Origin of the sequence: Paraburkholderia sp. USG1 (assembly GCF_031570135.1) — a bacterium.
GTDB classification, from domain to species: Bacteria; Pseudomonadota; Gammaproteobacteria; order Burkholderiales; family Burkholderiaceae; genus Paraburkholderia; species Paraburkholderia dioscoreae.
This window is the reverse complement of the sequence record NZ_JAMWXW010000035.1, coordinates 1-57,671: the sequence shown is the minus strand read 5'-3', so window position 1 is coordinate 57,671 and position 57,671 is coordinate 1. Positions and strand designations below refer to the sequence as shown.

Below are 57,671 nucleotides of genomic sequence, written 5' to 3'. Positions count from 1 at the left end.
AGAGGCGCATGCGCGGGCCGGTCATCCTGCCGCGGTCCCGCTCGATGCGCATGTACGGCTTTGAAAAGATCGACGTGGTCCAGCCGACAAAGGCGGTCAGCGCGACCAGAAATACGTTGAGCGGATCGACGAAGAAGAGCTTGCCGAGCGCGAATGCAGGTCCGTGCGCCACGGTTTGCACGGCGAGCAGCGCGGCGGCAGCAAAGGTCAGGAAACTGAACCCGACATTGAGTTCCGCCGCCACGTGGTGTTGTCCCACGAGCGCCAGACTTGCGCCCGCGAAGAGCGGGATGGCGAAAACCAGCAGCAGTACCCAGGCTTCAGTCATCTTTGAGTTTTTCAAGGTGATGAATGTCCAGACTGTCGAACTGCTCGCGAATCTGAAACATGAACACGCCGAGAATCAGAATGCCGACCAGCACATCGAGCCCGATGCCGAGTTCGACGATCATCGGCATACCGTTCGTCGCCGCAGCAGCGGCGAAAAACAGGCCGTTTTCCATCGAGAGGAAACCGATTACCTGGGGAATTGCCTTGGCCCGCGTGATCATCATCATGAACGACAGCAGCACGCAGGCGAGCGCAATGCCGAGCGTGCCGCGCGCGACCGATGACGCAAGCAGACTGATCGGCGAGGCAACGTTGAACGCGATGATCACGAGCACGATGCCCACCAGCAGTGTGGCGGGAATGTTGAGGAGCGGTTCGACATCCGTCCTGACATTGAGCCGCTGCACGAGCTTGTAGAGAATCCAGGGAATCAGGCCGACCTTGAGCACGAGGGTCAAGAGCGCGGAAATGTAGAGGTGCGAGTCGGCGGTCACGTAACCGAGCACCAGGTTGGCGGATACGAGCGTCAGGCCCTGCAGCGTGTAGAGGTGGATCAGCGACAGGATCCGGCGCTGGCTGAGCATCGCAAACGACAGTAGCAGCAGGATGGCGGCCAGAAAGTTGATGATCTGCGTGGCGAATCCGTGCATTCATGCCCCCAGCAGAAAATGAACGAGCATTCCGATGACGGCCAGCAGGAAGGCCGTGGCGAGAAACTCGGGGACGCGGAAAATGCGCATCTTCGCGTTGCTCGTCTCGACTATCGCGAGTGCCGCGCCGCCCACCAGAAGTTTGACGAAGAGCGCGGGGATCGCGAACAGCAGCGCCGTCGGATTGCCGGCCTCGGCAATCCCCCACGGAATGAACAGCGCAACGCCGATGCACGAGTACGCGAACAGCTTGAGACTCGCGGCCCATTCCATCAGGGCGAGATGGCGGCCCGAATATTCGAGGATCAACGCCTCGTGGATCATCGTGAGTTCGAGATGGGTGGTTGGGTTATCGACGGGCAGACGCGCATTTTCGGCGAGCGACACCATCGTGAACGCAATGCCCGCGAAGGCAAGACTCGGATAGATGGCCAGTTCGCGGTGACTGAGCGTGGCGACGATGCTGGTCAGCAAGGTGGACTGCGTGATCAGCGATGCCGAGAACAGGACCATCAGCAAGGCGGGTTCCGCGAGGAACCCCACCAGCATTTCGCGGCGCGCGCCGAGCGTGCCGAACGCGGTGCCGATATCCATCGCGGCCAGCGAAAGCGTCACACGGGCCAGCGCGAACAGGCCGACCAGCGCGATTGCGTCCGCGGCAGGCGAGAGCGGCAGGTCGGTGGAGAGCGTCGGCACGATCGCGCAGGCGAGCGTCATGCATGCCCAGACCACATAAGGCGCACCGCGGAATATCGGGCTTGCGTGGCTGGCGACCACGGACTCCTTGTTGAACAGCTTGTGGAGCATCCGGTACGGCTGCCAGATGCTCGGCGCGCGGCGGTTTTGCAAGCGGGCGCGGCATATGTTGACCCAGCCCGTGAGCAGCGGAGCGGCCGCCAGCGCGAGCAGGATTTCGAGCCCCTGCGAGATCAGTCCGGAGAGCGTGATCATCGTCTCACCAGCATCAGCAGCACGATCAGCACAATGAAGCTATGCATCAGATACATGGCAATGCGGCCGGTCTGAAGCCGCCCGGCCAATGCCGCGATGCGCATGATCAGCCGTTCCAGTGGCGCATAGATCAGGGTCCACGCGCGATCCGTCACGGTGACGCTGTACACGGGGTGTTGGTCGAACGGCGAAGGCAGACGGCGCTCGATTTTGAATAGCGGCGTGAAGATTTCGCGGATGGGTTGCCCGAACCCTTCGGCGGTGTCCTGCATGCGCGCGGTGACGAACGGATAGCCGCAGGCCCACGGCGCCGCGCGCCTCAGGCGCCCGTGGTAGAGACGGCGGACCAGTAACCAGGCGAGCCCGCAGCACGCGCAGAAGAACAGCAGAAAAACCGCCGGCATATAGCTGGCCCGGTCTACGCTGGTGGGCGCAAGCAGCAGCCAGCCATTGCGCGCGACGGCCTCGCCGATGCCGGTTCCCACCAGCATTCGGGTCACGTGGTCCAGCACGGCCACGAACTGCACCGGCAGCAGCCCGAGCAACACGCATATCGCCGCCAGCCAGACGAAGCCGACGCGCTCCCAACGGCTCGCGTCGCGCGCTTGCGCCAGCTTCGGCTCCCTCGGTTGACCCAGAAAGACGATGCCGAAGAACTTGACCATCGTATAGCCCGCCAGCGCGGCTACCAGCGCGATCAACGCCGCGACCAGCGGTACCACCATATTCAGGAACGGGTTCGGCAAGCCCGGCGTGAACAGAAAGCTCTGCAGCAACAGCCATTCGGAGACGAAGCCGCTCAACGGCGGCAGTCCGGCGCTCGCAAACGCGCCCACGAGCGCCGCCCATGCAGTCCACGGCATGACGCGGATCAATCCGCCCAAACGGCCGAGATTACGTTCGCCGGTGGCATGAAGCACGGAACCCGTGCCGAGAAACAGCAGGCTTTTGAACGTCGCGTGGCTTGCGATCTGGTAGAACAGCGCCGTCAGCGAGAGCGCGGCGAGCGTGTTCATGCCGTACGCGCGAAACAGGATCGCGAGTCCCATGCTGACGAACATCAGGCCGATGTTGTCGATCGACGAATACGCGAGCAGCCGTTTCATGTCTGTCTGGATCGCGCTGAACACGACGCCGAACAGGGCGGTGAAAAGTCCGAGCGCCAGCACGAAGACTCCCCACCACCACAACTGGACATGCAGCAGATCGAACACCGTGCGCAGAATGCCGTAGAGACCCGCCTTCAGGATAAAGCCGCTCATGAGAGCGGACACCGGTGACGGCGCGGCCGGATGGGCCTCGGGCAGCCACACATGCAAGGGGAACACCCCCGCCTTTGCGCCGAAGCCGAATAGCGCCAGCAGGAATGCCGCGGATGCCCAGAATACGTCGAGATGCTGTTGGCGCATGTTGGCAAACGTATAGTCGCCGGTATTGGCTTGCAGCAAGCCGAAACACAACAGGAGCGCGAGCGCGCCGACATGGGAGATCAGGAAGTAGAGGTAAGCGGCTCGACGGATCTCCGCGATGCGGTGATTGGTCATGACAAGGAAAACTGCCGACACGGTCATCGTTTCCCACGCGACCATGAAGCTGTACGCGTCGTCTGCCAGTAACAGCGTCGCCATGCTCGCGAGACACACGTGATATTCGAAGCAGAGTAATCCCGGCGGCGTGCCTTCGCCCTTGCGGAAATAACCGGCGGAGAACGCGCTCACGCCCGTGCTCACCACGCCGAGCACAGCGAGGAAATACGCCGACAGGCCATCCAGCCGGAGATGAAAGGGGAGATCGGGCAGTCCGAGCGGCAGGATGATTTCCTGAGGACCGGCGAAAACACCGGTCAGACCCAGCCCGAACAGAGCCAGGCCAAACATTGCGCCGATCGGAAACAGCCCGTGCGCTACCACGCGCGTCCGTCGCAGGCTGGCGAGTCCCAGCACGCTGACGACCAGCCAGCCTGCGATGACCAGCAGCACGTAGTGGATGACCAGCAGGTGTTCCATCGCCGTTGTCTCCGGTGCTGTCAGATGTCGTGTTCGACGGCAGGCTCGCCGGATGAAGGGTATCCCGAAACGGAGTCCTTCCGGTGATGATGTTCCATTCTTTTGACGTGGCGGCACAGGTCGAGACCCGGCGATGTCGTCAACGCCTTCGCGCGGGTATGGAGGCCGCCGGCAATGACGCCTCCGCCCGGACCCACGATCAGGATGTCTCGTGGGGCGTGCTGGAAGAGCCCGAAGGCCCTCATGGCCCGCGTGTACGGGAGGTCGAGTTCGAACGGGGCGCGCTTGCGCACCGAGCTTTGGATGTCGAATGGACCGATGCGCAGCGACCGTGTGCGCATCCCGTCGTTTACCACGGGCACGGGACTTCCGGGCGGCCCTTTCAACAGTTCCGCTAACGCCTGCCTGAAATGATGGTGATTGGCCGACAAATCAATCGTCTCCGGAAACTGCCGAGGCCGGGTGTGCGAGTTGCTGAACCTGCCAGGCCGGAAGGTGCATCGAGTTACCAGTTTATGATAATGGCGTTATCATCCTAGCAGCTTTATCGAGATGGTTCCACCGATGCTGCTCCGGCGACATTTGCGGAAAAACGGCGCCGCGTCCTGCCGGGGCATGGACAACGCGAGCCTCACATAACGCATGGAATTTCAGAAACAGCTTGCCGCACCGGCTCCTGCATGCACCGGTGCGACACGGCGCATGCAAACACAGGAGTCGATACCTGATGCCAGCAGACTATTTCCGGACCCTCACGGGGAAGGACCGGACTGTCAGGGGCGACCGGCAGCTCGGTTTTTCGCTTGCGTTCGTGGCCGGCGCGACGAATGCCGGCGGTTTTCTCGCGGTGAAGCAATACACGTCGCATATGAGCGGTGTGGTATCCGCGATTGCCGACCAGGCTGCGCTGGGCGACTTTTCATTGGTCCTGGCAGGCGCCGGGTCGCTGATCTCGTTCCTGTTGGGCGCCGCCTGTTCGGCGGTGCTCGTCAACTGGGGGCGGCGCAGGCGGCTGAATAGTCAGTACGCGTTGCCGCTACTGATCGAAGCCAGTCTGCTCCTGTGTTTCGGCTTGCTCGGCAGCCACCTCGCCCTGTGGGAAACGCTGTTTGTGCCGGCAACGGTCGTACTCCTTTGCTTCATCATGGGTTTGCAAAACGCCATGATCACCAAGCTGTCCGGCGCGGAAATCCGTACCACCCACATGACCGGCATCGTGACCGATATCGGCATCGAGCTCGGCAAGCTCTTCTACTGGAATTCCTCGCGCGATGACATCGCCGCGCCCGGCGTGCTGGCGAATCGTGCGAAGCTGAAAGTACACGGGACGATGCTGGCTCTGTTCCTTATTGGTGGGCTCACGGGCGCGGTGGGCTTCAGGCATGTCGGGTACGCGGCGACGACTCCGCTCGCGGCACTATTGATCGCCCTGGCGATCGTGCCGCTAATCGACGATCTGCGCGGACGGACCTACCGGCTCGACCGCTAGAGCAGTAGCGGGCTGCGGCTTTTTGACGCTCCCGCTCGCCGCGCCCGAAGCCACCGTCGGGGTGGTAACGGTCTACCTGACCGTGATACACATATTATGATAATAGGATCATCATTAGAGTACGCTACAATGATAATGAATGTTCTTGACCAGCGCCTTTCATGTTTCCGAACCTGAATGCCGGGATCGTGCGAGACGGGGCGCTGCGTTGGAGGGGAGATTGACGTGATTGACACCAGTATTTCGCTTTTGTCCCATGACTACACGCACCGGTTCTTGCGAGACCTGATGGGCCGTCACGGGCTGATTGTCATCGGTGTGGGCCGGGCGGGCGAGCGGGGATTCCAGATGCTGTACCGGTTCTCCGACATCTGCGACAGCCTGGAAGATTGCGGGATCAATGTCATCTTCGTCTATCAGAAGGAATCGGCGCGTCATGTTCACGACACAACCTCGCTTTTCGGGGCGCGATACAGGCAGCGGCCGTGTCTGTTTCTGGACGACGACGGGAAGTTCTTTCGTACTCCGCTGCGCCCAAAGTCGCTTCGCGCGGTTCATCTGGATCGGGATATGAAGCGACTCGGCACGGTCGACATTACTGTGCGGGATGACGAATGGGATCCGCAGTTACGCGCTTTCCTTGCACAGAGGGCCGCAAGCTCCATGCATTGAATGCTGCGGCCGTGTCCGGGCGTAGTGTGCCGGCTGTGACGATTTACGTGCAAAGGGGAGCGGGTTGGTCGAGGCATCGATTCAGATAAATGGCCGGTGGGGGCTGAACGGGCACGAATCGGCGAGGCTCGCGGTGAGTGCTGCGCGGTTCGCCAGCGATATCGTCTGCATGGCGAACGGCCGGTCCGTTAACGCCAAGGACGTCATGTCCATCATGTCCCTTCGGGTGAAGCGGGGCACGCTCGTACGCATCCTGATCACGGGGCCCGACGAAATCGCCGCGCTGGAGGCTCTGTCCGCGGTTCTGCATGCGCAGGCGTCCTCCTGATCCGGCGCAGGCAGGCATTTCACTTTGCTTCCACTCGCCAACCGATCACGCCACGACTCGCAGCCGATCATGCTCAAGATAGGAAAGAGAAATCCGAACCGGCCATTGGTCGTTGAAAACGACCAGGTTGTGTCGTTGTACTTTGATGCGCGTGGCGTGCAGAGCACGATGTTGCGGCACGATCCCTATGCTCTCGCATTGGGCTATACGCGGACCATGATGGGATTCCTTTTGCTGAAGCCCACGCCCAGCAGAATTTCCATGATCGGTCTGGGCGGCGGTTCGCTGGCGAAATACTGTTATCGCCATTTGCCGGACACTGCCATCACCGCGATCGAAATCAATCCCGATGTCGTCGCGCTGCGTGACCGGTTTCACGTGCCGCGCGACGACGGGCGTTTCACAGTGGTCTGCGCAGATGGTGCGCAGTACGTCGCCGTGCCGGGTCACCGGCCCGACGTGCTGCTGGTCGACGGCTTCAATGCCGACGGCCTGCCGGCCAGGTTGGGCAGTAGCGCGTTTTATGACGCCTGTCGCCGCAGATTGAGCGACGATGGCGTGCTGGTGGCCAATCTGGTGACTGACGAACCCGACTTCCACCGCTACCTCCGCTCGCTCTGGGAGGCCTTTGCCGGCGCGGTTGCTCTGGCGCCCTCGGAAGGGAGTGAGCACAACGTCACTGTTTTTGCGTGGAAAGGAGCGGGCGGACTTCCGTCATTCACAGCGATGCTCGATCGGGCGCGTGCGCTTCAGGCGCGGCACGCGTTGAATCTTCACGCCACGGCCACGCGCATTGAATACGGCAAAAAATTCAACTGGAGCCGATATGAACGGACAGCTTGAGTGAAGTTGTCCGCTAGCTGCGGACGGTTTCATCTCTGCGGCCCGGACCGTTCGCGCGGGTGTGCTCTCGCGGAAGGAAGGCGCTGGCAGGACGCGGCAACGAGGGCGGCGCCTTGATGGCGCGAAGATGACTCGCGTGCCGCCATGTATTATAATCAAATTAACATATCTGGACTCTGCCCGTCATGGAAACGAAAAGCGCTCGGCTCACGATTTTAATCGATCCCGTGAAGAAGGAAGCGTTCGAGAAACTGTGCGCAGCGCAGGATCTGACGCCCTCGCAGGTGGTTCGGCAATTGATCCGCGATTACCTTGAGCAGCACGGTGTTAGCTACAAGACAAAGAGCGCCATTGGTGCGCGTCCGCGCCGCAAAACTGCTTGAATTAGGGCAGTTTTCAAGTCCCTACCCCGATCCTTGAGAGTCGCTGCGTCGTTGCACGCGGGTGGCGGTCGCGCAATCGCTGTCAGCATTCGCCCGGCTCCGGACTCCGTTCGGATCTCCAATTCATGGCGAGACTCGTGCCTTGCTTCAGTCGACGCGCGGTCGCGAGCAGGTTCAGCGGATGTATCGTCGAAAGGGTGCGCGCACGTGCGAGTAACGCATCCCGGGACGGAAGCTTCGGCGCCCCCTTCCATGCAAACATCGTGTAGTTGCAACTATCCTCTGCCATAAAAATGGAGAGCGAGTCAGCGAACGCCGAACGCGCTTCTTCCAGATAATAGGGAATGAGAGGATCGTCCTCGACGAAATTGGCGACGAGCACTCCATCGTCCGCGAGCCGCGAGTGGCATGCCGAGTAAAACGCAGCGTTACCCAACTGCGCGGGCATGCCGTGTGCCAGAAAGCCATCCACCAGAATCACGTCAGGGCGTGCGGCGCCGCCCTTGACGTATTCCGCCCCGTCCGCACAGATCACCTCGAGCCGCTCGTCGTCCGGGGGGATATGGAATGTGTCGCGCAGCGCGATGACCGCGGGGTCGATTTCGATGGCCACTATCCGTGTGTCCGGAAGATGCCGGTAACAGAACTTGGCCAGCGACCCTCCACCCAGACCGATCATGGAAATTCTGCTGGGCGTGGGCTTCAGCAAAAGGAATCCCATCATTGTCCGGGTATAGCCGAGCACGAGTTTGTGCGGATCGCGCCGGGACATGAAGCTCTGTGTGGCCAGCAGGTCGAAGTGCAGCGACAGCGCATTGGCCGTTTCCAGCACGACGGGCTTACCGTCTGCTGGCGGCCCTGCCAGAAACTTCATATAGGCGTTGAAGGAAGCGTGCGAGTGATTCATGCAGTTGCCTTGGCGGCGTGTATGTCTGGCTCTTCAGCCTCGTGATAATCGAGAGCGCCTTCGCTGCGCTTCCGCTCGGCCGGCGGTCGAGTCACACGGCTAACCGGATTTGCAGACTATGATAATGATATTATCACGTCAGTCATTTCGGCCGCCACTGTGTGACGGGTCATGGGCAAGAGACTTTGGCATCTGAGCGGATCCAGTCGATCCGGACGCGCGGCGCGTGCCCTTGACATTGCATTCCCACCGAAAATTTGCGGGACACGGGCTGTGTGCCGATCCGGACGTGATACTCAAAGGAGCGACGGCGTGACGAAGAGGGCGGTGAAAAGGCAGGCATTGGACGTGGCAGCAGGCGATCTCAACATGCAGGATGGACACGCCGGCATAACCGTTGCGGGTCAGGCAGCTGCAATCACGACACAACCGGCAAACGTCTCGAAGCAGGACGTGGCGCCGCACGCCGGGGCCGCGAACGGAACGGTCCTGCCGCGGGCAGCGTCACGTCGGACGAAAGCGAATACACGTGTGCATGCGGCGATCGCCTCGCTGCCGGACGAATCCAGCGGAGAAAATGAAAGCGGCCGCGCAGACCTGAGGGCGCTCATCAAGCTCGGAACCGAACGCGGTTTCGTCATTCGTGGAGAAATTAGCGATTGTTTGCCTGAGCGCCTCGCCCAACCGGACGCGATCGAGAACGTGATCAGAGCGTTCAGTGAAATGGGCATTGCCGTGTTCGAGCAGGCGCCGGACGCGGAGTCGATGATCCTGCACGATCGTGCTGCGGTTTCTGCCGACGACCAGATCGAGGAAGAGGCCGTAACGGCTATCTCGAGCGTGGACGCGGAGTTCGGCCGCACTACCGACCCTGTGCGCATGTATATGCGTGAAATGGGCACCACGGAACTCCTCACCCGTCAGGGCGAGATTGCCTTGGCGCGACGAATCGAAGAGGGTCGCAACGGCATGATCCGGGCCATCTCTTCGTGTCCGGCAACGATAGCGGAGATCCTGGCGATCGCTGACGGCGTCGCCTGCGGCGAAACGGCCATCGATGAGCTCGTCGACGGTCTGATCGATCCGGCTGCAACCGGCACGGACGGCATGACCGCGGTGCCGGAAGACTCACTCGACACCGCCTCTGTGTTCGACGACGACCAGGGCGACGAAGACGATGACGACACTGAAACCGAACCCGCCGATCAGTACATCGAGACGCTGAAACACGACGCGCTCGCGAAATTTGCGAAAGTGGCTGACTGGTTCGGTCAATTGCGGGACGCCTATGAAACGCAAGGCTACGGTTGCGCACGCTATCGCGCCGCACAGGCAGCGATCGAGGCTGAACTGATGACGATCCGTTTCACCGCGCGCACGATCGACCGTTTGTGCGGCGCACTGCGGCTATCCGCCGACGAGGTCCGAACCATCGAGCGCGAAATCGCGCGGATCGTAGTAGAGCGATGCGGCGTGCCGCGCGACACGTTTGTCGCGCATTTCCGCGGCAACGAGACCCACCTTGCATGGGCGCGGCAACTGGTTGCGGCGGGGCAACCGTTCAGCAGCGTGCTGGAACGAAACCTCCCGGCAATCGACCTGGAGCAGGAAAAGCTGCTTGCCCTGCAACAGCGGGTCGTGCTGCCGCTCGACGAGTTCCGCGAGGTCTGTCGCGCGCTGAGCGCAAGCGAGGCGAAAACTCTGCGCGCGAAAGGCGAAATGATCGAGGCGAATCTGCGGCTGGTGATCTCCATTGCCAAGCGCTATACGAATCGCGGACTGCTGTTTCTCGATCTGATCCAGGAAGGCAATATCGGGCTGATGCGCGCCGTGGACAAATTTGAATACCGTCGCGGGTATAAGTTCTCCACGTATGCGACCTGGTGGATCCGGCAGGCCGTCAGCCGGTCGATCGCCGATCAGGCGCGCACCATCCGGGTTCCCGTTCACATGATCGAGTCGCTCAACAAGCTCAAGCGGATTTCGCGCCAGATCCTGCAGGAGACGGGAAGTGAACCCGACGCCGCTCTCCTCGCGCAGCGAATGGAAATGCAGGAGCAGAAGGTTCGGGCGATGCTGCGAATCGTCAGGGAGCCGGTTTCTCTGGATGCGTCCGTCGGCGAAAACGACGACACGTCGATAGGCGACCTGATCGAAGACTCCACCGCCATCTTGCCCGACGACGCGGCGCTCCACGCCAGCATGCGCGACGCCATCAGCGAGGCGCTCATGACGCTGACGCCGCGCGAAGCCAAGATTTTGCGCCTGCGTTTCGGCATTGAGAGCGGCAGGGATCACACATTGGAAGAACTCGGAGAACAGTTCGAGTTGACCCGCGAGCGGATCCGTCAGATTGAAGTAAAGGCGCTGCGCAAGCTGCGGCACCCCGCCCGATCCGAACGCCTGAAGTCGTTTCTGGATGAAGGCTAGACGACACCGGCGGCATGACGAAACCGTGCGCCGGCATCCAGACCCATTGCCGCACGGCCAATGCGTGAGCAGAAATACCATGAGCACCGACAAAATCAACCTCGACATCCACAAGATTCTCACGCTACTGCCGCATCGCTATCCGATTCTGCTCGTGGATCGGGTGCTCGAACTCGAGCCGCACAAGCGCATCAAGGCGCTGAAGAACGTATCGATCAACGAGCCGTACTTCATGGGGCACTTCCCGAGCCGTCCCGTGATGCCGGGCGTGCTGATCCTCGAAGCGCTCGCGCAGGCCGCGGCGCTGCTGACGTTCTCTGAAGAACCGCATGATCCCGTCAACACGCTGTACCTGTTCGTCGGCATCGACAATGCGCGCTTCAAACGCGTGGTCGAGCCGGGCGATCAGCTGATCCTGAACGCAACGTTCGAGCGGCATATGCGCGGCATCTGGAAGTTCAAGGCCTGCGCGGAAGTGGATGGTGCGGTTGCGGCGTCGGCCGATCTGATCTGCACAGTCCGGAGCACGGATGCGGATGCGCGCTAGTACGGCGCGACACCGCCGCGCTTCTTACGCTCAGTGCGTTGCTGCGTTCCGGTCGAGGCGCCGAGCCGTGGCGCCGCGAAGCAGGCTAATTCTTCGCGGCGCGAGCCGTTGGCCCACGTCTTCCACTCGGGCGGCCGGGTAGCCGGTTCGATATATGTTGCATTGCAACATGATGCGGCCTATGCTGGGCTCGCGGATTGGACGTCCCGCGCTTGAACCCTTTTTGTTTTTTCGGCAGCGACGTCGATCCATGTGATGTTCGATTCATTTCGCGCGGGCTTTCGCCTGCGGTAAGGCAATTTGCCACGTCAACAGTCATCAGGGAGCATTTCAATGACGCTGTCTACATTCCATTCTCCCCTTGCAGAGCTGTCCGCTACCTGGTTGCAGGCCGTCACGGAGGCCGGCGAGATGTTTGCCGCTACTGCGCAGGTGGTGGGGCATCGCACGACACGCATGGCGCTTGCGGGCCCTATTCCGAGTGAGCGCGATCGGAGCGAATTCAGTCTGATGGGCCGAGAGAAGAAAGAGGCGGCATCGGAATCGCTTCAGGCTCTTGGACTCGGCTTTTTGAATCTTGCTATGGCGGTAGCCGTTGATACAGGCAACCACGTGTGGGCTACGTCTGCCGCTGCCGTCGCGCTCGCGTCCAGCCAATCGCCGTCACAGTGGCTTGAGCGCCAGACAGCCCTGAACGGACTCGCGGCTAACGCGCCGGCCAACCCATTGCGCCTCGCAAACATGGCCGCCCGCGTGATGCAGAAGAGTCTTACCCCTATTCACCATCGTGCAACCGCCAACGCGAAGCGTCTGGGTGCACTTTGAGCGCCGTGGCGCCCTTCTCACGGCGTCCGGTGAAAGCTGTCCGGCGGGAAAAACCCGCCGAAGCGACTCATGTCGTATCGAACCTCGACGGCGTGTCGGAAACGATGTTGTGGACCTTGTATGACCGGGCGTGCGAGTCAGCGCGGGCGGATGGCGTTTTGACAGACCCGGAAAGCGTTCGGATATGCAAGGCGATCGACTATGACTTTGCCGGCCGGTTCGGTACTCCGGACGGCTCGTTCGCCGTGCGGGCGGCCGAAATCGATCATCTGATCATGCGCTGGCTTGAGGGCCATCCCGACGGCGTGATCGTTTCGCTAGGTGAAGGCCTGGAAACACAGGCGCGCCGTGTCGATAATGGCCGGATGCAATGGCTCACGGTCGATCTTCCGGCAGCCATCGAGTTTCGCGAGAATTTTCTGAAGCCCTCGAAACGCCTTCACCACATCGCGGCGAATGCGCTCGACCTCGCGTGGGCCGATGAAATAGAGCCGACCGCCGACGTGTTCATAGTGGCACAAGGGCTGTTCATGTATCTCCAGCCTACGGCCGTAAAGCGCCTCTTTGCGGACCTGGCCGCCCGCTTTCCGAAAGCGGAACTCGTTTTCGACGTGATCCCGCAATGGTTTTCTTCGCTAACGATGTGGGGCGTCATGAAGACTCCTTGCTACCTCCTGCCTCCCATGCCGTGGGGTATTGACGCCGACCATATCGGCGCCTGTCTAGGCGAATGGTCTTCGGGCATTGAAGCGATCAAATTGCTCGAATACCGGGCACCGCGTGGCTGGCCGAAAGTAATGGAAGATCTGCTTTGCGTGAACCCGGCGAACAAAAGGTATCTTCCGTGTCTCGTGCATGTCACGTTTGCGTGAAAGAAACGGGCATCGCCCACCATTCCTCGTGGCGGATGATTCAGGCAAGGGCCGTTTTTCGCGCAAAGCTCCATCTGCTTCATGCACCCGTCTTTCCGGCGATTCGTAATCCTTGAATCGCGCCCGAGGTGCATCAATACGTGACCGTCACAGTCAATATGTCGCTGTACGATCCAACACTCGCTGTTGCCTGACCGGAGGAAATACGCCCATACACAGTGGATGCCTGGGCGGCTCCTCCAGACGTCGCAACGACGTTTCCGGAAAGTAAACTGGTGCCCGAGCTTCCATCGCCCCAGATCGTCGTTCGGGTGTTGTCGACATAAACGTTGTAGTTAAGCGTCTGACTGCCTGACACCAGTTTCCTGGCCAGATAGGCTCCGCTCCCCGTAGAAGCACCGATCGTGTACGTCACGGTTGCGGAACCGGTGCAAGTCACACTCACTGAACCCGTACCGTCAGCGTTGGCATTCGCGAGCGGATTGTAATTTCCAAACGCCACTCCGCTCGCTGAAACCGTGCAGGTGGGGTCTGCGTTGGCGCTCGCGCAGGCAGATATCGCCAATGTCAGTACTGCAATCTTGAGCATTTTCATTTCATTCGCCGCAAACAAAAGGACCAACCGTCGGGAGCACGATGGGTGAAGCAGGCGCCAGTGCCTTTGCCGTGCAACGCTTCGCGCCCCAGGTCGCGGTCACACTGGCTGGTAGCACAATATCTGGCATAAACACCTCGCCATTGCGAGCGACTTGCTGGCTTGCCTGACCCTCGGCGCCAACAACTGCGCCCGCAGGGATTGGCTGATTGTGTTCGTCAACCAGGATAATCGTTGCGCCTGTCACTTTCTTCGCCTCAAACCTGATCAGGTATCCGCCCTTCTGCGGCGGAGTCACTATCCGTTCCGAGAGATCGAGCGCCACGTCCAGCGGAATTGCTGCGTCGTCAAGGCGAATACGGTTCTCTTCATAGGCAACCAGGTTGGGAAGCATGGCAATGCCGCTGCCGTCCGTGTGACCAATCACCCGGTTATTCGAATAGACGTCGACGGTTTGCCTGAGCGGAACTTCGGCCATTGCGAAACTGCCATCGATCCACCGTGTGGGCCGCACAATGCCTCCGAGCATCGCAATTCCGCCTGTCGCTTCAGCCTGCTCGTTGAACTGGCCGGCGATATGGTTGGCACCAAGCTCGATTTGCCCGAGCTTGCTCAGATAGGACACGCCGACATCCTGCGAATCGTCGTTGATGAAAGTGGTACGTGCACGATATCCCCAGCCGCCCTCGAGATCTGGTGCCCGGAAAACCTCAAGGTTTGCCGTCGTATCATGAGCACCGAAATTAATCTGACTGGTTGCGACCGATTGATGCCCGTACGGAATAACCCACAGCGCGCCGGCTGTCAGCGTCCGTATACTCGACAACGCCTTGCTGACGCTCAGCGACAGGCTGCCGTAACGGCGCATGTCGAATGTCAGGCCAGTCGCTACCGCCTCGATGTTCGGCAAATCACGATTTGCATCGTTCAGATAGCTAAGAGAAAAGGAGATGCGGGGGCCGAGCGAAATGCTTCCCTGTGCCAGGAATTCATGCGAAGCGGGGCGATTATTGCTACCGTATCCGAGTTGCCAGTAATTCCTGGTGGTGACCGTGTCGCTGACAGAAATGCCAAAGCCGGGTGACTGATGTGATAACTGCACCTGGACCAGAGCACCCGAACCATACTGCGACATGCTGCCGGCCACGCTGGCAGTCAGAACCACGAAATTGAATAGAGGAATAGTCGATCCAACACCCACGTCCTGATTCCGGGCGGTGGCTTCGGCATGTGTTTCGGCAGTCACATATCTGAACCCATAGCGATAGGTGCCGGAAACGAAGCCGTCCGCATAGCGGCTGCTCGCAAGACCGTAGTTTTCGCGCTGCAAACCCGCCTCGAACGATCCTGCATGGGTGCCCTCCCGCAACATAAGCGGGCTGTTTATAAACGGCTGGGAGATGACCTGCTGCCGTCCAAGCGCATCCTCGACGACCATCTGCACATTGCCTTGCCCTGTGAAAACAGGGACATTGCTCAGCGCGAAAGGCCCGCTATTCACATTGGTCGACGCGCGCAGCACGCTGTCGACGTAGATGTTCACGGTTGACGGCGCTTGCGCAACACCAGAAAGCGTTGGCAACGGTGTCGGGATGACATCGGGCCGAATCGAAAAGTTGGTGTTGTACTGTATTCCGCCGAAGTAAACCTGATTTGACCAGTTGCTCGAAACCGTCGTGGAATCGCCCAGTGTCAGCGTGGCAATCGAATCGGGAAAATCTCTGACATATCTCGTATCCAGCCGGTAAAGAGAATTGATCCCGGCCGTCTGCCGATAAATCTCCCGATATTGGAACTCTCCACCGGCGAGGCCAAACACATTTGCGTCGAGGAGCGCACCAAAATTACGATAAACGGCGGATCTACTGTAAGTCAGATCGTAATTCAGATACCCGCCGACGGCCGGCGCCTGTACATTACGACGCGGCTGTCCACCTATGCTGGCAGTGCTCCCGTTGAACGCCGAGCCGCTCGCCACGATGCGAAGGGTCTGGGTCGCATCGTCAAACGCCACGTGCGTATCGGGCAGATTGTCGATGCGGCAGTATTCATTCCCGCTAATGTGCAGAACCTCGGCGTTGGTCATGCTCAAGCGGACTACGGGGAGCAGTTGGCTGGCAATAAAGATCTTGCCGTCGCCGGTCCTGAGCACACTTGCGAAGTCTGCAACCTCGTTGCCGTTGACCGTGACAGCGACAACCTCAGGCGTAATGACCGGCGCGCTGGTTTGCGCATGGAGGTCCGACATCATCACCGAAAGCAGTAGGCCGCATGCGAGTCCGCTATTCAGACTCCGCATCGAGTACTTCTTCACTTTGCCCAACTGGCGTAAGTATTTTCAGTGTGATACGACCAAGGCTGCCGTTGGTCACGAGCGGCCACTCTTTCCGTTGTTGCGGCAGAATGTACGCCGGGTCGTTGTTGGTGATTCTTGACGTGCCCTTGTCGTCGACAATGGCGAATCCGTTTATCTTTATGTGCGTGTCGCCGCTATTGTCTGCGACCAGAACATATTGCGAGCCCTTGCTGAGCAGATGCCAGCGCACATGCACATTTTTTTGCAGCGGATTGATGAATACCGGAATGCTGACTCGCAGCACCGTTCGCAAACCAAGTTTTTCACTGCTCGCTGTTTCATCGGGTATTTCGTCCACTATCAAACGATAGCTTTGCTCTTTCGCCGTTTGCGTCACTGAGCGTAGGCCGAACCGCAGGAACTGCTGCTGTCCGGGCTTGATGGTGAATATGGGGGGATTGAGAATGACCTCGTCCGTATTGACCTGAGTCTCGACGTGCCCATCGGTACTCCACTTCACCGCGTGCACCTGCAGGCGAAGATCGCTTTCGCCCTGGTTGGTCAAACGCAGAATCGACATCGGCTTGCTCGAAGTGAGATCAAATGTGATCGGGCTGGCGATGAAAGAACTCGCCGACGCATCCAGCGCCGGGTAGACGCAGGCCAGCAGAAATACGATGGCCCGCGTTGCCCACCTGGTGTTGCATAGCATGGGCGCCAACCTTCTATTAGAAGGTAATGGTGGCTGTCACCGTATCGCTGTACGTATCGACGTGGAGAAGGCTTTGACCCGCCGGAATTTCCGTATATACGGTCAGGACGTGCTGGACACCATCTTCGATTGCGGCAAGTTCAGCGGCTGCCGTATAGCCCCAAGGCGTCGTATAGGTGGGCTCCTGGTACAGGTTGTAAGCCAGAAGGTCGGTGGTATTGGTCGCACCAGCGAGATGCCGGAGCGGCACAGCGGATGTGCCCGTTTCATGATTGCCGCCGTCGAGCGCAATGAGTGCGCCTGTGCCGCCGTTGGTGCAGGTGTACGTGACGGACGCGGTGGCGTCTCTCACCGGGGCCGTTGCATTCGCGGTGACCGGGTCATATGTGTTGGTGAATCCCGTGGCGCCGAGCGTGCAACTTGCGACAATGGTCGCGGTGTTCGTCAAGGTGGCCGTGGCGTTGCCGGCCGCCATCGCGCTTGCTGAACCGACCATAGCCGCTGCGAAAACGAGCGTTTTGAGTTTGAATGTGTTCATGCTTTTAATCCTGCTGGGTTATAAAAAGATTCTGTCACCGGATCGAACGCCACGGCCATTCTGATACGCATCGGGCATCCGAGAAAAAACGTATTTACTTTGATAATTTCAACGTTGTCATCATTCGCCAGACGCGACTCTCTCTGGATTGCCGATTGCGGATGCCGTCGGTTAGAACGGAATTTCCGGTCCTCCTGTTTTTTACGGCGAGTACGAAAATTAATGCAAAGACGAGCACCGCGGATCGACCGGAATCGAACCCAAGGCCATTGGCGCCAAGGCCATTGGCGGACCGGGGAGTTATTACCGATTAATTTATTCTTCAGTTATTAGTATTCGGCTGAATGGAGATTAGTCTTATTTGTAACCGGCTGTTAGTTAATATTTGGTCACAAGTCTGTTTGACTGGTGGCTTTCAGAGTAGAAAGCTTGCTGTGCCTGCCTCGGCGCTCCGCCCCGAATTATGAAAATAGTTTTTTGAGCACGAAAATAGTGTTGCTTTTTCGTCTGACCAAAAGTTTTTACGAAAAATGGCAAAAAACCTATGCAATTTCCGGCTCCTGCCGCGGGTCGAGAGTTCGGCGTGAACCGCTCACGATTTTTCATGGTGACAACCCCATGCCGGGGCCAGGCATTGACAAATCTGTTTTTGCTTACGATATGAAAGCAAGGCCGGAAATACTTTGCTGCGCTGTTAGTTAAATTTCAGTTTGATGAAAATGTTGATTTTCGCTGTTCGAAATATTCCATGAAAGTAACTGTAATGAAAGTTCCCCTTCACGGGAGATAAATACATCGACTCGATAATCCCCTGTCGCCTGCCTACAAGAGGCGCAAGAAAGCAGTACAACAACCTACAGGGGCATCCCACAATGTCGGTCAATTCAATAAGACGTACTACTCCGCTTCTAACCTCGATCGCAGCGGCATGCGTGCTGGCCGCCTGCGGCGGCAATAGCGACAACTCGCCGTCCGCGAGCACCACGCCGCCGGCTCCGACGACCGTCTCGGGCGTCGTTGCCGCCGCTGGCTTCGTGCCGGGCAGCACGAGCGGCGACCCGACCGTTCATGCAGGCTATTACGTCGGCGCCACGGTGTGCATCGACGCGAACAGCAACGGCAAGTGCGATGCTTCGGAAGTCAGCGCGACGACGGACAGCAAAGGTCACTTCACGCTGCAGTCCAACGCCACGGGACAGCTGATTGCCGACGTGAGCACCAAGGCCACCAACACGGCGACCGGCGCGGCCGTCGCCAGCCACATGATCCTGCGCGCCTCGGCTGCGCAGATCGCCGATCAGGGCTCGACGAACATCGTGATCAGCCCGATGTCGAGCGAAGTCCAGCGTCTGGTCGAAGCGAACGGCACGACGTACGCAGCCGAGAAAGCCAACCTGGTCACGCGCCTGAGCGCGCCGGCTCTGGGCGCGTCGTCGGTGACGGTGGCCGCTGCGGACGTGCTTGGCGACGCCAGCAAACTCTCGGGCGCCGAGCAGCAAGCCGTGCTGTTCGAGGAAAACCAGCTCACGAACCGCTATACGTACGCGACGACCAAGCTCGACCGCGGCGATCTGTACCCGGACAACCTCGCCGTGCCGGGCGGCGACCCGTCGCTGGTCGGCGCCGCAGGCGTGAGCGCCGCAACCGCCGTGAAGTCGACCGTGCAGCAGGCTCCCATCACGTTCGCGCAGGCACAACAAGCCGCGTTCAACGTCGAAGGCATTCCGCGCTACGACAACGTCTTCGTCATCATGCTCGAGAACCACAGTGTGGCTCCGGTTCCGGGTACGCCTGGGATTCTCGGTTCGGCGAGTGCTCCGTTCATTAACCAGTTCCTGACCTCCAACAACCAGTTTACGACCTATTATTCGACGGGTAATCCGAGCGAACCGAACTACACCGCGCTCGGCGCCGGCGACGACTGGGGTATCACGGACGACAACTGGTGGGGCTGCGGCGCGGGCACGAGCGGCGGCAACGCACCGACGGACGTGGCGTTCGCCGGCGGCAACGCTTCGGACGGCCAGCCGCTGGTTGCGACCGGCGTGCTGCCTCCGCAGGACGGCACCCATCTGTCGGGCTTCACGAACGCCACCTGCACGACAACGGGTTCCATCGCCAATCACAACATCAAGAGCCAGCCGAGCCTGTTTACTCTGCTGTCACAGACCGGCATGACCTGGCGCACTTACAGCGAATCGATGAACCCAGGGCAGGATCCGCGTGCGGACAGCATCGCGGACACGGCGGTCAACGCCGCATACGCCGGCCCCGGCGCCAACGGTACTGCTTTCACCATCCCGAACGGTCTCTACAAGACCAAGCACCACCCGGGCATGGCCTACCAGGACGTGCGTAATCTGCCGGAGTTCCATGCCGACAACCGTACCATCTTCGGTACGCAATACAACGCCACGGCTCTCGCGCAATCGAAGGCCTATCCGATCCCGACTGGTTACAACTTTGACCAGTTCAGCACCGACCTCACGAACGGCGACGTGGGCAACATAAACTTCATCATGCCCGACCAGTGCGACGACATGCACGGTGTCGGCTCTGATCCTTCCTGTGGCAGCGGCTCCGCGCAGATCGTCCAGCGTGGCGACGACTACGTGCGTCAGGTGGTCACGAAGATCGAGGCTTCGCCGTTGTGGGCCAACAAGCAACGCAAGGTGGCCATCGTCGTGATGTTCGACGAAGGCGAGGGTAGCTCCACCTCGTGCTGCGGCTGGAACCCGGTAACGTCGAACGACGGCCAGGCACCGCTCACGTTCGCGAACGGCAAGTTCACGCCGACGCCGACGACGCTGTACAACGGCGGCAACCACGGTCACGGCAACTCGATCTTCGGTGTGGCGACGAACCAGGCGAACCCGAACGTCGTCGACAGCGACGCGTACAGCCACTTCTCGCTGGTGCGCACGCTGCAGGACATGTTCCAGATCGGCGACCCGGAGCAGCCGCAAACGTACCTCGCCCGTGCGAAGTACACCGAGTCGTTCATCGCGAGCAACATCCTGAACCTGCCGGAACTCGCAGGCAGCGCGGATACGCACCTCGACTCCGTGCGGCCGATGAACCATGCCTATATCACGCCGGCAACCTACACGCAGAAGCTGAACCCGGTCGACGTGACGGGTACGTCGCTGGCTTCGCGTCAACCTGGTCCGGACGCAAGCCAGACCAACGTGTGGGCGCTCGCCAAGTAAGCACGCGGCTTGCGGGAGGCGGTGGATCGCCTCCCGCATCGGCAAGTGCGTGAATCGCTCCCTGCCGGGCCGTGTTTTTCGCGGCCCGGCATTTTCCGTTCTGTCCGTCCCATTGCCAGGGGGCCCTTCGGCCCTGCCAGGACCGCCCGGCAATCGGACTCAGGCAAAAAACTCAATATGCGAAAAATCTCCCTGGGCGTGATCTGCGCGCTCTCATTGATATTGACCGCCTGCGGCGGCGGTGGTGGCAGCGACAGCAGCAGCGCCGGCACCGACCCGGGCCAGCCTGCGTCGGGCGGCGTGGCGCCTCCGGCCAAGGTCACGCTCAGCGCGGCGGCACAAGTCGGTCAGCAATTGTTCTTCGACCAGAATCTGTCGGGCGGCAAGAACATGTCCTGCGCGACCTGCCATAGCCCTCAATATGCGTACGGACCGCCCAACAGCCTGTCCGTGCAGCTCGGCTCCGATCCGTCGGTGGCAGGGCAGCGCGCCGTGCCTTCGCTGCGCTACAAGTCCATGACGCCGCCGTACAACGATGTCGCCGACAACCCGGACGGCATCACGCAGAACGCACCAGGCGGCGGTTTCATGCTGGACGGCCGCGCTACGACGCTCGCCACCCAGACGGCCTTGCCGCTGCTCAATCCGCTCGAAATGAACAACGCGTCGCCGGGCGCCGTGGTGCAGACCGTGAAGAGCGCGTCCTACGCGGCGCTGTTCCAGCAGGCGTTCGGCGCGAACGTGTTCTCGGACGCGAACGCCACGTTCACTGACGTCGGTCTCGCCCTGCAGGCCTACCAGCAGGAAGACCCGAGCTTCCAGCCGTACGCGAGCAAGTTCGACCTGTATCTCTCCAACAAGGTGGGCGGCACGCTGACACCGGCGGAACTGCGCGGCCTCCAATTGTTTAACGACACCGATGGCGGCGCGGGATGCGTTGCCTGCCACTATGCCGGTGCGAACTTCAACGGCTCGGTCGCGCTCATGACCGATTTCACCTATCAGGCGATCGGCGTGCCGCGCAACGACAAGCAGATCTGGGACAACCCCGACCCGATCCCGAGCAATGCCGACGCGTCGTATTACGACATGGGCTTGTGCGGTCCGCTGAACAACATCCACACGCCCGGCACGGCCAGCAGCGGTGCCGGCCCGGATCAGTTCACCGGCGTCAATGTCCCGGACCCGTATTGCGGCCGCTTCAAGGTGCCGACGCTGCGCAATGTCGCGACGCGCACCGCGTTCTTCCACAATGGCGTGTTCCACTCGCTCGTGCAGGTGCTGAATTTCTACAACACGCGCGATACCAACCCGGAGTACTGGTATCCGAGCACCGGCGGCGATCCTAACAACGTGACGCAAAACCCGTCCTACGCGCTGTTCCCGACCGCTGCGTCGGGTGCGACGGCCAAGCTCTTCAACGATCTGCCCGTGGCCTACCAGGGCAATATCGACGAAGAACTGCCAATGGGCAAGGGCCAGACCGACGCCGGCGGCACGACCGCGGCAGACGGTGCGCTGCCGCGCCCGATTCACTCCACGCCGCAGTTGACTCAGCAGAACATTGCGGACCTGGTCTGCTTTCTGAACACGCTCACCGACGGCTATCAACCGCCCGCCACGCCGCCCACCAGCGGCTCCTGCGTGAACTGATGAAAAATTGATGAGACTCGCGCGCGACCGGCCCGAAGGGCTGGCCGCGCGCTCCGTCCTGTTCGTACCTTAGCAACTCAACCTGAGCAACAAACACCATGACGCGACGTTTCACCCTCGCCCGCTTCGCTTGCAGCACACTCTCCCTGATCGCGCTGACTCTGTTCGCCGGCTGCCATGACAAAACGCAGGACGTCAGTCAGGAGAACTTCACGGCTACGGTCAATGATTTCCTCGCCCAGCGCGGTCACTTGTGCCTCGCCAAATACGACTGGCCGATCTATGCAACGACGGAAGACCAGGCCGCCGGTACTCGCGACGCGGTCCAGATGCCGGTACTCGAGAAACTCGGTCTCGTGACGGGCAAGGACGTGGTGGTAGAACGCACTGACAGCGCCGGCAAGAAGATCACCGCGAACGCTCGCCAGTATCAATTGACGGCCGAAGGGCAGAAGTACTATCTGCACATTCCGGAAGTGGTCGCGACCGCCAACTCGCGCGTCACGCATCCGGCCGATTTCTGCGCGGCCACGCTTACGCTCGACAAGGTAGTGGGTTGGGAGCGGCCGACGCAGGTGGAAGGTAAAACCGCGACTTCGGTTATCTATACGTACAAGATCGATCCGGCGCCGTGGGCCAAAGATGCCGACGTACAGCGCGTATTTCCGATGATCAAGCGCGTGATCGAAGGCGCGGGCACGATGCAGTTGCGCGAAGGCGTGCATCTGACGTCGAACGGCTGGGTCGCCGACGAGGTCTTCCAGCGCTGAGCTGAAACCCGTCCGGCGGGGCGCGAGCCTGGCCGCCCGCCGGACGATTGCAGCTGATCCGTTATACCTGAGCGCGCGGCACGAAGCGGCGCGTACGGATCCATTTGGTGGCCACCCACTTCTCGCCCACCCGCAACGGTGTGCTCGTATGCAGGGAGCTTGGATCGGCAAGCCCGAACCGGTTGCCGTATTCGAAGTAGAGCGCCTGGCCGCGCCGCGGCACCACCGACCATCCGGTCTGCGGGAACATGGTTTCGCCGCCGCCTTCCACATCGTTCAGATACATCAGCAGCGTGCCCACGCGTTGCCCGCTGCGCGCGATCGACTCCTGATTCGCCGGGTTACCCGCGATCAGATAGTCGACGTGCGGCGTCGATTCGGCGCCCACTTCGTAATGCAGTAGTTGCAGGCCTTCGCCGTTCTCGACAGGCAGACCCGTTAGCTCGGCAATCCGTGCTTCCAGGCGCGCGATCAGCGGTGTCTCGCCCAGACGAAAAAACATTCCGTCGCTGCTGCGGTGGCCAGCCACGACGTTACGGCCGGTCACGGGATCGACCACGGTCGAACGGCTCAGTCGCGGCCGCGCAAGCGAGATCAATTGTTCGCATTCGTTCGCACTCAGAAAATCGTCGAGCAGTATCGCGGCCGGCCGCTGCATGCGCGAAATCACGCGAGTCTTGCGCTCGCCGAGCCGGATCAGGGGGCCGTCCGGCACGCGCAGCGGCTCCGGTTCGTAAGCGACCGGCGCAGCGCCTATTTCGAGCGTCTCGCCGGGCAACGGTGTGCCGTACAGGAAAGACGAAGCGACCGCGTTGACCATCGCCGACGCGAGTTCGACTGCATTTTTTCGATCGACCAGCTCGCGCACAATCGCCTGTGGGGCGACGCCGCGTGTGAGATTCTGAGCGATCCAGTCGCGTACTTCGGCGGGAAAACTAACGGTTATGGACATCGGGGTGTCGAGCTATGGGCTGGAAGGGAGTATCGCAGGTGGTCTTATTGCGGACGGCGGTTGGGACCGGGAACAGCCGGGCGCAGGGCGCCTGCTTCGTGGAAGTCGTGATGGCGATCTATCGGCCCTGGTTGCCGCGGCACTCAAAATGTTGCGAGCCCGACTGAATGATGTCGGCTTGCAGCACATCCGGCTGCAATTTCTCGAGTCATCCAGGCGAGCCCGAACCGACATTTTTCCACGTAACTATGGCGCACGGGTGACGGAAAAAAATTAAGCGCGCGCAAGCGCAATCGCGTCGCGTTTCCAGAGCCCGACTTTGCGGGTGGATAAACGGTATATACTGTTTATATCGTTTGTAACTCTGGAGATTTTCTATGACCGCACCGAGCATCAAAAAACCATCCAAGAAGACATTTCATTTCCCTAAAGGCGCGGCCGCCGCCAATCCCGCGGATGAGAGCGAGGCAGTCGGGGCCGACGCGACTGTAGCCACGAAGAAAGGAAATACGACGGCCAAAAAGGCGGCAAAGCGGCGTGCGTCGGCGACCGTCGAAGCTACGCCTGTCAAAGCCGCAGTGGAAGCGAAAGCCAAACGCATCAAGAAGGAAAAGGTGGTGCGAGACAGCTTCACCATGCCGAAGTCCGACTACGACAAAATTGCTGCGTTGAAGCAGAAGTGTCTCGCAGCGGGAGTATCGGTGAAGCGAAGCGAAATTCTGCGCGCGGGTTTGTTTCTGCTCGAATCGGCAACGCCGAAGCGGCTGCTGGAAGCTGTATCCGCCGTAGAGCAGGTGAAGACCGGCCGCCCCGCCAAATCGTAGGTTTTTTTCGTTAAGTGCGGATGACGAAGCCGTTAGCCGGCCGCCTCGCCGGATAGCGGCTTTCGAACGTCTGATGCATTCGCTTCAGGAGCGAGAGGTATTTTTGGCCCTGAGGCGTGAGCACGATTTCCGCCGCTATCGCGTTCGCTTCGTCCCAAAGTCGTTCGAATTTGTCGCGGGCAACGGTGCCTGGCAGCCCGGACGCAATCAGTTCCGCAAAATCCCGGTCGATTGCTTCGGGCGAACGGACAGACTTGGCGGCATGGTCGGACATCTCGTGAGCACTCCAGGGAAGTGATGACCGCGTACCCAATCGGCCAGTCCGCAACAGCGGATCTCCGGATAGGTACTGCCGGAGCCTGCTCGCCGCAACAACACAGTGCATTCTGCGGCGCCGTGTGGAAGTTCCGCGCAGAGGCTTTCTCTCGCTCGTGATCGAGCAAGGGATCTTGATGCATTGTTGAGGAGCACGGCTAAAAGGTCAACGCCACTTCTTCGCTCGCTGCCCCGCCTTGTATCGACGACAGGTCGCTGAACGCTTATCCGGGCGCTGGCGCGCTCCGGTCGCTCGTTGATGTATCTCAACTGGAGCGGCCACTCCGGCAGCTATCCTGATTTGAGCGGGGCTTCGGGATGAAGCGACGGAGGGCATGATGAACTGCGAGTATCAACATGAACCGAACCGGCATCGACGGTGGATCCGGTCGTTTCAGTTCGTTGCCTTGAGCGGATTGCTTGCAGCCGCCGTCACGTGGGCGGGTTCCGTCTACGACCATCCGCTGGACGCGGCAATCATGGCCGGCATGGCGGCGCCCGAGTGCGCCGGGGTGCGCAAAATCACGGCCGGGTCGCTGCTACCGGCGAGACAGCCGGATGACGATATCTGCCGATCCTTCTTCCTCTATCGAACGACGTTTCCCGACGCGACGGACAACGAGCGCGCTTACGTTACATCCATTGCGCAGGATCGGACCGATGAATTCAGGCAACTGATCGGTTACGCGTCCCTGTTGTCGCTCGCGGCGGTCGGTGTGGCGCTTGCGTTAGCGTTGGCGTTTCGTTCCTTGCACGGCCGGTATCGGCATTCTGAGCGGCGCTAGAACGATGGAATACGAACGTCAGGATCTCTTGCAACGCGGATCGCGTATCACATGGACGAGGCACGAAAAGCGTGCCATCCCACCCACTTAAGGCGGCGAATCATGGAAACGAACTACCCTGAACGGCATCATGAATTGCAAACGGTACTCGGCAAGATGCGGCGCGAGATTGCCGGTCCGATGAGCGGCTTCGAGCATCTTCACAAGGAAGCTGTTTCAGGCGGTGAACTGTCGGGCAAGCACAAGGAACTGATCGCGCTCGCGATCGCCATTGCGCTGCGTTGCGACGACTGCCTCGCCTGGCACGTACACGATGCGATGCGGGCGGGCGCTTCGCGGCAGGAAATTCTCGAAACGGTGAGCGTCGCCGTCATGATGGGTGGAGGGCCCGCCGTGGTGTACGCATGCCACGTATTCGACGCGATCGAGCAGTTCGAAGGCCGTGACGGCGGTTTGCCATCGGCGTCCGGATTTCTGTCTGCGGGTGTCGGTCGCGGGGCTGCCTGACGGCGAAGTCAGTCGTCATTCACGCGGATGACCATGGAAAACGAAAGGAGAGCGCAATGAAAACGGACACGCAGTTGCAGGAGGAAGTTGCGGACGAATTGGCATGGGATCCGGCAGTGTCCTTGACGGACATCGAGGTCGAGGTGAAAGACCGGGTGGTCACGCTGTCCGGCCATCCGGCCAGTTATGCGGAAAAGCTGGCTGCCGAGAAGGCGGCGAAGCGGGTGGCGGGCGTGAAGTCGGTAGTCGTCAAGATGGATATCCGCTTGCCGCACAGCGATGTCAGAACGGACGAGGACATTGCGAACGCTGTCCGGTCGATCCTGAAGTGGACCGTTGGAGTGTCGGACGTCAACGTTCAGGTGGAAGTCGACAATGGCTGGGTGACGTTGCGAGGCAGGCTTGAGCGAGCCTATCAGCGTCATCTCGCAGCGCGCATGATCAACCCCATGCGCGGTGTGACGGGACTGTCGAATCTCATCGAAGTGCATGAGAGCCCGGCAGGGGACGATATCGGCGACAGCATTCGCAAAGCCCTCGTGCGTCATGTCGAGCGCGAAGCGGATCACATTGGCGTCAGCGTGCGTGACGGCACGGTAACGCTGACCGGAAAGGTCGGCTCTTATGCCGAGCGGTCGATCGTGCGCGGAGCCGCTTGGGGGGCGCCCGGCGTGCACGCGGTCAACGACGATCTGACCATCGGATAGCCATACGCCTGTTGCGAGTACGGGCGCCTCGCGGAGAAGACGTTCCGTCGATTGGCCCGCAATGGCGGTACTTTTGCCGTAGCGTGGTGTCCTGGTGTTGCGTAGCTCACGCCATATATTTGCCGCCGTTGATCGAAAGCGTGGCTCCGTTGATGAACGCCGCCTCATCGGCAACAAGGAAGACGACGCCGCGCGCAATTTCATCCGTGGTGGCCAGTCTTCCCGCCGGTACGCCGCTGACGATCGTTTTCAGAATCTCATCCGGCACACCGCGCACCATGCCCGTATCCGTATAACCCGGGGCGATCACGTTGGCCGTAATGCCCCGGGATGCGCCTTCGAGCGCAAGCGCCTTGGTGAAACCGATAAGGCCCGCCTTTGCGGCTGAATAGTTCGTCTGGCCAAATTGCCCGGAAAGCGCGTTAACCGAACTGATATTCACGATCCGTCCGAAGCGGCGCTCGCGCATGCTTTCTATGACAGCCCGGCACGTATTGAAACAGCCGCCCAGATCCACGTCGATGACACTGCGCCATTGCTCCAGCGTCATTTTGTGTAATGTGCTGTCACGGGTGATGCCGGCGTTGTTCACGAGAATATCGATCGGCTCCGATTGTGCGACGATCTTGCCAATTGCTTGCTGGGTGGCATCGAAGTCGGCCACGTTCCAACTGAAGATGGGAATGCCAGTTTCTTTGTGGAATGCGTCCGCCTCGGCATCGTTACCGAAATAGTTGGCAATCACCGAATAGCCGCCGCTTTGCAACTGTTTCGCCGTTGCCGCACCGATTCCACTTACTCCGCCAGTAATCAATGCTGTTCTTGTCATTGCATGCTCCTTTTGGAAAGCTTAAAAACCTTGTATCTATCGAGTGCCATGTGAGAGCCCATGATCTGGATGGGTCCGGTCGGCTCATGCCGTAATATGGAAGCCCGCGTCCGCATAGATGGTGGATCCCGTCAGCGTCATGCCGGCCTCGCTCGCGAGCACGGTTGCAATCCGGCCAATTTCCTCGATCGTGACAAGATGCTTCGCGGGCGTATGCGAGCGGACGTCGTCGAGCAGTGCGTCGAAATGGTCGATGCCCGAGGCGGCGCGTGTTTTGACCGCGCCCGCCGAAATCGCATGGACATGAACGCGACGTGCCGCCAGATCGACGGCAAGATAACGCACGCTCGATTCGAGCGCGGCTTTGACGGGCCCCATCACGTTGTAGTGATCGACCGCGCGTTCGGCGCCCAGAAAGCTCACGGTCATCAGGCTGCCGCCGTCGGGCATCAACGGCAGCGCAAGCCTTGTCATACGGATGAACGAATGGCACGACACATCCATCGCGAGCGCGAAACCCTCGGCTGAGCAGTCGACGAGGCTCGCATGCAAGTCGTCGGCGGGTGCGAAGGCGATCGAGTGAAGCACGAAGTCGAGCCGCCCCCACTCTTTCGTGACCCGTTCGAAGACCGCTTCCAGTTGGCCCGGAACGCGCACATCACACGGCATGACAAGAGGTGACTGAAGCGCCTCGGCAACCGGACGGACGAACGGTTCGGCCTTGTCGTTCAGGTAGGTGACGGCCAGCTCCGCGCCGGCGGCGCGAAACAGCGTCGCGCAGCCGGTGGCGATGCTGTGTTCGTTCGCAATGCCAACCACCAGCCCGCGCTTGCCTGTCAGATCGATGATGGAATTCATGATTTCAATGCCTCGTTGTGCAATACGGCAATAGCCTCGTTGGCGATGATCTGCTCTTCATCGGTCGGCAGGACGAGCACCGTTATCTGGCTGCGCACGCTGCTGATTACGCGCGCATTGCTGTCGTTCGCGTCGCGATCGAGTTCGACACCCAGCCACGCGAGGCGCTCGCATACGGCAAGGCGCACGGAGGGTTGATGCTCGCCGATTCCGGCTGTGAAGACGAGGCTATCCAGACCACCCAGCGTGGCGGCGAGCCGCGCGGCCTCGCCTGCAATACGGAAAGCGAAGAGTTCCAGCGCTTCGCGGGCTTCCGGCCGGTGGCTCGCCTCCAGTTCCCGGCTGTCCGCGCTGATGCCGGAGACACCGAGCAGGCCGGACTTTTCATACAGCATATGCTCGACTTCCTTGACGTTCAGACCTTGCTGTTCGAGCAGATGCAGCACGACGCCGGCGTCGAGCGCGCCGCATCGCGTGGCCATGGGAATGCCGTCGAGTGTCGAGAAACCCATGCTCGAGTCGCGACTCGCGCCGTCCTCGAATGCACACAGGCTTGCGCCGCTACCCAGGTGGGCTGCGATGACCTTGCCGCTTGCGAGTTGCGGAAACTGCAGTTCGAGCTGGCCGTGAATGAACTGATAGGACAGCCCATGAAAGCCGTAACGCTTGATGCCCTTGTCGAAGAGTCCGCGTGGAATCGCGAAGCGTTGGACGAGAGCGGCCTGCGTGCGGTGAAAAGCCGTGTCGAACGACGCGGCCTGCAACAGATGAGGCCGCAGATGCCGGATCGCGCGGATCAGCCGCACGCTCTGGGGCTGATGCAGCGGCGCAAGCGGGACGAGTTCGGTAATAGCCGCAAGCGTTTCGTCGGTGACGGCGACGGGGCCGGCGAAGCGATCGCCGCCATGCACGACGCGATGACCGACCGACACGAGATCGTCGAGCGAAAAATGCGTGGCGAACCAGCCCAGCGTTTCGTCGAGCACATCGTGCAGATCTTCGGTGACGGCAGACTGAAGTGAGATGTCTAGAGTTTCGCCGCCGTTCACGAGGTGCAACTGCAAGGGCTGATGCCGGAAATCGATCATGCCCTGGCCGATTCTCGTGGCTTCACCGGCAACGACACGGAATAGCCCGATCTTGACCGTCGAAGAGCCGGGGTTGAAGGTGAGGAGAAGCGGGGCGTTCATGATTGAAGCAGATCGCCCATGCTGCTTTCGGCGACGAGCCTGGCAAGCGCGACCGATGCGAGGCGTACCCGCAGGCTGTCGGCGCGGCTCGTCAGGATGATCGGCAGCCGCGCGCCGACAATGAGACCCGCGGCGTCGGCGCCGGCAAAATACACCAGTTGCTTCGCCAGCATGTTGCCGGCTTCCAGATCCGGAACGAGCAGGATGTCCGCCTGACCGGCCACCGGCGAGTGGACGCCCTTGGTCGTTGCCGCGGCGAGGCTGATCGCGTTGTCAAAGGCGAGCGGGCCGTCGACGAGAGCACCGGTTATCTGGCCGCGTGAGGCCATCACGGTGAGCGCAGCCGCGTCGAGTGTGGTCGGCATGGCCGGATTGACGGTTTCAACAGCCGCGAGTACGGCGAGCAGCGGCTGCTCGACGCCTAGAACATGCAGCAGGTCGATCGCGTTCTGGCAGATGTCGCGCTTCTGCGCGAGGGTCGGCGAGATATTGACCGCCGCGTCGGTGACGATCAGCGGTTTGGAGTAAGCGGGCACGTCCATCGCATAAACATGGCTGATCCGCCGGCCTGTTCTCAGGCCCGATCCGGAAGCGACGACCGCAGAGAGCAGTTCGTCGGTATGCAGCGTGCCCTTCATCAGCGCGGCGACCTTGCCGGCCGCGCCGAGTTCGACGGCGCGCGCGGCCGCCGCGTGGCTGTGCGCGACCGCCTCGATTGTGATGCCCGCGAGGCTCACCTGAGCGGCTTCGGCGGCGGCGCGGATTTTCGCTTCGGGCCCGACGAGTATCGGATCGAGCAGTCCTTCGTCGCGTGCCTCGAAGACTGCCTGAATGACATCCGGTGAACAGGGATGCACGACGGCCGTGCGCAGTGCGGTATGGGTGCGCGCTTCGCGGATGAACGCCTCGTAACGGTCATGCCGGCGCACGGTAACTTCAGGCTGAAGTGTGGGATGCCAGACAATCGGTGCAGATGGTGCGATCACCGTGGCCGTGCCGAGCAGGACGACGTCGCCCTTCTGGTTCGTGCAGCGCGTGTCGAGCAGAACGATCCGCTTGTCGGGGCGCTTTTCCTTCACGGTTACCGTGGCGGTGATCGTGTCGCCCGGTGTGACCGGGCGGCGGAACTGCAGATTCTGATCCAGATAGATCGTGCCGGGGCCAGGCAGCCTGGTGCCGAGCAGGGCGGAGATCAGGGCGCCGGTCCACATGCCGTGAACGACGATATGGCCGAACATGTCGTTCGAGGCGAAGGTTGCGTCGGTGTGGGCGGGATTGACGTCGCCGGAAACGGCGGCGAACAGATCGATGTCGAGCTGCCCCGCTGTCCGCACGAGCGATGCGGATTCACCGATCGCCAGTTCGTCGAAGGTACGATTGTGCAATAGAAGATCGTTCACGATTCCCCCTAGTGCTGGAAAATGTAGGTGCCTGGGGCGTCCGGAAGCTTGTCGGCGCTCCGGTCGGTGCCGATGGCCGGTGGTGCGACGAGTTCCGAGCTTGACCTGGCTTTGAGCCAGTCGGACCAGACGGGCCACCACGAGCCTTCCTGCTGCGTGGCAGCGGCCGTCCATTCATCGGGGCTCACGCGCAGATCGTCGGCGGTGGTTTCCTTGATTCTGAATTGCCGGTGCGGATGGCCCGGCTCGCTGACGATCCCCGCGTTGTGACCGCCGCTCGTCAGTACGAACGTGACTTCCGTGTCGGACAGATCGTGAATCTTGTAGACCGAACGCCACGGCGCGATGTGATCGCGCTCGGTGCCCACCACGAACATCGGCACCCGGATGTTGTGAATCGAAACCGGCCGCCCGTTCACCTGATACCGGCTGGACGCGAGGTCGTTGTCGAGGAACAGTTGACGCAGATATTCCGAGTGCATGCGGTACGGCATGCGAGTGGCGTCCGCGTTCCACGCCATCAGATCGATCATCGGCGCGCGCTCGCCCAGCAGGTAGTCATGCACGATGCGCGACCAGATGAGATCGTTCGATTGCAGAAGCTGGAACGCGCCGGCCATCTGATGCGCGCCGAGATAGCCCTGCGACCACATCATGCTTTCGAGGAAATACACCTCGCTGTCGTCGATGAAGAGCTCCAGTTCGCCAGGCTCGGTGAAATCCGTTTGCGCCGCGAACAGCGTGACCGATGCCAGCCGGTTATCGCCCGAGCCTGCCATTGCTGCCGCCGCGATCGACAGCAGCGTGCCGCCGAGGCAATAGCCGGTTGCGTGGATCTTGTGGTCCGGGACGATCTTCGAGACGGTGTCGAGCGCGGCCATCACGCCCAGTTGCCGGTAATCTTCAAGACTGAGGTCGCGGTCGTCGGCGTCGACGTTGCGCCACGAGACGCAGAACACGGTGTGCCCCTGTCCGACCAGATAGCGGATCAGCGAGTTATGCGGCGACAGATCCAGGATGTAGTACTTCATGATCCACGCGGGGACGATCAGCACCGGCTCGGCAACCACCTCGTCGGTCGTGGGGCTGTATTGGATCAGTTCGATCAGATGATTGCGAAAGACAACCTTGCCCGGCGTCGCGGCGAGATTGACGCCCACCTTGAACTGTTCGAGGCCCGCGGGGGGCGTCCCGCTCTGCTGGCGCATCGCGTCTTCAAGCGCGTTGCGTGCGCCCTGAACCAGGCTCATGCCGGCTGTCGACATGGCGCGCTGCGACACCTCCGGGTTGGTGAGCAGAAAATTGGTAGGCGCCAGCATATCGAGCAACTGGCGCGCGACGAACGACACGACGTCTTCATGATGACGGGTAGTGCCGGGCACTTCGCGCGTGGCCGTATTCCACCATTGCTCGGCGAGCAGAAATGTCTGCTGCCACAGCCGGTATGGTTCGGTCTGCCACACGTCGGCACGAAAGCGGTCGTCTTTCGAGGACGGCTCTGCCAGCACCGGGGCGTAAATGCCGGAGGAAACATGGGTGAGATAGTCGGCGATACGCCTCGTGTTCAATGCGCAAAGCGACGCGAGTTCCAGTTGCTTGCCGGGCGCCGCCGCAAGATGGATAAACCAGTCGGAGAGTGCTGCGCCGAGCGAGGCGGGCGACAGACCCGCCGTCAACCGCGCGATCATGGCTTCCTTGGCATGGTCCAGTTCACGGAACGGCGCGGCAGAATCGGAGACGGCAGAACTGTCCGGCGCTGCATGATGTTCTGCGCGAGGTTCTGCGCGAGCCGGCTTGGAGCGAGTGTCCATCTGAGTTCCTTTTGATTGTCCTGCGCGCGCGGCAGTATGGCCGAACGAACTGGCGACAGCAGGACAGCTAGTACGGAAGAAGGGCGGCAAAACGAGAACTGCCTGTGACAGTAGACGTTCCCCGGCACGCCGACATTGCGGGCGCCTATGGAAGCGTGCTCTTATGCTCCATGATTGTGCGCCGCAACAAGATCGTGAGTGTTGACTGTAGCGTTGCCCTGGACGCCGCTGTTGATCTGGGTCAAGAGACGATCGGGCGGCTTTTTTCCCGCGCAAGGTGCAGGTGAACGATAGTTTTTATATGAGACCTGCTGCCTTGATTCCGTCATATTTGCGCTATGCGGAAGGCGTCGCGAGCGGCAATTTAACGCGCTCGGCGAGCGCGGGTACGTTCCTTACGAACTCTCTCTGGCTAGCTGACGGAATTCGCGTCGGGCACCAAGGTGGGCCCAGCGGCAGAAGGTGTGGAAACGGCGTTATTGGGCGGCAGAGGGCGAGGCATTCGCATCGAGTCGGTGGCGACAAAGGTGAGGGTAGCCTCCGTTACCTTGACGACGTCGGCCGCCATGCCCATGCGTTGAGCGAAGACTTCCACGTTGACGGTGATCGACGTACGTCCCTCGCGGACGATATCCGCATAGAAGCTCAGCAGATCGCCGATAAAAACGGGCTGCCTGAACGTGAACGAATTGACCGCGATGGTGACGACGCGGCCATTCGCGCGCCGGCTGGCGGGAATCGATCCGGCGATATCGACATGCGACATGATCCAGCCGCCGAACACATCGCCGTGTACGTTGGCGCTCGACGGTTGGGGCACGACGCGCAGCACGGGCATCGCGTCGGCGGGAAGGCGTTCGGAGGATGAGGATGCGGGCATGGCGGTCTCGTGTCGTAAGTAAGCCGGGAGCGGCACGACAGCGCCCGGCTTCCCGGCAGATATCGGGTTCAGCGGACCACGCGCGTGAGCCAGTGCGCGTAGCGGTCCGATTTGCCGGCAACCGCGGCGAAGAACGTTTCCTGCAGCGACGCCGTGATAGGCCCACGCTCGCCGTTGCCGATCACGCGATCGTCGAGTTCGCGAATGGGCGTGACCTCGGCTGCCGTGCCCGTGAAAAAAGCTTCGTCGGCGCAATACATTTCATCGCGCGTAATGCGTTTTTCGACGACATGAAGGCCCTGATCCCGCGCGATTTCAATCACCGACGCGCGCGTGATGCCGTCGAGGCAGGAGGCCAGGTCCGGCGTATACAACGCGCCGTTGCGCACGATGAAAACGTTTTCCCCCGCGCCCTCGGACACATAGCCTTCCGTGTCGAGCAGCAAGGCCTCGTCGTAACCGTTACGGGTGACTTCGCGATTGGCCAGAATCGAATTGATGTAGTAGCCGCTTGCCTTGGCGCGAACCAGCGACACATTCACATGATGACGCGATAGCGAAGACGTCTTGACACGAATTCCGCGCGCGAGTCCCTCCTCGCCGAGATAGCTGCCCCAAGGCCACGCGGCAATGCCGACGTGAACCGTGTTGCCGCGCGCACCGAGGCCCATCTGTTCGCTGCCGAGCCACACGAGAGGACGCAGATAGCACGCTGTCAGCTGATTGCGGCGCACCACTTCCAGCTGCGCGTCGCGAATCGTCTCCACGCTGAAGGGCACGGTCATTTCGAAGATTTTCGCGGAATTGAAGAGTCTTTTCGTATGGTCGTCGAGCCGGAAAATCGCCGGACCCGCAGCAGTCCCGTATGCCCTGACGCCTTCGAATACGGCCATGCCATAGTGGAGCGAATGAGTCAGAAAGTGGAGTTGCGCATCGCGCCACTGCACCAGTTCGCCATCCAGCCAGATCACGCCATCGCGGTCATGCATTGTCGAGTTCATAACGATTTTTCGAAAGGTTGAGAAGATGAAACGGGCGGCGTGCCGGCCGCATCGGCGCGGTATTCGGCAAGCCAGCGTTCGCGCTTCGTTGCCGCGGCGAGCACGTTGCGCTCCTTGACGTGACCGAAACCGCGAATCTCGTCCGGCAGATTGGCGAGTTTCATTGCCGCATCGAAACGGGCGGTGTCGAGCGTTGCGCAGAATTCGTCGACCAGTGCGAAGTACTGCTCGATCAGATCACGTTCATTGCGCCGCTCTTGCGTCTTGCCGAATACGTCGAATGCCGTGCCGCGCAGGAATCTGAATTTTTCGAGTGCGCGGAACATCGTGAGCGTCCATTGCCCGAATCTTTGTTTTTTCAGGTGGCCGTGTTCGTCGCGTTTGGTGAGCAATGGCGGCGCGAGATGGAACGCAAGCTTGTAATCGCGACCCGGCTCGCCTTCGAACTGGGCACGCAGTTTGTCCATATAGGCCGGGTCCGCATAGAGACGGGCCACTTCGTACTCGTCCTTATAGGTCATCAGTTTCGCCAGATTGCGCGCGACCACCGGCGTGAGGCGAGGCTTCGACCCGGACACCACGGCCGCTTCCTTCGCGCGCAGCCGTTCTACGGCTTCGACATAGCGCGCTGCATAACGCGGGTTCTGATAGACGCTCAGCCGCTCGACATTGCGCTCGATCAACCGGTCCAACGATTCGGGCATCTGCACGACAATGGCCTGCTGCTTGCCGGCCAGCGGCGTGAAAGCATCCGCGGCGGTTTCACCGTGCTGCGCGACGTAGCGGCCCCATTCGAACGCCAGACGATTTTTTTCCACGGCGACGCCATTCAGTTCGATCGCGCGATCGAGACTTTCGTAGCTGAGCGGCAGCCAGCCGCGTTGCCACGCAAAGCCGAGCAACAGCGGATTGGCATAGAGCGTGTCGCCTAACAGCGCGAGCGCAAGACGATTGGCGTCGATAAAGTCGCAGTCGTCGCCGATGCTTGCGTGCAGATCCTGTTGTGTCTGATCGGCCGGAAAACTCCAATGCGGATCCCGCACGAACTGTGCGGTCGGCGTGGCGCCGCTGTTGATCGCCGCTTTCGTTACGCCGCGTTGCGTGCGTGCCAGCACTTCAGCGGAAGCGGAGACGATCGCATCGCAGCCGAGAATCAGGCGCGCTTCACCGGCCGCGATCCGCGTTGCGTGCAGTTGGTCGGGTGCTGCGGCGATCTGCACATGGCTGAGCACAGCGCCGCCTTTCTGCGCGAGCCCAGCCATATCGAGCACGGTGACGCCCTTGCTTTCGAGGTGAGCCGCCATGCCAAGCAAGCCGCCGATCGTCACGACGCCGGTTCCACCCACGCCCGTCACCAGCACGCCATACGGTTTGGATAGCGAAGCAATCGTAGGTCTGGGCAGCGCGGCGAAATCGGGCAACGCGGCTGCGGTCGCATGTTTAACGGGTTTTTTCACCTGCGCGCCTTCAGCCGTGACGAAACTCGGACAGAAGCCGTTCACGCACGAAAAATCTTTATTGCACGACGACTGGTTGATCTTTCGCTTGCTCCCGAGCAACGTTTGCAACGGCTCGACCGACAGGCAGTTCGATTCCACCGAACAGTCGCCGCAACCTTCGCACACCGCGTCGTTGATAAAAGCGCGTTTCGCCGGATCGGGATAGGTGCCGCGTTTGCGGCGCCGCCGTTTTTCGGTCGCACAGGTCTGGTCGTAGATCAGAATCGATGTACCCGCCACTTCGCGCAACTCGCGCTGCAAGCGGTCGAGTTCGTCGCGGTGATACACCTTCACGCCTTCTGGAAGGCGAACGTTCGCGTCGTATTTCTCCGGCTCGTCCGTCACGATCAGCACGTGTTTCGCGCCTTCGGCAACGACCTGAAACGCGATCTGCGGCACGGTGAGCACGCCATCCACCGGCTGGCCGCCGGTCATCGCGACCGCGTCGTTGTAGAGCACCTTGTAGGTGACGTTCGCGCCGGCCGCAATCGAAGCGCGAATCGCGAGCAGACCCGAATGAAAATAGGTGCCGTCGCCCAGATTGACGAACACGTGACGCTCATTCGTGAAATGCATCTGGCCGGTCCACGCAACGCCTTCGCCGCCCATCTGGCTGAAGGTCTCCGTGTTGCGGTCCATCCACATCGACATGTAGTGGCAGCCAATGCCGGCCAGTGCGCGTGAACCATCCGGCACGCGTGTCGACGTGTTGTGCGGGCAGCCCGAGCAGAACCAAGGTTGCCGTTCCGTCACGAAACGCAGCGTGGCCGCCTCGCGCTCCTTGGCCTCGATCACGGCAACGCGCGCATCGATTCGCGCCCGCAAATCGGCAGGCAGATCGGCTTTGGCGAGGCGCCGGGCGATCGCTTTCGCAATCAGGGCGGGCGACAGTTCGTAGTGCGCGGGCAGCAGGGTCTGTCCACGCGGCACCGACCATTCGCCGCCTTCGTCGTCGCGCTGGTCGAATTTGCCGAACACCTTTGGGCGCACGTCGTCGCGCCAGTTGTAGAGCTCCTCTTTGAGCGCATATTCGAGAATCTGGCGTTTCTCTTCGACCACCAGAATCTCGTCGAGCCCGGTTGCGAAGTCGCGCGCGTTCTGCGCGTCGAGCGGCCATACGCAACCCACTTTCAGCACGCGTATGCCAATGCGTGCGCAGGTTTCGTCGTCGAGCGAGAGGTCGGCGAGCGCCTGGCGCACGTCGAGATACGCCTTGCCGGCGGTCATGATCCCAAGGCGTGGATTGGGACTGTCGATCACCACGCGGTTCAGCTTGTTCGCGCGAATATAGGCGAGCGCCGCATACCACTTGTAGTTGAGCAGACGCGCTTCCTGCGCGAGCGGCGGATCGGGCCAGCGGATATTCAGGCCGCCTTCGGGCATCTCGAAGTCATCCGGCAGGACGATCTGCAAGCGGTCCGGGTCGATCTCGATCGACGCGCTCGATTCGACCACGTCCGTCACGCACTTCATCGCGACCCACAGACCCGCGTAGCGGCTCATGGCCCAGCCGTGCAGACCGTAGTCGAGATACTCCTGCACGCTTGCCGGATACAGCACCGGGATGCCGCTTGCCACGAACATGTGCTCCGATTGATGCGCGACCGACGACGACTTCGCCGCATGGTCGTCGCCCGCCAGCACCAGCACGCCGCCGTTCGGATCGGTGCCGGCCGAATTCGCGTGCTTGAAGACGTCGCCGGTGCGATCCACACCCGGCCCCTTGCCGTACCACATGCCGAATACACCGTCGACCTTCGCGCCCGGCCAGAGGTTGAGCTGCTGCGTGCCCCACACGGCAGTCGCCGCGAGATCCTCATTAACCCCCGGCTGGAATACCACGTCGTGTTCCTTCAGATGCTTCTTCGCTTTCCATAGACCCTGATCGAGCGCGCCGAGCGGCGAGCCGCGATAGCCCGACACATAGCCCGCGGTGTCGAGACCGGCGCGGCGGTCGCGCGCTTTCTGCAGCATAGGCAGCCGCACCAGCGCCTGAGTGCCGCTCATATAGACGCGGCCCTTTTCGAGCGCGTATTTGTCGTCGAGCGATACGTCGGCAAGCGCGTCACGTAGTGGCGGCATTAGCGGGGCGTTCATGGGGAAGTCTCCGGCGGCTTTATTGGAAGCGGAGTATAGGAAGCAGAATTTCCAACGTAAAATCACGAATACCGAATCCTGCTATTTGAAAAACACATGTCAAAAGACGTTACCCTGCGGCAGATGCGTTACTTCGTGGCTGCAGCCCAGAGCGGGCAGTTTTCGATGGCGGCGACGGCCGAGCACGTGTCGCAATCGGCGATCACCAATGCCGTGCTTGCATTGGAGGAAACCCTGGGTACGCGGCTCTTCGAGCGCCTGCCTCAAGGCGTCACGTTGACGCCAGACGGGCACGATTTTCTGAGCCACGCGAGACACATACTCGATTCGGTGCGCGACGCGGTTTACAAGGCGCCGTTCCGCTCGCACGATCTCAAAGGTACCGTGCGCATTGCTGCGTCGTATACCGTGTTGGGTTATTTCCTGCCGGAGTTGATGGCGCGGTTTCGCGCGACGTACCCCGACGTCGTGATCGATCTGCACGACCTTGACCGTGAATCGATCGAACAGGCCGTGCTCACCGGCGAGGTTGATCTCGGCATTGTTCTGCTATCGAATGTCGAAAATATCCGGCGTTTCCGTCACCATGTGCTGATCCGCTCGCGCCGACAGTTGTGGACCTCGCCCACCCATCCGCTCGCGCAACTCAATGCGCCTTCGCTCGCGGATATCGCGAGTTATCCGTACATTCTGATCACGGTAGACGAAGGCGAGCAATCCACGCTGCGCTACTGGAAGCAGAATGATGTCGAGCCGAATATCGCGTTTCGCACGAGTTCAATGGAGGCGCTGCGCGGTCTGGTCGCGCATGGCTTCGGCGTGACGATTCTGTCCGACATGGTGTTTCGCCCGTGGTCGCTGGAAGGCAAGCGGATCGACGCGCGACCCATTCTCAACGCGATTCCGCAGATGGATGCGGGCATGTTATGGCGTAAAGGCACGACGCTGGATACGCCGGCAGTGGCGTTTCAGCAGTTCCTCATTCATGCATGCGGGAGTTGAAAGCGGGACGTGATCTGTATGAAAAAAACTGCAGGGCGTTGCCCGAATTGATATTGGCGATCCTGTCATATCTGTTTTTCGCATACCCTGGCGGTTGTTTTTCCTCTGCACTGACAGCGGCCGACTCGCACCGCAAGCCCGAGCCGACATGGGGCAGAGCCGGGACGCACTATAATCGGCTCGATGCATCGATTCATTGAGAACCGATCGACGACTTCCGCCTTCCGTCATGCCCAAACAGAGAGCCAGCAAACCCGTTCAGCCTGCATTGCGCAGCCGAAAATCCCCGCAGGGCTCGCCCACCGTGCAGGACGTCGCGCGCCTCGCGAAGGTGTCGGTCGGCTCGGTGTCGCGGGTGCTCAACGGCCGCGAGAATGTGGCGCCGGCCATTCAGGAGGCGGTGCGCGCCGCGGTGGCGGAGTTGAATTTCGTGCCGAACGTGGTGGCGCGCAGCATGCGCAAGGGCAGCTCCAGCGCGATTGGCTGCCTGATTTCCGACATCACCCAGCACACCGCCGCGCAGATGGTAAGCGCGGCCGAAGAGCGCCTGCGGGCAAGGGGTTTCGAGATTCTGATCGCCAATTCCCATTACGACCTCGAGCGTGAGCGGGCCATTCTGTCGAGCCTCAAGCAGCGCCGCATCGACGGATTCATCGGTGCGATTTCCGACGACGAGACGCCTTCCTATTTCAACTTCCTGCACACCCTGAATATGCCCGTCGTGCTGTGGGAGCGCGACGCCCAGGGCGAATTTAATTCGGTGCTGACCGATCACGCCGACGGCTGCCGTCAGGCCGTGCGCTATCTCGCGTCGCTCGGCCATCGCTCCATTGCGCTCGTGGCCGGCCACGAAAACACGTGGGTGGGCCGCGAGATGGTGCGCGGCTATCAGGCCGCGTGCGAGGCCGCCGGCATCGCGCTCGATCCTGCGCTCGTGCTGCGTACCAGCGCATTTAACAAAGACGTCTGCCGCGCGCTGCTCACCGGTCCCGGGCGGCCTACCGCCATCATTGCCACGCTGAACGACGTGGCGGTCGTGCTCGAAGTGGTGCGGGAAACCGGGCTGTCGATTCCGGCCGACCTGTCGGTGATTTCCATCGGCGAGCACGAGTATTCGGGCATCGCGTCGCCGGCGTTGACCGTGGTGACGCAAAACCCGCGCGACGTGGGCCGCGAAGCCGCGGACATGATGTTGCAACTGATCGAGGGTTCCGCGCCGTCCGGCATTCGCCGCTCGAAACATCCAATGCGGATGATCGTGCGCGAGTCGTGCGGCGCGCCTCCCAGCCTGGCACGCCGCAAAAAGCGCTAGCCGGATTCGATTCCCAGGGTTTGTCCGACCGCAAAGTTGCTTGACAGCGGATTTTTCGTCGCTGACATTGCGTACACACCGAAAATGAATCGATTCACCAAATTCGAGGCGGGATATGGGCGACAGAAAAATCGGGTTACAGTCGAGGCAGGACAACAGCGAGGAAGGCGGCCGTGCAGGCCGTCGACGGTTTATGAAAACGGCAGGCGTGCTGGCCGGCGCGGTGGCGACCGGACTCGGTCTTGATGGCTGCGGAGACGGCGGGATCAGCGCCGCGTCTGCGCAGAGCGTGGGTGCGCAGATTCCGGCGATCGTGCCGGCGCAAACCGCGCTGGTGGTCATGCATTATCAGACCGACATTCTGGGGCTCTTTCCGTCTGTCGCGCCTACGCTGCTCGCCAACACGCGCAAGTTGTGCGATGCCGCGCGGGCCAAAGGCGTCAGCGTCTACTTCGCGAAGATCCAGTTCAGCCCGGGTTATCCGGAAGTCAGCCCGTTGAACAAGAACGGGCAAGGACTCAAACAACTCGGCCTTTTTATCAACGACAAAATCGCGCCGGAACTCGGCCAGCAGGCCAACGAACCGCTCATCGTCGGACATCGTGCCAGCGTGTTTTTCGGCACCGATCTGCAGGCGCGGCTTTCCGCGCAGGGTATCGATACGCTGATCATGGCCGGCATTGCGTCGACCGGCGTCGTGCTCTCGTCTGTCGGGTATGCGAGCGACGCGGACTTCCGCTTGTACACCGTCAAGGATTGCTGTTACGACCCGGACCAGGTCGTGCACGATCATCTTTTCTCCACCGCATTCGATTCGCGCACCACGGTGCTGTCGCTCGCCGACGCCTCGTTGCTGCTTGCCTAGGGCCGCTGCAAAGCGCGCTGAGCGCCCCAGTCAGGGTTTCCGATATTTTTGAAAAGTTGACTCGCCGCGCCAACCTCACTATTGTCTGTGAATCGATTCACTAAAATGTATTGAACGGCGCGGCATTGAAAAAGCAGAGGATTTCATGACTTTCAGCAACAGGCGACGACAACTCCTTCGCGCGGGCGCCGCGGGCATCGCGGGGCTTTCGCTGCCGCTCGCATTCGAAGGCCGCGTTTTCGCGGCGCAGGCAGGGGTGTTGTCGGTCGCCATTCCGAGCAATCCGCAAACGCTCGATCCGATCAACCAGCCGAATCACGACGTAATGGCGATCAACCAGCTGATCTTCGAGAATCTGGTCGGCGTCGACGCGCGCGGTCAGCGGGTGCCGCAACTGGCGCGCGCCTGGACGATTTCGCCGGACAAACTGACGTACACATTCGATCTGCAGCGCGGCGTGAACTTTCAGAACGGCCAGCCTTTCACGTCCGCTGACGTGAAATACAGCTTCGACTACGTGCTGAATCCCGCGAACAAGGCGTTCCGCCGGCCGTTCTGGACCGTGATCGATTCGGTCAGCACGCCGGATGCGAATACCGCCGTGATCCGCCTCAAGCGCCCTTACCGGCCGTTGCTCGACTACATGTCGAAGTACATGGGTATTTTTCCGGTAGGCAGCCGCGAGCAGCACCCAGCCGACTACTTCAAGCAGACGCCGATCGGTGTCGGCACCGGCCCGGCAATTTTCGTGCAGTCCAAGGCGAACGACTTTGTCGAATTGAAGCGCAATCCGGCTTACTGGGGCAAGGGCGAGCCGCATTGGGACAAGGTGGTGTTCCGCATCATTCCGGAAGAATCGTCGCGGCTTGCGTCGCTGATGTCGGACCAGACGCAGATCATCAGCGCGCCGCCGGCCCAGACGTTCGCGCAGATCCGCACGTCGGCGGGCCTCGCGGGCGATAGCCGTCCATCGCCGACCAGCCCGCTGATGATATGCCTGAACAACCGCAAGGCGCCATTCGACGACCCGGCGTTTCGCCGTGCCGTTTCGCTCGTGCTGGATCGGGGCAAGATTTGCCGCGATCTGTGCTATGGCGCGGTGAAGGCGAGCAGCATGCCGTTTGCGCCGGAGTCGCCGTGGTACGACGCAAGCTCGGCTGGAAGCCTGGCGTTCAATCTGGATCAGGCGCGAGCGGCGTTGAAAAGCTCGAAGTACGCGAGCGGCGCGTCGTTCGATCTGCTGTACGTGCAGCCTGCGTATCTGATCGATACATCATCCACGGCGCTGTTCATTCAGGCGCAACTGGCGTCGCTGGGCGTGCGCGTCAATCTGCGTCCGCTCGATTTCGGGCAGATGATTTCGCAGGTGCTGGTCGGCAACCACGCTGCGGCATTGACCGGTTTCATCGCGCCGCCGGAGCCGACGTATCTGCTCAATGCGCTGTTCCGGCCAACGGAAAGTCTCTGGAAAGCGAGCGGCTATGAGAGTGCAGAATTGCTGAAGCTGATCGACGACAGCTATCTGGTCGACGATCCTGCCGCGCTGAAGCCGATTCTCGCGAAGCTTCAGCAGGTGCTGGCGCGCGACTGTCCGGCGGTCTGGATCGGCGCGCTGGAAGTGCAGAACTTGTGGCGCAGCAATGTGAAGGATTTTCAGGTGAACGCCGGCTTCTCGCTGAAGCTCGACAACGTCTATCTCGCGAAGGCATGAGGTCGATATGAAAGCCGTTTCGAGGCTGTTTTCGTCTGTGCTGGTGCTGCTGGTGGTGAGCGCGTTGCTGTTCGCAATGTGTCGCGCGACACCCGTGTCGCCCGCGCGTCTGACGTTGGGCAGCGACGCAAGCATCGAACAGATCGCCGCGTTCAATCATCAATATGGACTCGACCGGACTGTCGTCGCGCAATACGGCACGTGGCTGAACGGCGCGCTCGCGCTCGATTTCGGCAAGTCCTACGTGACCGGCAACCCGATCGGCCCACAGATTGCCGATACGTTGCCGAATACCGTCGAACTCGTCACGCTGTCGTTCGTCTTCACGATCTTCGTGTCGATCGTGCTCGGCACCGTGGCGGCGCTGAAAGAGAACAGCGGAACGGACCATCTGCTGCGAGCCGTGGCGATTGTCGGTTTATCCGTGCCGTCGTTCTGGCTGGGGTTGCTGCTGATCCGCTATGTCGCCTTGAAGACCGGTTGGTTTCCTGTGGGCGGCCTCACGCCCTGGTCGGACGGCCCGGCGGCTCATCTGCTCGCGCTGGTGTTGCCCGTGCTGACGATGTCGGTGTACTACATCTCCGTGCTGAGCCGTCTGGTGCGGGCGAACATGGTCGATGCGCTCTCGCAGGATTATGTGCGAACCGCCAGAGCGCTCGGTTTGTCGCCGTCGCGTATTCGCCTCTATGCACTGAAGAACGCGTTGCCGTCGCTCGTGAGCACGGCGGCGATGAGTTACGGCTACATGTTCGGCTGGGCGTTGATCGTGGAGCAGATCTTCAATCTGCCAGGCGTCTCGCGCGCTTTGCTCACGGCGATCTTCCAGCGCGACTATCCGACGGTGCAGGCCATCGTGCTCGTGATCACGACGATCTTCATCGCGTCGAACACGTGCGCCGACGTACTGCATGGCTATCTCGACCCGAAGGCGAACAGAACATGATGGCTGATTCATCCCTACCCAACGTGCAACGCAAGCCGCATGTGCTCGGCGCATGGCTCGCATCGGCCGGCCAGCTGCTGCGTGCGCTGATGCATGAGCCGGCCGGTGCGATCGGTCTCGCCACGATCGTGCTACTGGGCGTGATTGCCTTGTGCGCGCCGTGGCTGCCGTTGAAGGATCCGCTGCAGCTCTATATCGAACATCGTCTGGAAGCGCCGAGCGCGGCGTTCTGGCTCGGCACCGACCAGGTGGGCCGCGACATTCTGAGCCGCACGATCTGGGGCGCTCGCGCGTCGTTGTCCATTGGACTGTGCGCGGTCGCGATCGGCCTCGTGCTCGGCACGGGCATCGGTCTCGTGGCAGGCTATAAGGCCGGCTCGTGGCTCGACGAAACGCTGATGAAAGTGATGGAAGTGCTCGCGTCGATTCCGCTGTTGATCTGGGCGATCGCGCTCGTCGGTATTACCGGCACTGATACGCTGCATATCGGCGTGCTCGCCATTTCGAATGAAACCAAGCTCGTGCTGCTGATCGGCGTGCTGTACGCGCCGGGTCTTGCGCGGCTCACCCATAGTCTCGCGAAGGCCGAGTCGCAGGCGGAGTATGTCGCCGCACGGATTCTGCAGGGTGCAAGCGGGGCGCGCATCATGTTCTCCGATGTTCTACCCAATATCATCTCGCCGGTGCTGATCCAGGCGTCGCTGCTGCTCGGTGTGACGATCATCGTGGAGGCATCGCTCAGTTTTATCGGACTCGGGGTGCAACCGCCAACGCCAAGTTGGGGCGCGATGCTCTCTGACGCGCGCGCACTGATTTTCACCGACAACTGGTGGGTCTCGGTGTTCCCCGGCGCGGCGGTGTTCGTTAGCGTGCTCGCCTTCAATCTGTTCGGCGATTCGATGCGCACCATTCTCGATCCCCGGCGGCGCAGTGCGCATGCGGCGAATGTGCCGGGAGCGTCGCTATGAACGAAGCGCTACTGTCGATTGAAAACCTGCGCGTCACGTTCGGCGCGGGCAAGACCCAGACCGAAGTGTTGCATGGACTCGATTTGCAGGTGGGACGCGGCGAAGCGGTCGGCCTCGTCGGCGAATCGGGTTCGGGCAAGAGCGTGGCTTCGCTGGCCGTGCTCGGCTTGCTCGGCAACGCGGGGCGTATCAGCGGCGGCCGGATCGTGCTCGACGGCGAAGACCTGGGCCGCGCTTCGGAGGCTCGCATGCGGGCATTGCGCGGGCGGCGCGTCTCCATGATCTTTCAGGATCCGGCGACGGCACTCAACCCCGCCTTCACGATCGGCGCGCAACTCGCCGACGTGATCCGTGCCCACCGTCCGCTGCGCGGCCGCGCGATCCGCGACGAAGTGCATTCCGTGCTGGCGCGCGTCGGTTTCAAAGACCCGCGTACCACGGAGCGCGCGTATCCGCACGAACTGAGCGGCGGCATGAAGCAACGCGCGATGATTGCCGCCGCGATTGTCTGTGAACCGGCGCTGCTGCTCGCGGACGAACCCACTACCGCGCTGGACGTGACCGTGCAGGCGCAGATCGTCGAGTTGCTGAGAACGCTGGTGGACGAAATGGATCTCGGCCTCGTGTTCATCACGCACAACCTGGACCTGATGGCGGAATTGTGTTCGCGCGCCGTCGTGCTGAAACAGGGGCATGTGGTCGAAGCCGGTCCGGTGCAGGACATCTTTCTGCGGCCTTCGCACGACTACACGCGGCACCTGATCGCGAGCATTCCGCGTTTGCCGGTGGCGCGTGATATGGGCCGCCATCAACCTGAGGAGCCGCGCAATGTCCGTTAATGTGCCGAACGCCACCCCGGCTGCGCAGCCGATCTTCGCGCTGCAGGAGGTCGGCAAGTCCTATGCGTTGGCGCGTTCTCCGCTCGAACGCATGTTCAACCGGCGCCGCTTTCATGCGGTGTCGGACGTGAGTCTCGAGGTGGCGAAGGGCGACGCGCTGGCTATCGTCGGCGAAAGCGGCAGTGGCAAATCGACTGTCGCGCGCATGATGGTCGGCCTCACCGCGCCGACCACCGGCTCGATCTGTTTCCGAGGTGACGCGTTGAACACCATGACACGCACGCAGAACGCGACGTTTCGTCAGCGTGTGCAGATGGTGTTCCAAAGCACGACGAACTCGCTGAACCCGCGCAAGACGATTGCCACCACGCTTGCGGAAGCAATCGGCAACGACGGTGTGCCGGTGCGTCAATTACTCGACATGGTGAGGCTGCCGGCATTCGTGCTGGCGCGCTATCCGCATCAGCTGTCGGGCGGTCAGCGGCAGCGCGTGGGTATCGCACGGGCGCTCGCGCGCCGTCCGGAACTGGTCGTTGCCGATGAACCGACTTCCGCGCTCGACGTATCCATTCAGGCGGAGATCATCAAACTGTTGCGCGATCTTCATCAGAGCGCCGGTGTGTCGCTGGTCGTGATCAGTCACGATCTGGCGCTGGTCGGCGAACTGTGCGAGCGCGTGGTGGTGATGCGGGAAGGGCGCGTCGTGGAAGCAGGAGCCGTGGATCAGGTGTTGTTCGAGCCACGCGAGCGCTACACGACGGAGTTGCTGGCGGCGATCCCGAAGGGGATCGGCCGGCACCCCATAGGGGTGGGACCAGAGTAAGCGCCAAAGCACTAACTCTGGTCGACACAGGAGAGGCGGTCCGAGCAGTAAAGAAGAAGATCCGGGTCAAGCAGTGAGCCGACCCACCTGGGATATTTTTTTAAACCTATGGTGAATCGATTCATTTGCTATCATCAATCGATCGCTAGCCGACCGGGGTGTCGCGATTCCTTGTTTGGAGAAGAGCGGTGAAGGAAAAGTTATTCATCATGGCGGCTCTGATGGGCGGGAGCGGTCTCGTTCATGCGCAGAGTTCGGTCACGCTTTACGGGATCATCAACGAGGCCATCACCTACTCGTCGAACCAGGGCGGCCACAGCGCGGTGCAGTTGACCGGCAACGGCGAGTACGGCAGCCGCTGGGGACTGCGAGGCGCCGAAGACCTCGGCGGCGGCACCAAGGCGATCTTCACGCTGGAGAACGGCTTCAATCCGGTCAGCGGCGCGCTCGGTCAGAACAACCGCATGTTCGGCCGCCAGGCTTTCGTGGGTTTTTCGAATCCGAAGTACGGCACGCTGACGTTTGGCCGCCAGTACGACGCGATCGTCGGCACCTTGCAGACCATGACGTCCAACGGTGCGTGGGGCGGCGTGATGTTTTCGCATCCGTACGACAACGACAACACCGACGACTATTTGCGCGTCAACAACTCCATCAAATACGTCTCGCCGAATCTGAAGGGCTTCACCGGCACGGCAATGTACGCGTTCAGCAACGCGCCCGGCGCGTTCGCCAACAATCGCATGTGGTCGGTAGGCGGCATCTATTCGCAGGGTGCTTTTTCGATTGCGGCGGCGTATTCGCTCTACGACGAACCGGGCGTGAACACCACGGCGAACGTGAACACCAATGGCGCGATCACCTGTTGCGATGCGCCGATCACGTCGAAGCGCGAGCAGATTGCGGGTATCGGCGCGTCGTATGTGTTCGGACCGGCCAAGCTGAGCCTGATGTACAGCAACGCGATCTACAACAACGTGGGCACGACCCTGACGAGCGGCATCAACTATCGCTTCAACAACTATGAAGCGAATGCGCGCTTCACGCTCGACCCGACGCTGTTCTTCGGCATGGCCTACACGTACACGAGCGACGACATCACCGGCGGTCCGGGCGGTCCCACGCAGGTGCACTGGCATCAGGTCAATCTGCTGGTCGACAAGTTCCTCTCCAAGCGCACCTCCATCTATACCGAGGTGATCTATCTGCGCGCGGCCGGCGGCGGCTTTTCCCGACCAACGGGCGGACCGTTGCCGGCGACTTCGAACGGCCTGCTGGCCTCGCAGATTCAGACCATGTTGCCTTCTTCAGGCCAGAACCAGGCCGTGGTCAGTGTTGGACTCGTGCACAAGTTCTAGCAGCGCTGCTTTTACCGGCGCAAACCGGCAACGCGTTTGCGCCGAATCGACTAACAAGTAAGGTGTGCAATGACTGAAAGACTTTACCGGGCCGGTGTCGATATCGGCGGAACCTTCACGGATATCGTCGTGATCGGCGATGACGGCGTGATTCATACCAGGAAGGTTTCGTCCACGCCTCAGGACTATGGCATTGCGATCGTTGCGGGCTTGCAGGCATTGCTGGCTTCGCTCGACGCGCAACCGCGCCAGATCACCGAACTGGTTCATGCAACCACCGTCGCCACGAATACCGTGCTCGAAGGCAAAGGCGCGCGCACGGCGCTGATCACCACGCGCGGCTTTCGCGACGTGGTCGAAATTGGCCGCCTGCGCGTGCCGATGCTCTACAACCTCGCGTATCAGAAGCCGGCGCCGCTCGCGAAACGCCGGCACCGTTACGAAGTGGACGAACGGCTGCTCGCCGATGGTTCGGTTGAAACGCCGCTCGACGATGCGCAGGTGCTGGACATCGGGCAACGTATCGCAGACGAGAAAATCGAAGCGGTGGCGATCAGCCTGATTCATGCGTACGCGAATCCCGAACACGAGATCCGTATTCGAGATCTGCTGCGCGGCGTGTTGGGCGACACCGTCTATCTGACCTGCTCGCATGAAATTCTGCCGGAGATCCGCGAATACGAACGCACCAGCACGACCGTCGTCAACGCGTATCTCGGGCCGGTGGTGGTCAGCTATCTGTATTCGCTGATCGACAAGCTGCGCGGCATCGGCATGACCGGCCCCGTGCAGATCATGCATTCGAACGGCGGCGTGATGAGCGCGGCCTCCGTCATGCAGAAGCCGGCTACGATCATCGAGTCCGGTCCGGCGGCCGGTGTGATCGCGGGCGCCTCCGTGGCGGCCGCGTCGGGTTACGCCGATTGCATTACGGTGGACATGGGCGGCACCACGGCGAAGGCAGCCATCATCGAGAAGGGCGAGCCGGCGCGCACCACCGAGTACGAGGTCGGCGCGGGCATCAACGTCAGCAGCAAGCTCGTGAAGGGCGGTGGCCACGCGGTGAAGCTGCCGTTCATCGACGTCTCGGAGATCGGCGCGGGCGGCGGCAGCCTGGTGCGTATCGACGCGGGCGGTCTCGTCAAGGTCGGCCCTGATTCGGCAGGCTCGGTGCCCGGTCCCGTGTGCTACGACGCGGGCGGAACGATTCCGACGCTCACGGACGCCGTGCTGACGCTCGGCTATCTGAACCCGGAGTTCCTTGCCGGCGGCGAGTTGCGCATCAATCAGCAGAAGTCGCTCGACGCCATGCGCACGCAGATCGCCGAGCCTACGCACACGGATCTGTACGAAGCCGCCTATGGCGTTTTCTCGATCGCGGCCTCCACGATGACGCGCGCGGTGAAAGCCGTGTCGACGTATCGCGGCCGCGATCCGCGCGAGTTTGCGTTGTTCGCCTTCGGCGGCAATGGGCCGGTGATCGTTCACGCGATCGCCGAATTGCTCGACATGAAGACGGTGATCGTGCCGCCGAGCCCCGGCGTATTCAGCGCGCTCGGCCTGCTGTTCTCCTCGACACAGCACGAGTTCATGCAAACAATGTTCTGCCGCCTCGATCACTTCGCCGCAGTGGAATTGGGCAACGGGCTCGAAGACCTTGTAGCGCGGGCCACTGCGGATATGGCGGCCGAGGGTAACGCCTTCGACGATATCGCCGTGAGGTGCGCACTGGATTTGCGTTACACGGGGCAAGCATACGAGTTGACTGTGCCGATCGAATGGCGTGCCGGCGAGCCGCTCGACATTGCGCCGATCGCCGCCGCGTTTCATGCGGAACACGAACGCACCTACGGGCATGCGTCCGCGGACGAGGTCATCGAGCTCGTCAATCTGCGCGCGGTCGGTTCGCTGCGCTCGCAGAAAAACCGCGCCTACGACGCGCAACGCGCCGGCGGCAGCCGGGCGAATGCGTCGGGTGCGCGCGTGCCGGTGCGGCGCCGGGCCTATTTCGGCAAGTCCCACGGCTTTATCGACACCCCGGTGATCTCGCGTGCCGATCTGCGCGCCGCGCCAATGAGCGGCCCGTTGATCGTCGAAGAATACGACTCGACTTGCGTGGTGCCGCCGAATGCCGGCGCGCGCGTCGATGCCCACGAGAACATCGTCATCACGTTTCTGGAGCACTCCGTATGACTACCCAACAGGCCGCTTCGGCGGGCACGGATGGCATCACGCTTGAAATCGTCAAGAACGCGCTCGGCTCGATTGCTGACGAAATGGCGCTTGTCGTGCTGCGCACGGCGTATTCGCCGATCGTGCGCGATTCAATGGACTTTTCCACCGCTGTGTTCGACCGCGCCGGCCGCGTGATCGCGCAAGGTCTGACCTTGCCGATTCACCTCGGCGCGTTTCCGGCCGCGATGGATAACGTGGTGCGCCGTTTCGGCACGGCCGGCAAGCCGGGCGACATTTACATCATGAACGATCCCTATACGTCGGGTGGCATGCATCTGCCGGACGTGTATCTGATTCAGCCGGTGTTTTACGCGTCGCGTATCGAAGGCTATGTGGCGACCATCGTCCACCACGCCGATATTGGCGGCATGGCACCGGGCAGCATGGCGATCGGTGCGACCGAAATCTATCAGGAAGGCCTGCGGATTCCCTTAATGAAGCTGTGCGATGCCGGCCATGTCAATGATGCGCTTCTGACGCTGCTGGAGACGAACTCGCGCATGCCGGGCCAGTTGCGCGGCGATCTGCGCGCACAGTTGGCGTCGTGCAAGGCGGGGGAGCGTGGGCTCGTGCAGTTGCTCGACAAATACGGCGCGGACGGTTTCGGCAGCCTTGTCGAAGCGCTGCACGATTACGCGGAGCGTCTGACGCGCCAGGCCATCGGCACGATGCCGAATGGTGAATACCGTTACGAGGATTTCATCGACGGCCTGGGCGATACGCCCGTGCCGATTGCGTTTCGCGTCAAGGTGACGGTAGCGGACGATACGGTCAGCATCGACTGGACCGGGACCGATGCGCAGGTGCAAGGCGCGATCAACGGTCCGTTCGCGACTACGCAATCGGTCGCGTATGCGGCGGTGCGCTGCGCGATTGGCGTGGATGTGCCGAACTGCGAAGGTTTTTCGCGACCCGTGCAGGTCTACGCGGAAAGCGGCTCGATCGTGAATCCGGTCGAACCGGCGGCTTGCGCTGCGCGCGGCATCATTGCTTACCGGATGTTCGACGTATTGCAAGGCGCGTTCGCGCAGATCGTGCCGGACACCATTCCGGCGCTGGGAGAAGGCGGTCCATCGGTCGTGTCGATTTCCGGGCGCCATCTGGATGGCGAGGGCGGCGGCAACTGGCTGATTACCGACGGCGTGCTCGGTAGTTGGGGCGGTGGTCGCAACGACGGCTGCGAAGGGATTGCCAATCCGCTCGGCAATCTGTCGAACCAGCCGGTCGAATTGATCGAGGCACGTCTGCCGCTCAAGATCACCGAGTATGGATTCGTCACCAACTCCGGCGGCGCGGGCCGGCATCGCGGCGGCCTTGCAATGCGCCGCGCTTATGAACTGCGCGGCGACCACGCGTTGCTCGGACTGCGTTCGGACCGTCGCGCGCATCGTCCGTCCGGCTCGCATGGCGGGCTGAGCGGGTCGCCGTCGCTTAATCTGCTGACGCGTGACGGTCAAAGCACGTTGCTGCCGACCATGCCGAGCACAGTGACTGCATTGCGCAAGGGCGATCGCTTCTGCCATATCGCGGCGGGCGGCGCCGGTCATGGCGATCCGTTGACACGTTCGCTGCAGGCCGTGCGTGAGGACGTGCTGGACGAGCGCATCACGGAGCAGTTGGCGCGTGAGGTGTACGGCGTCGTGCTCGAAGGTGCGGCGCGCGAGATAGACGAGCACCGCACCGCCGAGATGCGTACGCGCCTCAAGACGCTTTCCGGGCAGGAGCGCGTCGCGAAGCAGGAGGCGCTGTTCCTGCAATCGACCGGTGCCGATGCTGCGGCTATCGGCGAACTCTGACCACGACAGGGTGCATTGACTATGTCCGTTTCAATCATCGAGCCAGTTCCTGATACTCAACGTGTGCGCTTGCTGCGTCCCAGTTGGGCTGAACTCGACTATGGCGCCATCGCGGCGAATCTGGCGGTCGCGCGTGAACAGGTGGGACACGCCACGAAAATCTACTTCGTTTGCAAGGGCGACGGATTCGGCTTCGGCGCCGCGAAGGTTGCGCGGCTGGCGGCGCAAGCGGGTGTCGACGGCTTTTGCGTCGGCAGTCCGGAAGAGGGCGTCGCGATTCGCCGTGCGGGCATCGATCGCGACATATTGCTGTTTGCCTCGACCCTGCCGGAAGATGCGGCGCAGGTCGCTGCGTTGGGACTGACGGTGACGATCCAGAGTCAGGAAAGCCTGCATGCGTTCATCGACGCAGGTGTGGCGGTCGATGCGTTCCTGGAGATCGATCCGGGCTTTGGGCGCTTCGGCTTTCTGCCGTCGCAATGGCAAGCCGCGTTCGCGGCGCTGCGCGATCAGTCGACCGTGCGGCTCAAAGGCGTGTACACGCATCTGAGCTCGCCGGAGAACGACGACGTGACGCGCCAGCAGGCCGGTGTGTTCGACGCGGCGCTGGCCGACGCGCGCGCCGCGGGCTTCGATAACATAACGACGATGCTGGCAAGCTCGCGGGTCATGCTCGCGCATCCGCATCTGGCATATCAGGCGGTCGATCCCGGGCGGCTTCTATACGGTGCGCTCGACGCGGAATGGATGGTTCGCGCACCGTTGCGGCCCATGTTGCGGGCTGTGCGCGGGCGCATCATTCACGTGCAGGAGCACCCGGCCGGATCCACGCTTGGGATCGGCTATGCGGAGCCGATCCGGCTCGAACGCGGCGTGCGTATCGGTGTCGTGCCGATCGGCTTCTGGGATGGGCTGAATCATGTGCCGCCGCTGGGCCGCGTGCTGGTGCACGGACAGGCGGCGCGCATTCTTGGGCGCCGCTCTTTCCAGCATACCGTGATCGATATCACGGAGATTGCGCAGGCCCGGACCGGAAGCGTCGTGACGTTGCTGGGGCAGGACGGCGACCAGTCGATCACGATCGACGAGATGGCGGAAACGCTGCGGCTGCCGGTCATGGAGCTGGTCCCGCGGCTAGCGAGAAGCCTGCCTCACGTCCAGGTGAACGCGACGGATCTGGTGGGCAGTAACTGACGCCCGTCGCCAGATCCGTCTCATACGGCCTTAGAACATTTTGCGGATGCCGACTGCCGCGCCAACGTTGTTGGTACGGCCAACGGTGTCGACCACGCCGGTAGCCGGGTTGGTCGAGCCGGGGTAGTCGGCGGCAAATGCGCCGTTGCCGCGCGCGAAGTCCACGGTGCCATACACTTCCGTATGCTTGGACAGCGAGTATTCGGCGAGAACGGTGGCGGAGTAGTTGATACCCGAACCGAGTGTGCCGTCGATCCGCTCGGCATTGCGGGCGTGGCCGTAGTAGCCGGCCACGGTGATCAGCAGCGGGGCTGTGGCTTGCCAGTTGCCGCCAATGTAGAGCGTGTCGTCGATACGGTTCGGGCTGCTGCCCGGCAGTTTCGGCGCGCCGGCTTGCTGCATGTTGGCGTCGGTGGTGCCGCTGCGATCCTGCGCGCGCAACCAGCCGGCCAACAGGCGTACGGTAGGCGTGATCTGGTACGCGCCGCTGACGTGCATCAGGTTGATCTTCGCGCCATTGACCAGGCTGCCGTTGGCGGACGTCACGGAGGTTTGCTGGAAGCCGGCGTCGAGCGATGCGGGACCGTGCGTATACGTCACTTCCACGCCATACGTGCTGCCGAGGCCGACTGCGCCCGCCTGATTGCCGAAGCCGTAGATTGCGTCAATGCTCAGGCCGTTGAACGATGCCTTGTATTTGACCGAGTTGTTGATCGTGAGGTACGGACCAATACCATTCCACGCCCAACTGTCTTGCCAGTAGTCGCCAACCGTCAACGGGTCGAACACATCGCCCATTGTGTCGTAGAGCGGCGCATATTGATTACCGAAGGTCAGCGTGCCGTACTTGTCGCTCGACAGGCCCACGTACGCTTGCCGGCTGAACAGCGTGTTGGCCTGATGAAGTTGTCCAGAGTTGAGTTCGAAGCCATTTTCAAGGCGGAAGATCGCGGACAGGCCGCCGCCCAGATCCTCAGTGCCCCTCAGGCCCCAACGGCTATGCGTTTCCGGGCCGACTGTCATGCTGACCAGGTCTTTGCCGTCCGGGCCGGCATTCGTCTGATATCGGAGTGCCGTATCGACGAGACCATACAGCGTGACCGAGCTTTGTGCGAACGCCGGTGACGCGGCAAGGACGAAGAGTGAACCTACGGCACTGGAGATTACGACTTTTTTCATCAGACGGATGTCCTAAGTATGATTGATTATTTGACCGCCTCAAATGCCCTCGAAGACTTGCTGGGTGAGGCTGTGACCGGGAGCATAGTCGGCCGGTTTTTTGCCTCATATCGCAGAATATGGATTGGTTCCTTCCAGAATCAGGAACAATAACGCGACCGCGTATTTCCGATGGAGATGCCTCGACGTGCGGCAAGTCGGCGTGCGGTTCGACGCCGCAGGCGCGGCAAATCGACATTAACCGATCGACGACCGGCCCGCTTTTTCAACTCGTAACGTGTCGCTAAAAAGCGACGATTTGCGACCTGTTCGGCGTGGCGTTGACGTCGCGGTTGCGCGCATTTTTGTTATTGATGGGCGCAAGGCCGTTCGTGGCATAACGGCTCAGTGCGCCCATTGGTTCCGGCAATAGCTGATCGCTCTGCCGAATAGTTAGTCGTAGCGGTAGACGCCCTGACCGACTTTTCGCCCAAGACGGCCAGCCGCCACTAACTCGCGCAGCAACGGGCTCGCTCGATACTTCGAATCACCGAAGTCCTTCAGGAAGACGTCGAGGACCGAAAGGCAAACGTCAAGTCCAATCAGATCCGCGAGTGCCAGAGGACCGATCGGATGATTCGCGCCGAGTCGCATGCCGAGGTCGATCTCCTCTGCTGTAGCAATGCCTTCGGCGAGCACGAAGAACGCTTCGTTGATCATCGGCACCAGAATGCGGTTCACCACGAAGCCCGGCGCGTTCTTCACACTGATCGGCGATTTGTCGAGCTTAACGGTTAGCTCACGCACGGCTTCAATCGTGGCTGTGCTGGTCTGTACGCCGCGAATGATTTCGACGAGCGGCAGGAGCGGCACCGGATTGAAGAAGTGCATGCCGATGAAGCGCGACGCGTCGGTAAGCGACGCTCCGAGCGCGGTGATCGAGATCGACGACGTATTCGACGCGATGATCGCGTCCGGCCGCGCCACCGATTCGATCTGCCGCAGGATGCGGATCTTCAGATCGGTATTTTCCGTAGCGGCTTCAATTACGATGTCGACGGTAGCGAGGCGTTGATAGTCGGTGGACGTCTCGATTCGCGAGAGCGCGGCCTCTTTCACTGCGGCCTCGATCTTTCCCTTGGCTACCAGCCGTTCGAGGCTACCGGTCAACGTGGCTACGCCCTTCGCGAGCGCTGCCTCGGTAACGTCGATCACGACTACCTTCAATCCTGCGACTGCAACGACCTGAGCAATGCCGTTGCCCATCGTGCCCGCACCAATTATCCCAACGGTGTTGATTGTCATGGTTATTCCTTGTCAGTGACGCAACACAATTTCTCTATTGTAGGTTCTCGAATATAGCCGCAATACCCTGGCCGCCTCCGATGCACATCGTAACCAGTGCAAAGCGCCCTTTGATACGCTGCAATTCATATAGCGCCTTGACGGTAATCAGCGCACCCGTCGCTCCGATCGGATGACCGAGCGAAATGCCGGAGCCATTCGGATTGACCTTGTGCGGGTCGAATTCGAGTTCCTGCGCCACCGCGCAGGCTTGCGCAGCAAAGGCCTCGTTCGCCTCGATCACGTCGAGATCGCCGATGCCGAGGCCGGCGCGCTGGAGGGCAAGGCGCGTTGCGGGCACCGGGCCAATGCCCATATAAAGAGGATCGACGCCGGCATGCGCATATGACACGAGCCGGGCCAGCGGTTTCACGCCACTTGCGTCCGCCGTTTCACGCGACATCAGCAGAACAGCGGCCGCCGCGTCGTTGAGGCCGGATGCGTTGCCAGCGGTTACTGTGCCGTTTTCCTTCTGGAAGACGGGCCGCAATCCGGAGAGCTCGGCGGGATCCAGTTGCAGACGCACATGTTCGTCGGTATCGAATACGACGGACCGGCCTTTCACGGTCCGTGTTATCGGCAGGATCTGATCCTTGAAGCGCCCCTCGGCGATTGCATGGGCGGCGCGCCGATGCGACTCGACTGCGAGCGCGTCCTGCTGCTCACGCGTAATGCCGTACTTCTTTGCGACATTCTCCGCGGTAACGCCCATCGGAACCGTGTGGAACGGATCGCTCAACGCCCCAAGCATCATATCGATCAGGCGTGCGTCGCCCATTCGTGCGCCAAAGCGTGCGTCGGGCGTAATGTAGGGCGCACGGCTCATGTTTTCCACGCCACCCCCGATCGCGATATCGGCATCGCCGAGCAGAATCGATTGTGCGGCAGAGACGATGGCCTGCAAGCCTGAGCCGCACAGACGATTGACATTGAACGCCGGTGTCGTTTGGCCGACACCGCCGTTGAGCGCTGCCACGCGCGCCAGGTAAAAGTCTTTGGGTTCAGTCGATATCACATTGCCGAATACGACCTGGCCAACCTTGTCTCCCGCAACGTCGGCGCGCGCCAGCACCTCGCGTACGACAAGCGCTCCGAGTTCGGTAGGCGCAACGTCTTTGAGGCTTCCGCCAAACTTGCCGATCGCGGTACGCACACCGCTGACAACAACAACTTCTCTCTGCACTTGAAACTCCTGGATTCACTTGAACGCGCGCAGCTTGCGCGTGCGGAAGTTACATGTTCGGGTAGTTCGGACCACCGCCGCCCTCAGGCGTGACCCAGACGATGTTCTGCGTCGGATCCTTGATATCGCACGTCTTGCAGTGCACGCAGTTCTGCGCGTTGATCACGAGGCGTTCGGTGTTGTCGTCGTTCTTCACGAATTCGTACACTTGCGCCGGGCAATAACGCGACTCCGGACCCGCATACGTCTGCCAGTTCACATTCACCGGCACTGACGGAT

Annotated in this window: 52 protein-coding genes (1 of these 52 running past the window's edge); 28 read left to right on the top strand and 24 right to left on the bottom strand. The window is 61.3% G+C overall.

The genetic code is table 11. From position 1 onward, the window contains the following. The 5 genes in view from NE850_RS33175 to NE850_RS33155 are tightly spaced (at most 20 nt apart) and all read right to left on the bottom strand, a layout consistent with a single transcriptional unit that may run on beyond the window. Positions 1-328, bottom strand: partial view of a hydrogenase 4 subunit F gene (locus NE850_RS33175; protein ID WP_007178417.1) — the 5' portion only. It extends 1,133 nt beyond the left edge of the window; only the first 328 of its 1,461 coding nucleotides appear in the window; it begins with the start codon at positions 326-328; its stop codon lies beyond the left edge, outside the window. Beyond that, entirely contained in the window at positions 321-980 is a 660-nt protein-coding gene (locus NE850_RS33170; protein ID WP_007178416.1) for a formate hydrogenlyase, read from the bottom strand. The genes NE850_RS33175 and NE850_RS33170 overlap by 8 nt, the downstream gene beginning before the upstream one ends. Then, positions 981-1,931, bottom strand: coding sequence for a respiratory chain complex I subunit 1 family protein (locus NE850_RS33165; RefSeq protein WP_007178415.1), 951 nt, complete (start codon positions 1,929-1,931; stop codon positions 981-983). Next, positions 1,928-3,937 carry a hydrogenase 4 subunit B gene (gene hyfB / locus NE850_RS33160; protein WP_007178414.1) on the bottom strand — a complete coding sequence of 670 codons (2,010 nt, stop codon included), beginning with the start codon at positions 3,935-3,937 and terminating at the stop codon, positions 1,928-1,930. Before hyfB ends, NE850_RS33165 begins: the two co-directional genes overlap by 4 nt. A gap of 20 nt (positions 3,938-3,957) precedes the next feature. Next, on the bottom strand, positions 3,958-4,368 hold the full coding sequence (locus NE850_RS33155) for a hypothetical protein (RefSeq protein WP_007178413.1): 411 nt from the start codon (positions 4,366-4,368) through the stop codon (positions 3,958-3,960). 296 nt (positions 4,369-4,664) lie between these two features. Between NE850_RS33155 and NE850_RS33150 the strand changes: the two genes are divergently transcribed. The 5 genes from NE850_RS33150 to NE850_RS33130 all read left to right on the top strand — a co-directional run bounded on the left by NE850_RS33150 (position 4,665) and on the right by NE850_RS33130 (position 7,652). After that, positions 4,665-5,426 carry a YoaK family protein gene (locus NE850_RS33150; RefSeq protein WP_007178412.1) on the top strand — a complete coding sequence of 254 codons (762 nt, stop codon included), beginning with the start codon at positions 4,665-4,667 and terminating at the stop codon, positions 5,424-5,426. A 225-nt stretch (positions 5,427-5,651) separates the two neighbouring features. Further along, positions 5,652-6,098, top strand: a complete 447-nt coding sequence (locus NE850_RS33145; protein ID WP_007178411.1) for a hypothetical protein — start codon at positions 5,652-5,654, stop codon at positions 6,096-6,098. A gap of 64 nt (positions 6,099-6,162) precedes the next feature. Next, positions 6,163-6,426, top strand: coding sequence for an HPr family phosphocarrier protein (locus NE850_RS33140; RefSeq protein ID WP_007178410.1), 264 nt, complete (start codon positions 6,163-6,165; stop codon positions 6,424-6,426). A gap of 69 nt (positions 6,427-6,495) precedes the next feature. Continuing rightward, positions 6,496-7,269: a spermidine synthase gene (locus tag NE850_RS33135; RefSeq protein ID WP_035517435.1), complete on the top strand. Its 774-nt coding sequence runs from the start codon at positions 6,496-6,498 to the stop codon at positions 7,267-7,269. A gap of 185 nt (positions 7,270-7,454) precedes the next feature. Continuing rightward, positions 7,455-7,652, top strand: coding sequence for a ribbon-helix-helix protein, CopG family (locus NE850_RS33130; protein ID WP_007178408.1), 198 nt, complete (start codon positions 7,455-7,457; stop codon positions 7,650-7,652). An 82-nt stretch (positions 7,653-7,734) separates the two neighbouring features. On the opposite strand, the gene NE850_RS33125 is transcribed toward NE850_RS33130, so the two are convergent. Continuing rightward, the gene (locus tag NE850_RS33125) at positions 7,735-8,559 is read right to left on the bottom strand and encodes a fused MFS/spermidine synthase (protein ID WP_007178407.1); all 825 of its coding nucleotides are present in this window, start codon (positions 8,557-8,559) and stop codon (positions 7,735-7,737) included. A 312-nt stretch (positions 8,560-8,871) separates the two neighbouring features. Between NE850_RS33125 and rpoD the strand changes: the two genes are divergently transcribed. The 4 genes from rpoD to NE850_RS33105 all read left to right on the top strand — a co-directional run bounded on the left by rpoD (position 8,872) and on the right by NE850_RS33105 (position 13,233). Further along, complete coding sequence (rpoD, locus tag NE850_RS33120; protein WP_007178406.1) at positions 8,872-10,989, top strand: RNA polymerase sigma factor RpoD; 2,118 nt, start codon at positions 8,872-8,874, stop codon at positions 10,987-10,989. A gap of 79 nt (positions 10,990-11,068) precedes the next feature. Next, positions 11,069-11,536: a 3-hydroxyacyl-ACP dehydratase FabZ gene (gene fabZ, locus NE850_RS33115; RefSeq protein ID WP_007178405.1), complete on the top strand. Its 468-nt coding sequence runs from the start codon at positions 11,069-11,071 to the stop codon at positions 11,534-11,536. 333 nt (positions 11,537-11,869) lie between these two features. Then, positions 11,870-12,361, top strand: a complete 492-nt coding sequence (locus NE850_RS33110) for a polyhydroxyalkanoate granule-associated phasin (protein ID WP_007178404.1) — start codon at positions 11,870-11,872, stop codon at positions 12,359-12,361. 158 nt (positions 12,362-12,519) lie between these two features. Next, positions 12,520-13,233 carry a class I SAM-dependent methyltransferase gene (locus NE850_RS33105; RefSeq protein ID WP_232064400.1) on the top strand — a complete coding sequence of 238 codons (714 nt, stop codon included), beginning with the start codon at positions 12,520-12,522 and terminating at the stop codon, positions 13,231-13,233. A gap of 133 nt (positions 13,234-13,366) precedes the next feature. Here the strand turns inward: NE850_RS33105 and NE850_RS33100 are convergent, their stop codons facing one another. From NE850_RS33100 to NE850_RS33085, 4 genes are read right to left on the bottom strand one after another with little or no spacing between them, the layout of a single operon-like run. Continuing rightward, positions 13,367-13,828: a spore coat U domain-containing protein gene (locus NE850_RS33100; RefSeq protein WP_007178402.1), complete on the bottom strand. Its 462-nt coding sequence runs from the start codon at positions 13,826-13,828 to the stop codon at positions 13,367-13,369. Position 13,829: 1 nt separating this feature from the next. After that, positions 13,830-16,127 (bottom strand): fimbria/pilus outer membrane usher protein, encoded by a 2,298-nt coding sequence (locus NE850_RS33095; RefSeq protein ID WP_007178401.1) that lies wholly within the window; start codon positions 16,125-16,127, stop codon positions 13,830-13,832. Beyond that, positions 16,111-16,836, bottom strand: a complete 726-nt coding sequence (locus NE850_RS33090) for a molecular chaperone (RefSeq protein WP_007178400.1) — start codon at positions 16,834-16,836, stop codon at positions 16,111-16,113. The genes NE850_RS33095 and NE850_RS33090 overlap by 17 nt, the downstream gene beginning before the upstream one ends. A 16-nt stretch (positions 16,837-16,852) precedes the next feature. Next, on the bottom strand, positions 16,853-17,374 hold the full coding sequence (locus NE850_RS33085; protein WP_007178399.1) for a spore coat U domain-containing protein: 522 nt from the start codon (positions 17,372-17,374) through the stop codon (positions 16,853-16,855). Positions 17,375-18,246: 872 nt separating this feature from the next. On the opposite strand from NE850_RS33085, the gene NE850_RS33080 reads away from it, so the two are divergent. The 3 genes from NE850_RS33080 (at position 18,247) to NE850_RS33070 (ending at position 23,006) form a co-directional block, all read left to right on the top strand. After that, positions 18,247-20,583, top strand: coding sequence for an alkaline phosphatase family protein (locus NE850_RS33080; protein ID WP_165189429.1), 2,337 nt, complete (start codon positions 18,247-18,249; stop codon positions 20,581-20,583). Positions 20,584-20,760: 177 nt separating this feature from the next. Continuing rightward, complete coding sequence (locus NE850_RS33075) at positions 20,761-22,236, top strand: cytochrome-c peroxidase (RefSeq protein ID WP_007178397.1); 1,476 nt, start codon at positions 20,761-20,763, stop codon at positions 22,234-22,236. A gap of 98 nt (positions 22,237-22,334) precedes the next feature. Next, the gene (locus NE850_RS33070; protein WP_007178396.1) at positions 22,335-23,006 is read left to right on the top strand and encodes a hypothetical protein; all 672 of its coding nucleotides are present in this window, start codon (positions 22,335-22,337) and stop codon (positions 23,004-23,006) included. Positions 23,007-23,067: 61 nt separating this feature from the next. Here the strand turns inward: NE850_RS33070 and NE850_RS33065 are convergent, their stop codons facing one another. Continuing rightward, positions 23,068-23,958, bottom strand: coding sequence for a 2OG-Fe(II) oxygenase (locus NE850_RS33065; RefSeq protein ID WP_007178395.1), 891 nt, complete (start codon positions 23,956-23,958; stop codon positions 23,068-23,070). A gap of 377 nt (positions 23,959-24,335) precedes the next feature. Here NE850_RS33065 and NE850_RS33060 point away from each other — a divergent pair, with 377 nt between their 5' ends. Beyond that, positions 24,336-24,782 carry a hypothetical protein gene (locus NE850_RS33060; protein WP_007178394.1) on the top strand — a complete coding sequence of 149 codons (447 nt, stop codon included), beginning with the start codon at positions 24,336-24,338 and terminating at the stop codon, positions 24,780-24,782. A gap of 10 nt (positions 24,783-24,792) precedes the next feature. Here the strand turns inward: NE850_RS33060 and NE850_RS33055 are convergent, their stop codons facing one another. Then, entirely contained in the window at positions 24,793-25,056 is a 264-nt protein-coding gene (locus NE850_RS33055; protein ID WP_007178393.1) for a hypothetical protein, read from the bottom strand. A gap of 376 nt (positions 25,057-25,432) precedes the next feature. On the opposite strand from NE850_RS33055, the gene NE850_RS33050 reads away from it, so the two are divergent. From NE850_RS33050 to NE850_RS33040, 3 genes are all read left to right on the top strand, one after another. Continuing rightward, positions 25,433-25,882, top strand: a complete 450-nt coding sequence (locus NE850_RS33050; RefSeq protein ID WP_232064399.1) for a hypothetical protein — start codon at positions 25,433-25,435, stop codon at positions 25,880-25,882. A 102-nt stretch (positions 25,883-25,984) separates the two neighbouring features. Then, on the top strand, positions 25,985-26,389 hold the full coding sequence (locus tag NE850_RS33045) for a carboxymuconolactone decarboxylase family protein (protein ID WP_310699890.1): 405 nt from the start codon (positions 25,985-25,987) through the stop codon (positions 26,387-26,389). A gap of 56 nt (positions 26,390-26,445) precedes the next feature. After that, a complete protein-coding gene (locus NE850_RS33040) occupies positions 26,446-27,096 on the top strand; it encodes a BON domain-containing protein (RefSeq protein ID WP_007178390.1) in 651 nt (216 codons plus the stop codon). A 106-nt stretch (positions 27,097-27,202) separates the two neighbouring features. Here the strand turns inward: NE850_RS33040 and phbB are convergent, their stop codons facing one another. The 8 genes from phbB to NE850_RS33000 all read right to left on the bottom strand — a co-directional run bounded on the left by phbB (position 27,203) and on the right by NE850_RS33000 (position 38,661). After that, positions 27,203-27,925 (bottom strand): acetoacetyl-CoA reductase, encoded by a 723-nt coding sequence (phbB, locus tag NE850_RS33035; RefSeq protein ID WP_007178389.1) that lies wholly within the window; start codon positions 27,923-27,925, stop codon positions 27,203-27,205. Positions 27,926-28,009: 84 nt separating this feature from the next. Then, a complete protein-coding gene (gene fabI / locus NE850_RS33030) occupies positions 28,010-28,771 on the bottom strand; it encodes an enoyl-ACP reductase FabI (RefSeq protein WP_197740321.1) in 762 nt (253 codons plus the stop codon). 8 nt (positions 28,772-28,779) lie between these two features. Then, complete coding sequence (locus NE850_RS33025) at positions 28,780-29,973, bottom strand: acetate/propionate family kinase (RefSeq protein ID WP_310699888.1); 1,194 nt, start codon at positions 29,971-29,973, stop codon at positions 28,780-28,782. After that, the gene (locus NE850_RS33020) at positions 29,970-31,373 is read right to left on the bottom strand and encodes a bifunctional enoyl-CoA hydratase/phosphate acetyltransferase (RefSeq protein ID WP_007178386.1); all 1,404 of its coding nucleotides are present in this window, start codon (positions 31,371-31,373) and stop codon (positions 29,970-29,972) included. The genes NE850_RS33025 and NE850_RS33020 overlap by 4 nt, the downstream gene beginning before the upstream one ends. A gap of 8 nt (positions 31,374-31,381) precedes the next feature. Further along, positions 31,382-33,184 (bottom strand): alpha/beta hydrolase, encoded by a 1,803-nt coding sequence (locus NE850_RS33015; RefSeq protein WP_007178385.1) that lies wholly within the window; start codon positions 33,182-33,184, stop codon positions 31,382-31,384. A 412-nt stretch (positions 33,185-33,596) separates the two neighbouring features. Continuing rightward, entirely contained in the window at positions 33,597-34,064 is a 468-nt protein-coding gene (locus NE850_RS33010) for an acyl-CoA thioesterase (protein WP_007178384.1), read from the bottom strand. A gap of 68 nt (positions 34,065-34,132) precedes the next feature. Further along, positions 34,133-35,065, bottom strand: coding sequence for a branched-chain amino acid transaminase (locus NE850_RS33005; RefSeq protein WP_007178383.1), 933 nt, complete (start codon positions 35,063-35,065; stop codon positions 34,133-34,135). After that, the gene (locus NE850_RS33000) at positions 35,062-38,661 is read right to left on the bottom strand and encodes an indolepyruvate ferredoxin oxidoreductase family protein (RefSeq protein ID WP_165189415.1); all 3,600 of its coding nucleotides are present in this window, start codon (positions 38,659-38,661) and stop codon (positions 35,062-35,064) included. Before NE850_RS33000 ends, NE850_RS33005 begins: the two co-directional genes overlap by 4 nt. Positions 38,662-38,757: 96 nt before the next feature. Here NE850_RS33000 and NE850_RS32995 point away from each other — a divergent pair, with 96 nt between their 5' ends. The 12 genes from NE850_RS32995 (at position 38,758) to alr (ending at position 53,707) form a co-directional block, all read left to right on the top strand. Next, the gene (locus NE850_RS32995; RefSeq protein ID WP_007178381.1) at positions 38,758-39,663 is read left to right on the top strand and encodes a LysR family transcriptional regulator; all 906 of its coding nucleotides are present in this window, start codon (positions 38,758-38,760) and stop codon (positions 39,661-39,663) included. Between the two features lie 229 nt (positions 39,664-39,892). Next, positions 39,893-40,975: a LacI family DNA-binding transcriptional regulator gene (locus NE850_RS32990; RefSeq protein ID WP_007178380.1), complete on the top strand. Its 1,083-nt coding sequence runs from the start codon at positions 39,893-39,895 to the stop codon at positions 40,973-40,975. 193 nt (positions 40,976-41,168) lie between these two features. Next, positions 41,169-41,840: an isochorismatase family cysteine hydrolase gene (locus tag NE850_RS32985; RefSeq protein WP_157187727.1), complete on the top strand. Its 672-nt coding sequence runs from the start codon at positions 41,169-41,171 to the stop codon at positions 41,838-41,840. Positions 41,841-41,985: 145 nt separating this feature from the next. Further along, a complete protein-coding gene (locus NE850_RS32980) occupies positions 41,986-43,551 on the top strand; it encodes an ABC transporter substrate-binding protein (RefSeq protein WP_165189413.1) in 1,566 nt (521 codons plus the stop codon). Between the two features lie 7 nt (positions 43,552-43,558). Beyond that, complete coding sequence (locus NE850_RS32975; protein WP_165189410.1) at positions 43,559-44,494, top strand: ABC transporter permease; 936 nt, start codon at positions 43,559-43,561, stop codon at positions 44,492-44,494. Next, entirely contained in the window at positions 44,491-45,462 is a 972-nt protein-coding gene (locus NE850_RS32970) for an ABC transporter permease (RefSeq protein WP_007178376.1), read from the top strand. The genes NE850_RS32975 and NE850_RS32970 overlap by 4 nt, the downstream gene beginning before the upstream one ends. After that, entirely contained in the window at positions 45,459-46,301 is an 843-nt protein-coding gene (locus NE850_RS32965) for an ABC transporter ATP-binding protein (RefSeq protein WP_007178375.1), read from the top strand. Before NE850_RS32970 ends, NE850_RS32965 begins: the two co-directional genes overlap by 4 nt. After that, positions 46,291-47,124 carry an ABC transporter ATP-binding protein gene (locus tag NE850_RS32960; RefSeq protein WP_007178374.1) on the top strand — a complete coding sequence of 278 codons (834 nt, stop codon included), beginning with the start codon at positions 46,291-46,293 and terminating at the stop codon, positions 47,122-47,124. Before NE850_RS32965 ends, NE850_RS32960 begins: the two co-directional genes overlap by 11 nt. A 188-nt stretch (positions 47,125-47,312) precedes the next feature. Further along, positions 47,313-48,482, top strand: coding sequence for a porin (locus NE850_RS32955; RefSeq protein ID WP_007178373.1), 1,170 nt, complete (start codon positions 47,313-47,315; stop codon positions 48,480-48,482). A 69-nt stretch (positions 48,483-48,551) separates the two neighbouring features. Then, positions 48,552-50,675 (top strand): hydantoinase/oxoprolinase family protein, encoded by a 2,124-nt coding sequence (locus NE850_RS32950; protein ID WP_310699885.1) that lies wholly within the window; start codon positions 48,552-48,554, stop codon positions 50,673-50,675. Then, positions 50,672-52,513, top strand: a complete 1,842-nt coding sequence (locus tag NE850_RS32945; RefSeq protein ID WP_310699883.1) for a hydantoinase B/oxoprolinase family protein — start codon at positions 50,672-50,674, stop codon at positions 52,511-52,513. Before NE850_RS32950 ends, NE850_RS32945 begins: the two co-directional genes overlap by 4 nt. Positions 52,514-52,534: 21 nt before the next feature. Then, positions 52,535-53,707 (top strand): alanine racemase, encoded by a 1,173-nt coding sequence (gene alr, locus NE850_RS32940; protein ID WP_007178370.1) that lies wholly within the window; start codon positions 52,535-52,537, stop codon positions 53,705-53,707. Between the two features lie 30 nt (positions 53,708-53,737). On the opposite strand, the gene NE850_RS32935 is transcribed toward alr, so the two are convergent. From NE850_RS32935 to NE850_RS32920, 4 genes are all read right to left on the bottom strand, one after another. Beyond that, on the bottom strand, positions 53,738-54,886 hold the full coding sequence (locus NE850_RS32935) for a porin (protein WP_007178369.1): 1,149 nt from the start codon (positions 54,884-54,886) through the stop codon (positions 53,738-53,740). Positions 54,887-55,318: 432 nt separating this feature from the next. Beyond that, positions 55,319-56,170: a 3-hydroxybutyryl-CoA dehydrogenase gene (locus NE850_RS32930; RefSeq protein ID WP_007178367.1), complete on the bottom strand. Its 852-nt coding sequence runs from the start codon at positions 56,168-56,170 to the stop codon at positions 55,319-55,321. Between the two features lie 34 nt (positions 56,171-56,204). Next, positions 56,205-57,392 carry a beta-ketothiolase BktB gene (bktB, locus tag NE850_RS32925; RefSeq protein WP_007178366.1) on the bottom strand — a complete coding sequence of 396 codons (1,188 nt, stop codon included), beginning with the start codon at positions 57,390-57,392 and terminating at the stop codon, positions 56,205-56,207. Positions 57,393-57,441: 49 nt separating this feature from the next. Then, positions 57,442-57,671 (bottom strand): 4Fe-4S dicluster domain-containing protein (locus NE850_RS32920; RefSeq protein ID WP_310699881.1); only part of this gene is annotated, 230 nt, incomplete at its 5' end.

Bases quoted from the DNA above. Each gene is read 5' to 3' on its own strand.
- NE850_RS33110 (WP_007178404.1), top strand. From the start codon at position 11,870: ATGACGCTGTCTACATTCCATTCTCCCCTTGCAGAGCTGTCCGCTACC.
- fabZ (WP_007178405.1), top strand. From the start codon at position 11,069: ATGAGCACCGACAAAATCAACCTCGACATCCACAAGATTCTCACGCTA.
- hyfB (WP_007178414.1), bottom strand. From the start codon at position 3,937: ATGGAACACCTGCTGGTCATCCACTACGTGCTGCTGGTCATCGCAGGC.
- NE850_RS33040 (WP_007178390.1), top strand. From the start codon at position 26,446: ATGAAAACGGACACGCAGTTGCAGGAGGAAGTTGCGGACGAATTGGCA.
- NE850_RS32985 (WP_157187727.1), top strand. From the start codon at position 41,169: ATGAAAACGGCAGGCGTGCTGGCCGGCGCGGTGGCGACCGGACTCGGT.
- NE850_RS32990 (WP_007178380.1), top strand. From the start codon at position 39,893: ATGCCCAAACAGAGAGCCAGCAAACCCGTTCAGCCTGCATTGCGCAGC.
- NE850_RS32995 (WP_007178381.1), top strand. From the start codon at position 38,758: ATGTCAAAAGACGTTACCCTGCGGCAGATGCGTTACTTCGTGGCTGCA.
- NE850_RS33130 (WP_007178408.1), top strand. From the start codon at position 7,455: ATGGAAACGAAAAGCGCTCGGCTCACGATTTTAATCGATCCCGTGAAG.
- NE850_RS33025 (WP_310699888.1), bottom strand. From the start codon at position 29,973: ATGAACGCCCCGCTTCTCCTCACCTTCAACCCCGGCTCTTCGACGGTC.
- NE850_RS32965 (WP_007178375.1), top strand. From the start codon at position 45,459: ATGAACGAAGCGCTACTGTCGATTGAAAACCTGCGCGTCACGTTCGGC.
- NE850_RS33005 (WP_007178383.1), bottom strand. From the start codon at position 35,065: ATGAACTCGACAATGCATGACCGCGATGGCGTGATCTGGCTGGATGGC.
- NE850_RS33165 (WP_007178415.1), bottom strand. From the start codon at position 1,931: ATGATCACGCTCTCCGGACTGATCTCGCAGGGGCTCGAAATCCTGCTC.
- NE850_RS32930 (WP_007178367.1), bottom strand. From the start codon at position 56,170: ATGACAATCAACACCGTTGGGATAATTGGTGCGGGCACGATGGGCAAC.
- NE850_RS32935 (WP_007178369.1), bottom strand. From the start codon at position 54,886: ATGAAAAAAGTCGTAATCTCCAGTGCCGTAGGTTCACTCTTCGTCCTT.
- NE850_RS33050 (WP_232064399.1), top strand. From the start codon at position 25,433: ATGATGAACTGCGAGTATCAACATGAACCGAACCGGCATCGACGGTGG.
- NE850_RS33075 (WP_007178397.1), top strand. From the start codon at position 20,761: ATGCGAAAAATCTCCCTGGGCGTGATCTGCGCGCTCTCATTGATATTG.
- NE850_RS33070 (WP_007178396.1), top strand. From the start codon at position 22,335: ATGACGCGACGTTTCACCCTCGCCCGCTTCGCTTGCAGCACACTCTCC.
- NE850_RS33010 (WP_007178384.1), bottom strand. From the start codon at position 34,064: ATGCCCGCATCCTCATCCTCCGAACGCCTTCCCGCCGACGCGATGCCC.
- NE850_RS32980 (WP_165189413.1), top strand. From the start codon at position 41,986: ATGACTTTCAGCAACAGGCGACGACAACTCCTTCGCGCGGGCGCCGCG.
- NE850_RS33170 (WP_007178416.1), bottom strand. From the start codon at position 980: ATGCACGGATTCGCCACGCAGATCATCAACTTTCTGGCCGCCATCCTG.
- NE850_RS33125 (WP_007178407.1), bottom strand. From the start codon at position 8,559: ATGAATCACTCGCACGCTTCCTTCAACGCCTATATGAAGTTTCTGGCA.
- NE850_RS32950 (WP_310699885.1), top strand. From the start codon at position 48,552: ATGACTGAAAGACTTTACCGGGCCGGTGTCGATATCGGCGGAACCTTC.
- NE850_RS33135 (WP_035517435.1), top strand. From the start codon at position 6,496: ATGCTCAAGATAGGAAAGAGAAATCCGAACCGGCCATTGGTCGTTGAA.
- NE850_RS32960 (WP_007178374.1), top strand. From the start codon at position 46,291: ATGTCCGTTAATGTGCCGAACGCCACCCCGGCTGCGCAGCCGATCTTC.
- NE850_RS33060 (WP_007178394.1), top strand. From the start codon at position 24,336: ATGACCGCACCGAGCATCAAAAAACCATCCAAGAAGACATTTCATTTC.
- NE850_RS32970 (WP_007178376.1), top strand. From the start codon at position 44,491: ATGATGGCTGATTCATCCCTACCCAACGTGCAACGCAAGCCGCATGTG.
- NE850_RS33065 (WP_007178395.1), bottom strand. From the start codon at position 23,958: ATGTCCATAACCGTTAGTTTTCCCGCCGAAGTACGCGACTGGATCGCT.
- NE850_RS33150 (WP_007178412.1), top strand. From the start codon at position 4,665: ATGCCAGCAGACTATTTCCGGACCCTCACGGGGAAGGACCGGACTGTC.
- phbB (WP_007178389.1), bottom strand. From the start codon at position 27,925: ATGACAAGAACAGCATTGATTACTGGCGGAGTAAGTGGAATCGGTGCG.
- NE850_RS33085 (WP_007178399.1), bottom strand. From the start codon at position 17,374: ATGAACACATTCAAACTCAAAACGCTCGTTTTCGCAGCGGCTATGGTC.
- NE850_RS32975 (WP_165189410.1), top strand. From the start codon at position 43,559: ATGAAAGCCGTTTCGAGGCTGTTTTCGTCTGTGCTGGTGCTGCTGGTG.
- NE850_RS33015 (WP_007178385.1), bottom strand. From the start codon at position 33,184: ATGGACACTCGCTCCAAGCCGGCTCGCGCAGAACCTCGCGCAGAACAT.
- NE850_RS33090 (WP_007178400.1), bottom strand. From the start codon at position 16,836: ATGCTATGCAACACCAGGTGGGCAACGCGGGCCATCGTATTTCTGCTG.
- NE850_RS33095 (WP_007178401.1), bottom strand. From the start codon at position 16,127: ATGCGGAGTCTGAATAGCGGACTCGCATGCGGCCTACTGCTTTCGGTG.
- NE850_RS33000 (WP_165189415.1), bottom strand. From the start codon at position 38,661: ATGAACGCCCCGCTAATGCCGCCACTACGTGACGCGCTTGCCGACGTA.
- NE850_RS33080 (WP_165189429.1), top strand. From the start codon at position 18,247: ATGTCGGTCAATTCAATAAGACGTACTACTCCGCTTCTAACCTCGATC.
- NE850_RS33100 (WP_007178402.1), bottom strand. From the start codon at position 13,828: ATGAAAATGCTCAAGATTGCAGTACTGACATTGGCGATATCTGCCTGC.
- alr (WP_007178370.1), top strand. From the start codon at position 52,535: ATGTCCGTTTCAATCATCGAGCCAGTTCCTGATACTCAACGTGTGCGC.
- NE850_RS33055 (WP_007178393.1), bottom strand. From the start codon at position 25,056: ATGTCCGACCATGCCGCCAAGTCTGTCCGTTCGCCCGAAGCAATCGAC.
- NE850_RS32945 (WP_310699883.1), top strand. From the start codon at position 50,672: ATGACTACCCAACAGGCCGCTTCGGCGGGCACGGATGGCATCACGCTT.
- NE850_RS33045 (WP_310699890.1), top strand. From the start codon at position 25,985: ATGGAAACGAACTACCCTGAACGGCATCATGAATTGCAAACGGTACTC.